Genomic DNA, 57,671 nt, shown 5'->3' with positions numbered 1-57,671 from the left:
CTGTCGCGGTTCCGCCACGTCACCTGGCCGATGTTGGCCCCGGCACTGACCATCAACACCGTCATGCTGCTGATCACCGGCTTCAAGACCTACGACCAGATCCAGGTGATCACCAACGGGGGTCCGGGCAGCGGCACCACCTCCACCGTCGCGTTCGAGGTCGTGCAGACCACGTTCACCGGCAACCACATCGGCTACGGCTCGGCGATGGCGACTCTGATGCTCATGATCATCGCGGTGATCTCGGTCGTCGCGCTCCGCTTCCTGCAACGACGGGAGGTCACCCAGTGAACGCCATCCGCACGTCCCCCCGCTCGTCCTCCTGGTTCAGACCCGTTGCGGCGACCTTTGTGACCGGGGTCTTCTTCCTCCCCCTGTACGTGGTTCTGGTCAACGTGTTCAAACCGGGCTCGGAGATCACCCCACATCCGGTCAGTGTCCCGATCCCGCCGTCGTTCACCTCGCTCCACGAGGTCCTGACCCGCTCCGACCACCTGTTCTGGTACGGCCTGATCAACAGCGTGGAGGTCACCGCGATCTCCATCACGGTCCTGACCGCGGTCTCGGCGATGCTCGGCCACTACCTGGCGCGCTCGACCAGCCGCTGGGCCAAGGCGGCACTCGCGGTTCTGCTGTGCGGGCTGATGATCCCTTCGACCGTGATCCTGCAACCGGTCACCGAGGTGCTGCGCTCGCTCGGCCTGATGACCACGATCCCCGGCCTGGTCCTGGCCAACGTCGGCTACTACGTGCCGTTCGGCGTGTTCGTCTTCATGGGTTTCGTGAAGACCATCCCGCTCGAGTTGGAGGAAGCCGCGGCCCTGGACGGCGCGAGCCGCTTCCGAATCTTCTGGAGCGTGGTCTTCCCGCTCCTGCGGCCGGCCTCGGCCAGCGTGCTGGTGTTCCTCGGGGTGTGGATCTGGAACGACTTCCTCAACCCGCTGATCATCCTGGGCCCGGCCAACGGCACCACCGTCAACGTCGGCATCTACCGCGCGATCGGTGAGCACCAGAGCGACTTCGGCACCGTCTTCGCGCTGATGTTCCTGGCCACCCTGCCCGTTCTCGTCTTCTACCTCGCCTTCCAGAAGCACTTCGTCAAGGGCCTGACCGGCGGGGCCACCAAGGGATGACCACCCCACAGCGGAAACCGCACCGTACCCCCCGGTCTCGTCCCGCAGCACCCCGACACACGTCCTGGAGCACCCCGTGAACGCCCCGACCGGCACCACCCTCGACACCTTCATCAGCGGCGACCTTGGCACCCCGATGGATCGTCCACTGACGATCGTGATCGTCGGCGCCGGAAGCCGCGGTTACGCCTACGCCGACCTCGCCGCCAAGCGGCCGGACACCGCGCGCGTGGTCGCGGTCGCCGAGCCGCGCGAGCAGATCCGCGAGGCCCTGGCCACCAAGCACCGCATCACCCCGGAACACCGGTTCGCCCACTGGCGCGACCTGCTGGAGCGGCCGCGCCTGGCCGACGTGGCGGTGATCGCCCTCCTGGACGCCGACCACCTCGCCGCGGCCACCGGCCTCGCCGACCTCGGCTATCAACTCCTGCTGGAGAAGCCGATGGCGACCACCGAGGCCGACTGCGACGCGATCGCCGAGGCCGCCCGGCGCAACGGCACCGCCCTGGCCGTCACGCACGTCATGCGCTACACCCCCTACACCCTCAAGCTGAAGCAATTGCTGGCCGCGGGCGCGATCGGCGACATCGTTTCGCTCCAACACCTGGAGCCGATCGGCTACTACCACTTCGCGCACTCCTTCGTCCGCGGGAACTGGCGCCGCGAGGACGAGTCCTCGGCACTGCTGCTGGCCAAGTCGTGCCACGACATCGACTGGATCGCCGATGTCGTCGGCCGGCGGGTGGCCCGGGTCAGTTCCTTCGGCTCGCTGACCCACTTCCGGCCCGAGGCCGCCCCGAAGGGCGCGACCGACCGGTGCGTGACCTGCCCGTTGCGGAACTCGTGCGCCTACTCGGCCACGACGTTGTACCGCGAGGGTCTGCGCAACGGCGGCACCAAGCAGTACTTCACCCGGATCATCAGCGCCGACGAGCTCACCGAGGAAGCGGTGACCGCCGCGCTGACGCACGGGCCGTACGGTCGGTGCGTCTACCACAGCGACAACGACGTGGTCGACCACCAGGTCGTGAACCTGGAGTTCGACGGCGGGGCGACCGCCTCGTTCACACTGACCGCCTTCACCCCGCTGGAGAACCGCCACTCCAAGGTCTTCGGTACCACGGGTCAACTCACCGGGGACGGCCGATACATCGACGTCTACGACTTCCGCACCGAGACCCGCACCATCCACGACACCTCGCTCGACGGTTCGTCGGCCGCGGAGGGGCACGCCGGCGGCGACGAGGCGCTGTTCAACGCCTTCGTCGACGCTCTGCACGGCGGTCGCCCCGAGTTGATCGTCTCCGGCATCGACGCCAGCCTGGCCGGCCACCGCGTCGTCTTCGCCGCCGAGCGAGCCCGTCGCGCCGGAACGGTCGTCGAGCTCTGATCCCCGACCTCCGCCGCCGAGCCCGGGGCAGCGGAGGAGCCGGCCGTACGACCAGCCCGACGCTGCCCCGGGCGCGACCTCCGGCAGTACGACACACCCACGATGAAAAAAGTCGCCACGGGAGGAGCGAAAAGTCCGCCGAGACTTCCGCGTCCAACGTCCTCGGCCGACGAATGTCCCCGACAGGCACAGGCACAGGCACAGGCACAGGCGAACGGCGAATCAGGAGCAGATCATGAGACACGCACGCACATGGAGCACGGCAGTCGGTGTCGGAGCTTTGGCGCTGAGCCTCGGCATGACGACGACCGCCCCGGCGAACGCCGCGGATGATGCCGGAACGACGTCCCAGGGAACGACGGCCCAGACCAAGGCCGCAATACGGCTCTCGGCCGGGTACCTCGACATCGGGCTGGACTCCAGCGGCACCGTGACCGGCCTCAAGGACTCCCGGACCGGAACCGACCACCTGGCACCGGGGAAATCCGCCTCGCTGGTCAGTCTTGTCGTCGACGGCCGGCAGGTACGCCCGACCAAGGTGACCCGCTCCGGCAACCGCCTGACCTTCACCAACAAGAAGGCCGGTATCCGGATCGTCGTGAAAGCCGAGAACCGGGCCGGCTACGGCACACTCGAGGCGGTGGAGGTCGAGGGCCCCGCCGGGGCGGATGTGCAGACGCTGTTGTGGGGCCCGCTGCCCACATCCGTCGACCAGACCATCGGCCAAACGGTCGGCGTGGTCCGCGACAAGCAGTTCGCCATCGGGCTGAGGCCGCTGACCGACCGGACCGAAGGCGCCTGGCCGCAGGAGTACCAGGACTTCGGGTGGGAGAACGAGGTCGCGGACAACCCCGACGATCTGCAGGTGGCCCTACCCCACGCGCTCGAGGAGTGGAGCGCCGCGGGCAGGACGCCGTGGGGTTCGGTGCTGCGGGCCTTCACCTTCGACTACACGAAGGAACGCGCGCGGCAGGGCATCGACGGTTACCGGATCCCGGTCGGCCCGCTGCCCGGCGGCAACGGACGGATCGCCGGATCCAAGATCGCGCTGTTCGGTGCCTCACCCGAGATGGCACCGACCGTGCTGTCGAACATCGCGTCCGGAGAGCACCTGCCGTACCCGACCCAGGACGGGCAATGGCAGAAGACGGCCCAGGCAAGCTCGCAGTCCTTCCTCGTCCTCGGAGACCTCAAGACCGACAACACCGCGGCGGCGGCCGACTTCGCGAAAGCGGCCGGGATGGACTACATCTACTCGCTGCCCAACGCGGTCGGGCCGTGGCAATCGACGGGGCACTACCAGTTCAACTCCAGCCTGGGCGGCAGCGACGCCGGTGCCGCGGCGGCAGTGGACATCGCCAAGGCCAAGGGCGTGCGGCTCGGCGTGCACACCATCTCGAACTTCGTCAGCCTGAACGACCCCTACGTCAAGCCGAATTGGAGCCCGGACCTCACGCTCGGCCAGAGGGCGACGTTGACCCGGCCGATGGCCGCGGGTGACACCACCCTTCATCTGTCCGGTTGCGCACCGCTCGCCTCGGGGCTGCAGGGCAGATCCCTGCTGATCGGCAGCGAGATCGTGATCTACGCGAATTCGAGCCAGGTCGGGAACGAATGCCAGGTCACCGGCCTGGACCGAGGCGGCTGGGGAACCGTCGCGGCAGCCCACGACAGCGGCGGCACCGTCGCCCGCGTGCCGCAGAACCAATACGGTGGCGCGCTCGGCGGACTCGGCATCCTGGGCGACCTCTCCGACCGCTTCTCCACCATCTGGAACACCACGGGGATCATGTCCAACTCCTACGACGGACTGGAGGGCGCTTCGTATTCCGGCTGGGGCTCGTACGGTGTGGCCAAGTTGGTGAACGGCACCTACGAGAAGACCGAGGCGAAGGACGGCTTCGTCACCGAAACCAGCCGGATGACCTCCAACACCTGGGACGCGCTCACCCGGGCGAGCTGGGGCGAAGTGGGCTCGACCAGCATGAACCAGGTGTTCACCAACAACGCCTTCTACCAGGCCAACTTCCTCCCGGGCATGCTGGGTTGGATCAGCCTGGACGGCGCGGAAACCCCGCTGAGCCTGGAATCCAAGCTGGCACGGGGTGCGGGCCTGAACGCCGGCGTCGGTTTCCAGACATCGGTGGCAAGTCTCACCAAGGGTGGCGACCACGCCACCATGCTGCTCGACACCATCAAGCAGTGGGAGACGGCGCGCAACCTCGGAGCCTTCACCGAGGCACAGAAGGCCCGTTTCCGTGACCAGTCGACCAACTGGCACCTGACCGTCGTCAAGCCGGGCCAGGAGTGGTCCCTGCAGGAACTCGACGCCGGCGGGAACCCGATCGGCGAGCCCGCGAAGGTCGTGACACCGACGCCTCGACTCGGCACCGACACGCTGCCGTCGGCGGCGACCGCACACCACCTCTACGAAGGAAAGGTGACCACCAACACCCCGGCCACCACCCGGTACGAGGTGACCGCCGGAGCCCTGCCCAAGGGCCTCCGGCTGAACCCGGACACCGGGGGCATCGTCGGGACACCGGAACGCGCCACGACGGGCACCTTCACCATCACGGCCTACAGCACGGACGGTCTGCCCGCCGCCACGCAGCAGTACCGGATCGCCGTACGTCGCTGACACCGCCCGTCGCCCGCGGACGGCATCGCGAGAGTGTCCGACTCCGGTCTTGACGACCGGGGTTGGACACCTCGGCTCCGTCGTTCTCGCCGAAGTTCGGGGTCGACGGGGCAGGGCGGCCGCGCTCGGCGGCCGCGCTCGGGGGCTCGTGCGGTGATGGTCCGTCAGGCGGTGGCCGGATCGACGGGATCGACCACGACGAGTTCCTCGATGTGTTCGTTCAGTTGCTCGCGTGCTTCCTGGGGCAGGCCCGTGTCCATGATCAGCGTGTCCGCGTCGCCGAGTTGCGCGATTGTGCTGATCCCGATCAGGCCCCACTTGGTGTGGTCGGCGACCACGACCAGGCGGCGGGCGGCCCGCACGAGGGCGTGATTGGTCTCCGCCTCCAGCAGGTTGGGCGTGGTGAATCCGACGCGCGGGCTGATGCCGTGGACGCCCAGCATGAGCATGTCGACGTTGAGGCTGCGCAACGCCGCGACCGCGACGGGACCCACCAGCGCGTCCGACGGCGTGCGCACGCCGCCCACGATCACCACGGTCTGGTCGGACCGGCCGGATTGGTGGAACACGTCCGCGACCGGAATCGAGTTGGTGACCACCGTGAGCCCGGGGACGTCGACGAGTTGCCGCGCCAGTGTCCACGTCGTCGTCCCCGCCGACAACGCGATGGCGCTGTTCGGCGCGACCATTGCCGCCGCGCGCCGGGCGATCGCCTCCTTCTCCGCGGCCTGCAGCCCGGACTTCGTCACGAAGCCCGGTTCCTCGGTCGAACTGCCGTCCCTCGACGTGGCGCCGCCGTGCACCTTGACGATCAGACCCTGCGCGGCCAGTACTTCGAGGTCGCGTCGAATGGTCATGTCCGAGACCCCGAATTTCCGCACCAGCGTCGCGACGCGGACGGAACCCTGATCGGCGACCATTTCCAAGATCGTGTTTTGTCGCTGACGTGCCAGCATTTCCGACCCTCCCGCCCGTAGGTAACCAACATATTCAAACATAGCAGTGTTCGTTTCCCGCGCCGCGCACTGCTCACCGGAAAGATCCTTTGTGCGCAGCCTTTCCTACCGGATGGAGGCCGCGGCAAGAGTATTTACCAAATCTAGGCTTGTTGGTTAATGTTGAAACTGCTAGATATGTGAGTTGCATTACGAGCGAATACTGCGCCTCCATGTTCGATTACAAGATCGACTTTTCCCGAGCGCAAGGAGATGCCGCTTCGAAAACCTCACGTTTCGGCAGGTCGGAGCGCTTCCGTCGAGGGGAGCGGAGCATGACGGCCGGGCATGTGGACGCATCGACCATCGAACATGCGCGGTTCTCCCGGACCGCCGACATTCACAGGGGCTGACCATGACGCACCGCAGACGCACCCGGCGGAGGGCCGCGATGGTGGCGGCGTTCGTATTCGCCGTGGCGCTCACGGCCTGTTCGTCCGGCAAGGACGAGAACAAGTCCGGATCGCCCTCGGGCCCACCGGCTTCCTTATCCGGCACCATCAAGATCGCCTATTTGCAGAAGCAGGGCGACCAGCAGTACTTCGTGGACGAGGCGGAGGGCGCCCGCGCGAAGGCCAAGGACCTCGGGGTCGATCTCAAGGTCGTCAACCTCGGAAACGACACCAACAAGGCCGTCAGCGAGGTTCAGGCGGCGATGGCGCAGAAGTACAACGGTGTCGTGATCGTCGTGCCCGACCCCGCCGTGGGACCGCAGGTCGTCGACATCGCCACGCGGGGCGGCGCACCGCTGCTCGCGTCCGACGACCAGATCTGCGTCGGCGGGGCCGATCCGACCAAATGCGCCAAGGACAAGCTGGTTCCGCGCGTGGGCTTCAGCGGGCCCCAGATGGGCACGCAGGTGGGCCAACGCGCGGCCGAGGAATTCAAGAAGGCGGGCTGGACGCCGGCCGACACCGCGATCATCGCCGCCTGGAAGCAGGACGTGACGGTCTGCACCGACCGGGTCGAGGCGGCCCACGAGGCGTTCAAACAAGCGGCCGGCGCGGACGTCAAGGTGCTCAAGGTCGGCACCGACAACACGCCGCCCGACGCGCAGAACAAGACGGCGGCCACGATGAGCGGCAACCGATCGGTGAAGCACTGGATCGTGTGGGGCTGCAACGACGAGAACGTCAGTGGCGCGGTCACCGCGCTGCAGAACGGCGGCCATGGATCCGACGACGTGATCGGCGTCGGACTGGGCGCCTATCTGGCGTGCAAGGACTGGGGTTCCGGCAAACCGAGCGGGATGAAGGCCGCGTTGTTCATCAACGGCCACGAGGTCGGCGGCCTCGCCGTGCAGACCATGGTCGATCGGCTCAGGAACGGCAAGCCCTTCCCCGCCGAGGCGTTCGCGACCACCAAGATGGTCGACCCGTCGAACTGGCAACAATCCGGCCTCAAGTGCACGTGACCCGGCCCGGCTCGCGGCCGCGTCGACCAGCCCGCCGCCACCGCTGACGGCACCGCCCGGCACGAGTCGCGGCGACCCGGGCACCCGCACGGGTCGCCGCGACCTCCCGAAACGCCCTCGAGGTCCAGTCATGACGAAAAGCCCACCCCTCGACCTCCCGGGCCCCGCGCTCGCCGTCGAGAACATCCACAAGGACTTCGCCGGAGTCCACGCACTGCGCGGCATCACGCTGGACTTCCCCCGCGGCACCGTCACCGCGCTCATGGGGGAGAACGGCGCCGGCAAGTCCACCCTCATCCGGATCATCAACGGCGACCATCGACCCGGCGACGGCCGTGTCCTCGTCGCCGGCACACCACGCGAACTCCACAGCCCCGCCGACGCCCGCAGGCACGGGATCCGGGTGATCGCGCAGGAGCCCGAGATCGTCCCGCACGTCAGTGTGGCCGAGAACGTCTACATCGGCGCGCTGCCGCGCAAGACGGGCCGCATGCTCGACCGAGGCACGCTGTACCGGCGCATGCGCGCCGACCTCGAACGCCTGGGATTCGCACACGCCATCGCCCCCGAGGCGCTCGGTTCCCAACTCTCGCCCGCGCAGCGCCAACTCGTGGAGATCCTGCGCGCCCTGACCACCGAGGCCACCGTCCTGGCCTTCGACGAGCCGACCTCGTCGCTGTCCGAACACGAGGTGGAAGCGCTCTTCGACCTCATCCGGCGACTCCGCGACCAGGGTCTCGCCATCATCTACGTCTCGCACCGCATGCAGGAGATCTTCCGCCTCGCGGACCGCATCGCCGTCCTGCGCGACGGCGAACTCGCCGGCCTACGCGACGCCTCGCGGGCCGACGAGGGCGAGGTCGTACGCCTCATGGTCGGCCGCGACCTGTCGGCCCTGTTCGCCCGCAGACGCAGCGCGCGCGACCGCGTCGTCCTGGACGTCCGCGACCTCACCACCGAGCACGTGTCGAACGTGAACCTGGAGGTACACGAGGGCGAGGTCGTCGCCCTGGCCGGACTGGTCGGCGCCGGGCGGTCCGAACTGGCCGGTGCCCTCGTGGGAGACCTGCCGATCCGTTCCGGCGAGGTACGCGTCGAGGGCCGGCCGCTCCGGCTGCGCATTCCCCGGGACGCCGTTCGGGCGGGCATCGGGTACGCCCCCGAGGAACGCAAGGCCCAGGCGTTGTTCATGACCGGCTCGGTCCGGCACAACATCAGCGTCGCCGTCCTCGACCGCCTGCGTCGCTTTCGATTCGTCAGCTCGCGTCGCGAACGAAGCCTCGCGCAGGAGTTCGTCGACCGCCTCGAAGTGCGCACCCCCTCCATCGACCACGAGGTGCGCAAGCTGTCCGGCGGCAACCAGCAAAAGGTCGTCCTGGCCCGCTGGCTCGCTCGTCGTCCCAAGATCCTGATCCTGGACGAACCCACCCGCGGCATCGACATCGGCGCCAAGGCGGAAATCTACCGTCTCATCGACGAGTTGGCCGGGGCCGGTGTCGCCATCCTGGTCATCTCCTCCGAACTGCCCGAGGTGCTCGGTCTCGCGGATCGCATCGTCGTGATGCAAAACGGCGGGATCACCGGCGAACTCGACCGCGCGGACGCCGACGAGGAGAGCATCCTCGCCCTCGCCATGGCCTACGACCTCGCCGAACCGACCCAGGGGAACCCGTCATGACCACCACGACCAACGCGCCGCCGCCGCTGCCCGCCACCACCACCGGCGGCCACGCCCGGACGTTGCCCCGCCGCGTCGCCACGGCCGTCGGCGCGCAGAACACCAGCCTCATCGGTGCGCTCATCGTCGTCGTCGGCACGTTCGCCTGGCTCGACGACGGCTACCTCACCACCGCCAACATGACCGTGATCGGCGACACGGTCGCGGTGACCGGCTTGCTCGCGGTCGTACAGACCGTCGTCATCATCTGCGGAGCCCTCGACATCTCGGTCGGTTCGCAGGCCGGGATAGCCTCCGTGGTCAGCGCGATGGCGTTCACCTCGACCGACGGCAACGCGGCCCTGGGCGTTCTCGCCGCGATCGGCGTCGGCATCGCGGCGGGCGTGGTCAACGGCATCGTCATCGTGTACGGGCGGGTCAACCCCGTCATCGCCACGTTGGCCACCCTCGCCGCGTACAAGGGTGTCGCCCAACTGCTGGCGGGCGGCCGCGCACAGGGCTACGTGCTCGGCGACGACTTCTTCATCTTCGTCGCCCGCGGCAAGATCCTCGGGCTGTCCGTCCAGATCTGGACGTTGTTCGTGGTCGCCGCGGCCGTGCACGTCCTGCTCAAGTACACCGACATCGGCCGCAACATCTACGCCATCGGCGGCAACGACACCGCGGCCCGCCTCGCCGGCATCAACATCAACAAGTACCTCGTAGCCGTGTACGCCCTCGCCGGCGTCGTCGCGGCGATCGCCGGAGTCATCCTGACCGCGCGCACCGGTTCCGGCCAGCCGACCTCCGGCAGCGAAGGACTGGAACTCAAGGCCATCACCGCGGCCGCACTCGGCGGCTGCGCCCTCAAGGGCGGCAAGGGCGGCGTCGGCGGCACACTCCTCGCCGTCTTCCTCCTCGGCGCCCTCGAGAACGGCCTCAACGTCGTCGGAGTCAACTCCTTCTGGCAAAACGTCGCCCAAGGGGCGCTCCTCGTCGTCGCCGTCGTCATCCAACAACGCCGCAACGGGGAACGCGCCGTCGGATTGCCCACATAGGCACCGGCGTTCCCGATCGAGCAGGCCGGCGGGCAGTGGGTGCGGACCGGGCGTGGTCCGCGTGCGACCCGCGAACGCGCGGACGCGGGTTCCGGTGCGGGCGGGATCGTCCCGCCGACACCGCAATGCCGGACGAGCGAGTCGCGACCATACCGGGAACCGCGTCCCCGGATCGGGCGCGATCGTGCCGGTCGGTGAATGCGTTGCAAACCATGCCGAACGGGTACAGGGTCCTCCGGCTCACGGGTGGACATCCGGTGGTCCAGTGCTTCTTTTCCCGTCGATGGCACGGGACTCGGCACGCGTGTGCCGTACACACGCCTTGGGTGGGGTCGCGCTCGACGCATGCCGCCTCGAAGATTCACCCACACGCCGGCGGAACGGATCGTCGGTTACCCACTGTTCTCATTGCGTTCAGCGTGAGGTGGGAGATCGGCCCGGTTCGAGCCTGTTGACTGAGGCCGGTGTGCTCGGACGGGGACGCAGGCAGGCCGGGTGGCCTCGGGGGAGAAGGGACCGTGGTGGGTAGGTCTGGGCGGAGCGCGATGCGGCGACACATCATCGATCGGGCGGTCGAACGGGAGTTCCACAGCGCGTGGATGCTCGCGGATCTGGTCGAACACGACTTCGAGGTCACCTTCGCCACGGTGAATCCGCTGTTGCGCCGGATGGAGACGGACGGCGTGCTGATTGCCGAGCGTCGCGAGATCGCGGGACGCGCTCGGCGGATGTACCGCGCATCCGAGGCGACGCGGACGGAGTTGGCCGAGGAGCGGCGGGCGCTCGCCGAGGCGATTCGCGAGGTGTTGCCCACCGGCCGGTCCCAGGTGCCGGCCGAGTAGTCGGTGCCGGTCGCGGAGCGGTTGGTCGGCGATGCGACGCACCGGGTTCGGGTGACTCGCACCGGGACGCGCCGGCTCACCCTGACTTTGGCCATGGCTCGGTCGCCGGCCGGTGGTGGCAAGCGGGAACGGGCCGGGGGAGAGGGACGGATGATCCCACGCCGTATTCCACTGGTGACCCACGGTAGCGGCGAACGCAGGGCAGCCACCGAGTTGGGACGCGGCCCGTGATCTATCGTGGGTGGGGAGCGTCCGTGCGCCGTTCCGCGCCGGGGGCGGAGGCAGAGCACCGCGTCGGGTGCTTCGGGAGACGAATACGGAGCCGGTGCCGTCACGGCGATGAGTCTGCCGACTCCCACAGGTCTACCTCCCCACCGAGACAACCGACTCATCGGGAGCAGGACATGGGACTCATCCACATCGAGATGTTCGCGACCCTCGACCTCGTCGGGCAGGCGCCCGGCGGCCCCGACGAGGATCCGGTGGGGTTCCCGTTCGGCGGTTGGCAGGCGCCCCTGCTGGACGACGTCGCCGGGGCGCAGATCGGTGCCGCGTACGAGGGCACGGACGCCCTGCTGCTCGGCCGGCGGACGTATGACATCTTCGCCGCCTACTGGCCGCACCAGGAGGGCGGCGAGGACAACGAGATCGCCACGCTCTTCAACAGCGTCCCGAAGTACGTGGCCTCCCGCGGCCGGCCCGACCTGTCGTGGGCCGGGTCGACGCAACTAGGTCCGGATCTCGCCGACGCGGTACGCGCGATCCGTGACCGGCACGAGCACGTGAAGGTCGTCGGGAGCCTGAACCTGGTGCAGAGCCTCCTGCGCGAGAAGCTCTTCGACCGTCTCGACCTCTGGGTGCATCCGATCGTGCTGGGCGTCGGGAAGAAGGTGTTCGACGCCGGCGCGGTGCCCACGAACCTCACCCTCCTCGAACCGCCGGCAGCCGGTCCGCGGGGCACCGTGTACCTGCGGTACGGGCTCGCCGACGGCACGCCCGGGACGGGGGACATGAGCGCACCCGATCGCGGTGTCGGGCGCGAGGACTGAAGCCGCCCCGCGCCACGTGACTTGGTGGCCGTCGCGAACACGGCTGTCCTGTTGGCGTTGACGCCGACGTCAAGGCGTAGCGTCCTCGAGCGATTGCCATCGCCAACGAGGAGAACGGAAAACACGTCGATGACCACCACGGCGAACCCGGCCGACCGCGCCGCGCTGATCGAGTGCGATCAGGACTTCTTCCGGGCGCTGGTCGCCGCGGACGGTGCGCGCCTGGACGAACTACTGACCGACGATTTCATCCTCGTCGGCGTCGGCGACGGTGCTTCGGTCACCAAGGCCATGCTGCTCGCGGCCGTCGTTTCCGGCGCCGTGCGATTCCCGGCCGTGCGGTCCTTTCCGGACGAGGCCGTCGTTCGGCGCATCGGCGATGTGGGTGTCATCGTCGGCCGGACGAGCATGGACTTCACTCGGACCGACGGCTCGTTCTTCACTGCCGCAAGCCGCTACACCCACGTTTTCTCGGTTCGTCACACCGGCGGATGGCGCCTGCTTTCCGCACAGGGCACGGAGATCAAACCCGGTCCGTGAACGCGCCGGCCGGAACTCCCGTCGGTGGTACGGGCCGCGGTTTCCCGTCGGGTTCGTTCGTTCCGACGAAACGCGAAAGGCAAGGAGATCGCTCTCCTTGCCTCTCCCAATTTATAGCGCACCGGGGGACTTGCGGCAAGGCCCCGGTGCTGCCGCAGAATCGTCGACCGAGGCCACCATCTGCGGAAATGGGCACGACATACGTGTGTTGCCGTCGCCCTCCGGGGACGCGGTGACGTCCGTGCAACGGTGGACCTCGCCATGTGATCGCGGGCGGGACTCGTCGGAGAGAAGGCGACCACCGATGAGGACGTGCCCGACAAGCGGCTCGACAGAGCCGGACGCGCCGGTGATCCGACCGGCCGATGCGGGGCAATGGGGCACGGCGGCTGCCTCGGAGGGATGGCAATGATCGAGCAGTACGTGTTGGACCTGCGGGAGATCGACGAGACGCAGGTCGCGGTCGTCGGCGGCAAGGGCGCACACCTGGGCGGACTGTCGCGGATCGAGGGCATCCGCGTGCCGACCGGCTTCTGCGTGACGACGGACGCTTTCCGGCGGATCATGGCGCAGGCGCCGTCGATCGAGGATCGGCTCGATCTGTTGTCGCGCGTGGACCCGGACGACCGGGAGGCGATCCGGACACTGAGCGCGGAGATCCGGCGGACCATCGAAGGGATCACCGTCCCGAGCGATCTCGCGGCGGCGATCGCCGGCGCGCTCGCCCGATTCGGCGAACAGGCCGCCTACGCCGTGCGATCGAGCGCGACGGCGGAGGACTTGCCGACGGCCTCCTTCGCCGGCCAGCAGGACACGTACCTCAACGTCGTGGGTCCGACGGCGATCCTCCGGCACGTCAGCCGGTGCTGGGCCTCGCTGTTCACCGAGCGGGCCGTGACCTACCGCCGGCGCAACGGTATCGACCACCGCACGGTCCGGATGGCCGTGGTCGTACAGCGGATGGTCTTTCCGCCCGCGTCGGGCATCCTGTTCACGGCCGACCCCGTCACGGGCAACCGGAAGGTCGCCACCGTGGACGCCGGTTTCGGCCTCGGCGAGGCATTGGTTTCCGGCCTGGTGAACCCGGACGTGTTCAAGGTGCGCGACGGCGAAGTCGTCGCCAAGGCGATCGCCGCCAAACAGCGTGCCGTGCACGCCCTGTCGGCCGGCGGTACGCAGGAGGTGACGGTCGACCTGCGCCGGCAGGAGGAGCCGGCGCTGACGGACGCGCAGGTCGTGCGGCTGGTACGACTCGGGCGGCGGATCGAGACGCACTTCGGCCGCCCGCAGGACATCGAATGGTGCCTGGACGACGACGACTTCCGGATCGTCCAGAGCCGGCCGATCACGACGCTGTTCCCCATCCCCGAGATGGGCGACCAGGACAATCGCGTCTACGTCTCGGTCGGTCATCAGCAGATGATGACCGACCCCATGAAGCCCCTGGGGCTCTCGATGTGGCGGCTGATGGCCATGGCGCCGATGCACGAGGCCGGCGGGAGGTTGTTCGTCGACGTCACCCGGGCCGTGGCCTCGCCCGAGGGCCGCGCCGGCCTCCTGGACTTGGTGGGTAGGGGCGATCCGCTGACCGGGGACGCGTTGGCCACCGTCCTGGACCGCGACGATTTCGTCCCGTTGCTCCCGGACGCGGGCCCCGGCGGGCCGCCGGCCGGCGACGCGCCCACCCCGATCGAGACCGATCCGGCCATCGTCACCGAGTTGATCGAGCGCAGCCGGGCGTCCATCGCCACCCTGAGGCGCGAGATCCGGACGAAGACCGGACCGGCGCTGTTCGACTACCTGTCGGAGGCATTCCAGGAGCACAAGCGAGTCCTCGGTGATCCGCTGAGCATGCAGGTGATCATGGCGGGGATGGAAGCCACCTGGTGGCTCAACGACAAACTGCGGGAGTGGCTGGGGGAGAAGAACGCGGCCGACACGCTGACGCTGTCCGCTCCCGACAACGTCACGTCGGAGATGGGACTGGCGCTGCTCGACGTCGCGGACGTGATCCGCCCGCATCCGGAGGTGGTGGCGTTCCTGCGGGGCGTCGAGGACGAGGGCTTCCCGGACGAACTGACGAAGCTCGCGGGCGGGACGGAGGCGCGCGACGCCATCGAGGCCTACCTCGACCGGTACGGGATGCGCTGCGTCGGCGAGATCGACATCACCAGGCCGCGTTGGCGCGAACGCCCCACCACGCTCGTGCCCGTGATCCTCGACAACGTCCGGAACTTCGAGCCGGGCGCCGCCGAACGGCGCTTCGAGCAGGGGCTGCGGAAGGCGCGGGAGAAGGAGCGGGATGTGCTGTCCCGCTTGCGGGACCTGCCGGACGGGGAGCGGAAAGCCGCCGAGGCCAAGCGGATGATCGACCGGGTCCGCACCTTCATCGGGTACCGCGAGTACCCGAAGTACAACATCATTTGCCGCTTCTTCGTCTACAAGCAAGCCCTGCTGGCGGAGGCCGAGCGCCTGGTGCGGGCCGGTGTGCTCCCCGAGCGGGAGGAGGTCTTCCACCTCACGTTCGGGGAGTTCCACGACGTCGTGCGCTCGAACCGGCTGGATGACCGGCTCGCCCGGCTCATCCGCGAACGCAAGGACGCGTTCCGGTCGTACCACGCGCTCACACCGCCCCGGGTGCTCACCTCGGAGGGCGAGGCCGTCACCGGGGCGTACCGGCGTGAGGACGTGCCCGCGGGGGCCCTGGTCGGTCTGCCGGTGTCCGCCGGGACGATCGAGGGGAGGGCCCGCGTCATCCATGACATGTCGGAGGCCGATCTCGAAGCGGGCGACATCCTGGTCACGACCTTCACGGACCCCAGTTGGTCTCCCCTGTTCGTCGGAATCGCCGCCCTGGTGACGGAGGTCGGCGGCCTGATGACCCACGGCGCGGTGATCGCCCGGGAGTACGGCCTGCCCGCCGTCGTGGGCGTGGAGCAGGCCACCCGCCTGATCCGCGACGGACAACGGATCCGGGTACACGGAACCGACGGCTACGTCGAGATCCTGCCTTGATCGACTGTCGGCGAATCACCACCGAAAGACGACCCGCCCCCTCGTCGCAACGCCCAAGGAGTGGTGCCGCACCTGCAAGCATCAGCGCTCCGAGCACGAGGGCGGCGCCGGTGCCTTGCTCAGCGAAGCTCTCCGGTGATGATCCACAGGTGGCCGAACGGGTCACGGACGCGGCCCGAGCGCTTCCCGTACGGCCGGTTCTCGATGGTCACGACCACCTCGGCGCCGTGGGCCGTCATACGTTCCCCGACCTCGTCCGGGTTGTCGACCTCGATCTCCAGCAGGACCGCGGAGCCGCCCAGATCACGTGGGGAGACCCATCCCCATGCCGGGACGGCGGGTGAGACCCGGAAGGACGATCCACCGAGGCGATGCTCCACGACGGTGGGCCGGCCATCGTCGTCCAGCGCACGGAACACTTCCTCGGTACCGAGGACATCCTGGTAGAACGCCGACGCGCGGTCGGGGTCGGACACGATCAGGCGGGGAAGAATGCGAAGCTGCGTCATGCATCGATCATGAAGCCGGGTGGCGGTCGAGTCTTGAACGTTTGGGAACGGTCCCGGCCGGATCGCACGTCAACCGGACGCGCCCTCTTCGCCGGATGGCCGGTCGGGGGCCGATGGGCCTTCGGCGCGCAGCCACTCGGTGGGCGTGCACCCGGCCATGGCCCGCCACTCTCGGGAGAGATGCGCCTGATCGGCGAATCCCGACGCGGCGGCCAGGTCCGCCAGACCGGCCGCGGCGGTGTCGACGGCCGCGAGCCGACGCCGGGTGGTTTCGAAGCGGACCAGACGTTGGTACTCCTTCGGTGTCACCCCGCACTCCGTACGCATCCTGCTGCTCAGGTGCCGTCTCGAACATCCGATCCGCCGGGCGGCCTCATCCACCCTGGTGGTGCGCGACAGGGCCGCGAGCATGGCTCGCAGTTCGGAGACGTTCTCGCCTTCGCCGTGCCGCGCGAGGCCGCCGAGCAGGAAGCGTTCGACCAGCGCGCGACGTTGCGGCCAGGTCCGACAGGCTGCCAACTGCTCCGGAAGGTCCGCCAGCGCGGGGACGACGTCGGCGAGATCGACGACGTGATGGGCCAGAGCAGACGCCGGCAGCCCCAGCAACGCGCCGGCGCCCAGCGGGCTGAGCGTCACATACACGCCGCGGGTGCTTCCCCCTTGTCGCAGCTCGGCCGCGTCCATGTGCAGGCCGGCCACGACGGCGCGGTGCCGAGCGCGCGAGGCGGAACGCGCGACCCAACCGATCTCGAGAGAGTCGTCCTCGGGGATCGTGATCGACAGAGTGGAGGAGGGAAGCCCGCGATGGACACCGACCGGGCCCGGCCCGAGATCGTACGCGGCCAGCGTCGCCACGAACGGTCGCAGAGGGGAGTCTCGCCTGATCATCGAGCCAGCCTCTCACCTTGCGACGGACGTCGGTCGATCGGATCGTTCATTCCCGGGAAGCGGGAGGCAGTTGTTCCGTCCACAGGGTCTTGCTGCCGGAGCTGGTGTACCGGGTTCCCCAACGGTGGGTCATGGCGGCCACCAGTTGCAGGCCGCGGCCGTTCTCGTCCATGAGCGCGGCGTGCCGAGTGCGTGGACTGGATTGACTACCGTCCCGGATTTCGCAGGTCAGCGTAGTGCCGCGGATCAGGCGCAGGGCGATCGGTCCCGCGGCGTGCCGGATCGTGTTGCCGATCAGCTCGCTCACCACCAACTCGGTGGTCGGAATCAGGTCCTCCCAGCCCCACCGGGGGAGTTGCTCACGCACGAGTTCGCGGGCCAGGCCCGCGGAGGAGGGTTCGAACGGGAGATCCGTCGAGACCACGTGTTCCGGGGGAAGCCGGTGGGCGCGCACGGCCATGATCGCGGCGTCGTCCGTCGAATGCCCGGAGCCGGGGAGCAGTGCTCCGATGACGGCGTCGCACAACCGGCCCAGTTCGGTGGCCTCGTCGTCGGACGCGCCCTCCCGCCGCTGTTCGCCGGTCGCCTCGGTCAGTGCCTTGTGCAGTCGGCTCATCCCGGCGTCGGGATCCGAGTCTGCGACGCCGATCAGACCGTCCGTGTAGAGCACCAGCAGACTTCCCTCGGGCAGCACGAAATCGAGGGTCTGGTAGGGGAGTTGAGCCGTCCCCAAGGGTGGGCCGATGGGGGGTTCGAGGAAACGCGTCGTGCCGTCCGGGTCGATCACGGCCGGCGGCGGCTGGCCGGCGGAGGCGAGCGTACAGACCCCGGTCGTGGAGTCGTACACGGCGTAGAGGCAGGTCACGTACAGGTCGCCGTCGAGGCCGGCGACGACGTCGTTCAGGTGGGCGAGCATCTCTTCCGGGGGATGATCCAGGATCGCCAGGGTCGAGACCGCGGTGCGCAGTCGACTCATGGTGATCGCCTCGGACAGCCCGTGTCCCATCACGTCGCCGATGACCAGGGCGACGCGCTCGGCCGACAGCGGAATGGCGTCGTACCAGTCGCCGCCCACGTCGACGCCTTTGCCCGCGGGACGATATCGGGCGGTGGAGGTCAGGGCCGCTGTTTCGGGGAGCCGCCAGGGCAGCAGTTGCTCCTGCAACCGGCGAGCGCGTTCGTGCTCACGGTCGTAGAGGCGGGCCCGCTCCATGGCCTGGGCGATCAAACCGCTCAGGGCGATGAGTACTCCGCGTTCGGCGCCGGCGAACGAACGCGGGTGCAGGAAGCCGATCACGCAACTGCCGACCGGATGTCCGCCGGCCGTGAGCGGCAGCAGCGCCCAGGCTCGGCGTTCGCCCGATCGGGCCAGGTCGGCGAGCTCGGGGTAGCGCTCGACGAACGCCTCCAGCGAGGGGATGAACTGCGGAACGTCGGTGTACAGGGGACGCGGCTCGTCCAAGTCCCTCAGTCGGGCGACGAGCGCCGGGTCGTAGCCGACCGTGCCCACCAGGCGCAGACTCGTGTCCTCCCGGGCGTACATCAGCACGCTGTCGGCGCCGAACGCCGGGAGGATTTCGGCCGCCACGGCGTCGACCACGTCCCGGGTGGTCAGGCTATGGGCGAGGGCTTCCGCCAATGCCCCGATCCGGCGTCCGCGTTCGACGCCGGCTCGTTCGGCCTCCAGCCTCGCGGTCACATCCGCCATGAAGACCACGAGGTAGGGGTCCGCCACCACCAGGCGCAGTCGCTGCCAGGTCTCGCCCAGCCGTAGGTCGACCGTCACCGGCAGGTCGCTGTCCAAGGCCTTCGCGAACTGCTCCGGGAGTCCCCGGTCCGCGAGTTCGGGGATCACCTCCCAGGGCGTGCGTCCGGTCAGGGAGGTGTGGGCCGTCGCGAGAAGGCTCGCCCGGTCGTTGGCGTACAGTACGCGCCAGTCGGCGGGGTCCACGATCAGGAACGCGTCGGGGAGATGGCGCAGGACGCGAGTGACGGCCTGCTCCGTCATCCGCTCGGCGGTGGTGATCCAACCGGTGCCGGTCATCCGCAACGGGGTCTCGTCGTCGGCGTAGGTGGTGTGGCCTCGTAGTTCGACCCAGTTGACCCGTCCGTTCGCCGAACGCACCCGATACTCGACCGAGTACACCTCGTGTCTGGCGATGGCCTGTTCCATCGCCGCGAGCACTCCCTCCAGGTCGTCGGGGTGCACCCGTTGCATCCAGGTCTCGACGCGGTTGTCCCACTCGTCACGGCGCAATCCGGCGCTGGTCAGAATCACGTCGAAGCCCACCTCGTCGATGAGCAGTTCCCCGGTTCGTATGTCCCATTCCCACGTGGCGACCCGTACGCCCGCCATGGCCTCGCGCAGACGCGATCCGGATCCCGACCACCAGGGCAGCATCACTCGTTCCGAGGTGGAGGCCCGCGCCGGTCGGGTGCCTACCGTGTCCACCAGACGGGCGAGGAACGCGCGTCGTTCCTCGGGGACGGGCGTCGTGGTGATCAGGGTAAGGGTTCCGACGCCCTGCCGGCCGTCGGGAATGGGCAGGACCAGCATCGCCGCGGCACCGTACCCGAGCGGCCGACCGTCGGCCTCGTCGATGCCGTCCCCACCGATGCCGTCCCCACCGGTGCCGTCCCCACCGGTGCCGTCCCCACCGGTGCCGTCCCCACCGGTGCCGTCCCCACCGGTGCCGTCGCCACCGGTGTCGACGCCTCGGTCGGCGTCGGAGAGGGTCAGCGCGATGGGTTTGCCCTCGCGCATCGCCCGTGCCGGTCCGTTGGAGCCTTCGGCGGGGAGGTCCTCCCACCGAACCGCGTGGCTCGCCCGGAGTCCGCTGATCGCGGCCAATCTCAGCACGTTTCGGCCCTGCGCCCGCAGGTGCACGAATCCGGCCAGGGCCCCCGTCGCAGTCACCGCGTGATGCAACGCCAGTCGCGCCAACTCGAGCTCGTCGACATCGGCGTCCGCGCAGGCGGTTCGCAGCGTCCCGAGTCTCGCGTCGTCGACGGATCCGGGATCCGGTTTCCCGAGCCCATCCATGCGTGGCCCCTCTCCCGGGACAGAAACCCACATAGTACCCAAAACGTATTCGACGGAGGGGTCCGCGCGAGATCCGACCTGCGGTCCGGCCGGGACGCGGTATGAGGATCGTTCCGCGCGCCCGCCCTGCCCGCCGACCCCGGACGGGTCCGCGGAGGTCGCCCGAACTGTTCGCCGAACTCCGCGCCTTCGAGACGGCCGCGACGTCCATCCGCGCGCCGTGGCAGGCACCCCGAGCGGGTTTGCCGCCACCTGGGTAGGGAGCCTGACATGTCCTTGAACCGACGCCTCATCTCGCCCCGCCGCTGGACTCCGCCCCCCGCCCCGGCCGACGAGGGGCGCACACCCGTCACCGGCCGTTTCGTCGTCGGCCGCCGTATTGCCACCGGCGGTCACGGCCCCGAGGACGTGATCTTCGACCGGCAGGGCGGCCTGCTCACCGGTCTCGTCGACGGCGGCATCGTGCGCATCGACCCCGCCGCCGGAACCCGCACGATGGTGGGCAACACCGGTGGCCGTCCGTTGGGCTTGGAACCGACCGCCGACGGCGGCATCCTGATCTGCGACCACAATCGGGGTCTGCTGCGCATGTCCGCCGACGGATCGGTCGAGGTGCTCGTCGACACCCTCGCCGGCCGGCCGCTGACCTTCGCCAGTAACGTCGTCGCAGGCCCGAACGAAACCATCTGGTTCACCGTGTCCACTCGCCGCTGGGACCTGGAGCACTACGTCGGCGACATCGTCGAGCACTCCTGCACCGGCCTGCTCTGCCGCCGAGACCCCGACGGCACCGTCACCGTGCTGCGCGACGGCCTCAAGTTCGCCAACGGACTCGTGCTCGCCCCGGACGCCTCCCACCTGCTCGTGGCCGAGACCGCCGGGTACCGGATCAGCCGTCACTGGCTCACCGGCCCGAAGGCCGGAACCGACGAGCCGTTCGTGGAGAACCTCGCCGGCCTGCCCGACAACATGAGCCTCGGAAGCGACGGGCTGCTCTGGGTGTCGATCGCCGCGCCCCGCAACGCGCTGCTGGACAGGCTGCTGCCCCTGCCGGGGCTCCCGCGTGTCCTGCTGTGGAACCTGCCCGAGGCCCTACGGCCCAAGGCCGCACCCGTCGCCTGGGTGATGGCCTTCGACCTCGACTCGCGCATCGTCCACGATCTGCGCGCCGACAACGTCTCGTACGGCTTCGTCACCGGCATCGCGGAGTACGAGGGCACGGTGGTCGCCGGCAGCCTGCACGAGGACGACATCATCGTGCTCGCGTCCCCTTCGGCCCGGTAGGCGGCGCAAACGGTCGGCGGCCCGTCGGTCTCGACCCGGACAAGGCGGATGACTCCGCCGCTCTCGCAAGGTCCCAGTCCGTTCGAAGACGGCGATCGACCGGCCCCGGAGGCGTCGCCGGGGTCACCGGTCCTCGCCCCGGGGACGGTCGGAGCCGAACGTCACTTGCCGGCGAGACGCCACAGCGAAGTGACTTCCGCGGCTCGGGCGGCGTGGAGGGGATCGGCGGTGTCCCTCGCGCGTGGATGCCGCGGCCGGGTGTCGATCCTGTCCAGCACGTGCAGGCCCGCTGCCTCGATGTCGGCCAGAAGTTCGCCGCGCGTCCTGAGTCCGAGGTGCTCGGCCAGGTCCGACAGGACGAGCCATCCCTCACCTCCCGGTTCGAGATGCGCGGTGAGTCCGTCCAGGAAGCCGCGGAGCATGCTGCCGGCCGGGTCGTAGACACCCTGCTCCACGGCGGAGGTGGGCCGGGCCGGAATCCAGGGCGGGTTGCAGACCACGAGGTCCGCGCTCCCGTCCGGGAAGAGGCCGGGACCCACGACGTCGATGCGCCCGGCGAAGTGCAGTCGGCGGACGTTCTCGCGTGCGCAGGCCAGGGCACGCGGGCTGATGTCGGTGGCCACGACGTGGTCGATCCCCCGGCGGACCAGGACGGCGGCGAGCACTCCCGTCCCCGTGCCGAGGTCGAACGCGGTACGGCGACCCGCGCGATGGTCCGCCGGCGCGGGGAGTGGTGCGTGTGCGACGAGGTCCACGTATTCGCCCCTGCCCGGGGAGAACACTCCGTAGTGCGGGTGGATGCGAGTGTCGAGGGCCGGTACCTCCACTCCCTTCGTGCGCCACTGATGCGCTCCGATCACGCCCAGCAGTTCCGTGAGCGAGACGGCCATCGGTTCGGACGGCGGACCGTACGCCTCGATGCACGCCCGGCGCACATCGGGGGCTCTGCGCAGGTTCAGGCGGTGGCCGTCCTCCAGCAGCACGAGGAGTTTGCCCAGCACCCGGGCACGGTGGCCGCGGGCCCTGCGATGCAGGTGGAAGGACTCCGCGGGGCCGGCGCCCTGCCGGGAAGGTTTCCGGTCGACGCGGCGGCCCATCGCCTGCAGCAGTCGACGTGCATCGTGGAAGTCGCCCCGCCACAGCAGGGCGGTGCCTTCGCAGGCGAGTCGGTAGGCGGCGTCGGCCGTCATCCGGTCGTCCGCGCCGACGACCCGACCGGGAGGCGATGCCGCGCTCTCGGAATGCCAGTGGGCGGAACGGAGGGTGTTCGTCTCGGTCCATCGGATGGTGGACACCGGGTACTCCTTGTGATCGTGTTCGAACGTGCGGGGGCACGAAGAGCACTTCGACGAGGAGCAGGGCGAACGGCCCGTGCTGCGGCACGGGCGCGTAGGTCGGGGCAGGTCGGGCTACCGCTCCCGCGTCGAAGCGCGAGAGGAGGAGTCGCCGAGAACCATGCCGAGCGTCATGACCAGCCCTTTCCGAGATGACGCAAGAGGCTCCCACAGTCCTCTCGCCGCGGGCAACCGGCCTGGGCGCGTCCGTGGCCGGGGGGTGCTGTGGTGTCCACCGAATGAAATTCTTCATTCATGATCTTGAAGTCTGTTCATCTCCATGCCAGATTCGGCGGGACACAGACACAGTTCGGCGTGATCGCCGCTACGCCTTGGGAGCCACGCATGCCGATCGAGCAGACCTCCGAGGGGGGCCTCGCGCTGGAACGCCGCACCATCGAGGTGATCCCCGACGCCGAGCGGCACGGCACGCCACTCAGCCAGTTCACCCTGTGGTTCGGCGCCAACATGCAGATCACCGCGATCGTCGACGGCGCCTTGGCGGTGGTCTTCGGCGCCGACGCGCTGTGGGCGATCTTCGCCCTGCTCATCGGCAACGTGCTGGGCGGGGCCGTGATGGCGTTGCACTCGGCGCAGGGACCGAAGCTCGGGGTTCCGCAGATGATCTCCAGTCGGGCGCAGTTCGGCGTCTACGGTGCGGTCCTGCCGTTGCTGCTGGTGATCCTGATGTACCTCGGTTTCGCCGCGACCGGCACCGTCCTGGCCGGTCAGGCGGTGTGCGAGATGCTGCACATCGACAACGCCAAGGTCGGCATCCTGATCTTCGGTGCGCTCACCGCGGTGGTGGCGGTCACCGGATACCGGCTGATCCACGTCGCGGGCCGCATCGCGACCGTCATCGGCGTGCTCGGCCTCGGCTACCTGATGATCCGCCTCTTCACCCAGTACGACGTCGGCGCGCACGTGGGCGTCACGGGCTTCGACATCGCGACGTTCCTGCTCGCCATCGGCCTCGGCGCCGGGTGGCAGCTCACCTTCGGCCCGTACGTCGCCGACTACTCGCGCTACCTGCCACGCGACACCAGCCACCGCGCGACGTTCTGGTCGACGTTCGCGGGCTCCGTCGTCGGTTCCCAGATCGCCATGACGCTGGGGGCGCTCACCGCGGCCGTCGCGGGCAAGGCGTTCCTGCCGGACCAGGTCGGCTTCCTGGGCGATCTGGCGGGCCCCGCGTTCGTGGCGTTCCTCATCTACCTTGTGATCGTGGTCGGCAAGCTGACCGTCAACTGCCTGAACGCATACGGCGGCTTCATGTCGATCCTGACGATCGTGACGGCGTTCGACGGGCGTTCACGGATCTCGCAGGCCGCCCGCGCGGCGTACATCATCGGGTTCACGGCGGTCACGATGGTCATCGCGATGGCGGCCAGCGCGGACTTCCTGACCAACTTCAAGAACTTCGTCCTGCTGCTCCTGATGGTCTTCACGCCGTGGAGCGCGATCAACCTCGTCGACTACTACCTCGTCTCGCGCGAGCGCGTCGACATCCCCGCGCTCTACGACCCGAACGGCCGTTACGGCCGTTGGAACGTCACCGCGCTGACCTGCTACGTCGTGGGCGTGGTGGTGCAGATCCCGTTCCTGGCCACCAAGTTGTACACCGGCGCGCTCACCAAGAAGCTGGACGGCGCGGACATCTCCTGGATCGTCGGCCTCGCGGTCACGTCGGTGCTCTACTACCTGTGGGCGCGCCGTACCGCGAACCCGCCCGCCGAAACCATCCGCCCCACCGAGCCGCAGGCAGGCGACACCCGCGCCGAGGCGCCGGTCGGCTGACGGCCGCGCACCCCGCGCGGACGGTGGATCTCCGGCCACCGCACACGAACCCGCCGCCTCCGTACGGTCCCTCCCGCCGGGATCCGCGCGGAGGCGGTACGTGTGTGTGCCAGACGAGGACCTCGCGGACCGGTTGCGGGGACGGTGGAGCAGGGATGGTGGAGCGGGGACGGTGGCGGGGCGTCAGCTCGCGAGCGTCCCCGCCTGCCCTGATGGTTCGGTCGACTCGTGGCCGGGTGTGCGGGCGGCCCGGTGTGGGCCCTGCTCGGCGAGGGCCTCCAGTTCGGCGACCGCCCGGTCGGTGGCGGTCTCGGCGGCGATCGCTCGCGCCATCCGCTCCGCGGCGGAGCGGTACGACGGGTCGTTCAGCACCCGCTCGACGGCGCGCGCGATCGTACGTGCCGAGGAGCCCTTGCCCACGGAGACGCCGGCGCCCGCCAGTCGGACGTGCCGCGCCACCTCGATCTGGTCGCGGCCGAGCGGCACACAGACCATGGGGACCCCGGCGCCCAGCGACTTGACGGTGGTCCCGTGGCCGGCGTGCGTGACGGTCACGGCGGTGTGCCGCAGCGCGAGGCTGTGCGGCGCGGAGGCGGTGACCAGGACGTTGGCGGGTGCGCGTACCGTCGCCGGGTCCACGGCGGGGCCGGTGGTCAGCAGCCCGCGGACCGGCAGGGTGCCGAGGGCTTCGGCGATGCGCTCCAGCAGGTCGTGCTGCTTCATGAACGACGAGCTCAGGCCGACCAGTACCAGTGGTGCGTCGCCGTCCGGCAGGGTCAGGTCCCCGGCCCAGGCGGGGTCTTCCAGGCGCGGGCCGACGTGGCGTATGTGGTCGGGGAACTGCCGCCCCGCGTGGTCGAAGGCCCGCGGCGAAAGCACGAGTATTCGGTCGACGCGCTCGAAGGCCTCGACGACCGAGTCGAGCGGTTCCAGGCCGTTCGCGACGCGTGCGGTGTTCAGGGCCGGCAGCCCCTTGGCCCACGGTTTGCCGGACAACCGCGTCACGATGCGGTCGCGCAGCCGGCCCGGCGCGCCCTTCGCCGGGGCGAAGCCGGGACCGGGCGGTGGTGCCCCCGGGGTGGGGAACGGATAGATCGTCGTCGCCAGCGAGGCCGTCGGGACGCCGGCCGCCTCACCGGCGGTGGCCACGCCCAGCAGCATGTGCTCGGACACCAGTACGTCCGTCGGCCGGGCGCGCAACTCGGCGAGTGTGTCCCGGGCGTAGTCGGGCGCCGGCCCACAGACGATGCGGTCGCGCAGCCGGGCGGCCGCGCCGAGCGGCGTGCGGGCCTCGAAGTCGCGGATGACGTCCTTGCTCGGGTCGCTGGGGTCGCCTTGCGGGGCGGTGGTCCAGGCGACCGCCTCCAGGCCCGCGCCCACGATCTCGTCGCGCAGCGACTCGTCGGCCAGCACCCGCACGCCGTGGCCGCGTTCGCCGAGCGCGCGGGCGACCGACAGTACGGGGGGCACGGCTCCGCCGCCGGCCCACGTGGCGAAGAGGAAGTTCCTAGGCATGGTGTTCCTTCCGAGGGTCGATCGCGGTCAACATGTCGCGCATGGCTCGCTCGGCTTCCTCGCGGGACAGGCCGAGGTCACGGCGCCACAGCTTCCACAGGTAGATGTCCGTGGCGGCGTAGTGCAGGTTCAGCGCGTGATCGCGGGCCGGGCCGGCGGCGGGGAGCCGGTCGGCGAAGACCCGTTCCAGCCAGGCCCGGTGGAGACCGCGGGCGTGTGCGGCGGCCCGGGCGGCAGCGGGGATCCGGTCCATCTGCGCGATCCAGAGCACGTTGGCGTCGCCTTGTTGTTCGTAGTCGGCGAAGAGAACGGCGACGATGGCCGCCACGTCGCCGGTCGGCGCCTGGCGCGCGAGCTCGGTCTGTGCCGCCACCGCGTCGGCGACGGCGTCGGCGAGGCCGTCCTTGCCGCCGAAGTGGTTGACGATCGTCTGCACCGACACACCGGCCGCGTCGGCGATGTGCTGCAACGTCACCTCGTCGTGCCAACGCTGCGACCACAGTTCGGCCGCCGAGCCGATGACGCGCGCCCGGGTGGCCTCCAGTGCCGCGGCCCGGGCGCCCATGCGGTACGAGCGTCTGCCCTCACTTTCCATGGAGTGGATTCCATATTGAATTGAGCGAGGAGTCAAGTGAAATTGCCTTCGACGCCGCCGCCTCGCCCGGTTCGGGTACGCGGGCCGAACCCTGGGGATGCCGACGCCGCCGACACCGCCGCCGACATCGGTGCGGAAGCGCCCCTTGTCCCGCGACGATCACTTGCTTGCCGTACGGCAAGAAGCGGGAGCCCGCCCGGCGACCGACGGCAGAGACCCCTCTCCCCGTTTCGCGGTGGAGTTGTCGCGGGAACTCCTGGTGCACGCCGCGATGGCGCGCTGCCGCAATGAACGTATGGAGCGTCCGGCTCCGGGGCGGCTCGGGCGGTTGCTCGGCAAGGCGGTGAACGGCGCCGGGCACGGCCCGCACGGCGGTGCGCGTGCGTTCTCTCGGGCCGGGCTTTTTACGTCTCTGCGAGGATGGGTCGTATGAATGTGCGAAGCAGGAACCGGGTGCGGGTGTCCGGCCGGGCGGGCGCACCGGTGGTGATGCTGGCGCACGGGTTCGGCTGCGACCAGAACATGTGGCGCCTGGTGGTGCCCGCGCTGGAGCGCGATTTCACGGTGGTGCTCTTCGACCACGTGGGCGCCGGACGCTCGGACCTGTCGGCGTGGAACAAGGAGCGCTACTCCGACCTGGACGGCTACACGGACGACGTGCTGGAGATCTGCCGCGACCTGGATCTGGGGCCGGTGACGTTCGTCGGGCACTCGGTGAGCGCGATGATGGGTGTGCTGGCCGCGGCCCGGCACCCCGAATATTTCGCGGGCCTGGTGCTGCTCGCTCCCTCGCCCTGCTTCATCGACGACCCCGCGGCCGGCTACCGGGGCGGCTTCAGCACCGAGGACATCGAGGAACTCCTCCAGTCCCTGGACGCGAACTACCTCGGCTGGTCGGGTGCCATGGCTCCGATCATCATGGGCAACCCGGAGCGCCCCGAACTGGGCGAGGAACTGACCCGCAGCTTCTGCGCCACCGACCCGGACATCCAGCGGGTCTTCGCCCGCGTGACGTTCCTGTCCGACAACCGCGCGGACCTGGCCGAGGTGACGGTGCCCACCCTGGTCGCCCAGTGCTCCAGCGACGCCATCGCCCCGCCCGAGGTCGGCGCCTTCGTCCAGGCCCAGATCAAGGACAGCCGGCTCGTCACCCTGAGCGCCACCGGGCATTGCCCCCAACTCAGCGCCCCCGAAGAGACCACCGAGGCGATCGCCGCGTTCGCCGGAACGCTGCGGTGATGTCCCGGGCCGGCGGAGAACGGGACGGGCACACGGACCACGACCGCACGTTCTCCGCACTGCTGGAGGACAGCGCCGAGGATCTCTACGAGCACGCCCCGTGCGGATACCTGTCCACGCTGCTGGACGGGCAGATCGCGAAGGTCAACACCACCCTCCTGGACTGGCTCGGCTACGAGCGCGGCGACCTGGTGGGTCGCAGAAGGTTTTCCGACCTCCTCACCGTCGGCGGACGCCTCTACCACGAGACACACTTCGCGCCCCTGCTGCGCATGCAGGGCCAGATCAACGGCATCGCGCTGGAGCTGAAGGCGGCCGACGGCAGCCGACTTCCGGTCCTGGTGACCTCCACGGTCAAGACCGGCGACGACGGGCAGCCGCTGCTGATCCGCACCACCGTCTTCGACGCCCGCGAACGCCGCGCCTACGAGGAAGAGCTGTTGCGTGCCCGCCGGGAGTCCGAGCACGAACGCGAACGCCTGCGGCGCCTCACCACCACCCTCCAGCAGACCCTGCTGCCGCCGGTGTTGGCGAACGTGCCGGGCCTGGACGTCGCCGCGCACTACCACATCGCCTCGGTCGACGAGGTCGGCGGCGACTTCTACGACCTGTTCCCACTCGCGCACGGCACCTGGGGAGTCTTCCTGGGCGACGTGTGCGGCAAGGGCGCCGCCGCGGCCGCCGTCACCTCCCTGGCCCGCTACACGCTGCGCGCCGCCGCGGTCTACGACCCGGATCCGGCCGCCGTCCTGAGCAACCTCAACACCGTTCTCAACCACGAGTACAACGGCATCGACCCCCGGTTCTGCACGGTCCTCTTCGGCGTGCTCACGCCCGAGGGGGACCACGGCGGCTTCCACATCTCCCTGGCCGGCGGCGGCCACCCGCCGGCTGTGCTGATGCGCGCGGACGGCACCGCCGACTACCTGCCCACCCCTGGCGGTCAGCTCATCGGCGCACTGCCCGACGCCCGCATCACCACCATCACCTTCCGCCTCGAAGCGGGGGACACCCTGCTCCTGCACACCGACGGCCTCACCGAGGCCCACACCGGAGGCCGCGGGGATCGCTACGGCGACGATGCCCTCCTCGACTTCGCCCGTACGCTGGCCCCCACCACCGCCCGGCACACCATCGACGCCATCCGCGACCTGCTCGACACCCTCGGTGCCGGAGTGGACGACGACACGGCGGTCCTGGCCGTCAGCGTGCCCCACTCCGACCGTGCCGAGCAGCGATGACCCGGCTGAGAATCCGTACGCGGAACACCCCGTCCGGTCCCGTCATCGAATTGGCCGGCGCACTCGACCACGACAGTGCTCCCGAGATCCGCGACCTCCTCCCCGGGTTGGCCATCGAGCAGGGCCGACAACTCGTCGCCGACCTCGGCGGCCTCACCTCCTGCGACTCCAGTGGCATCACCGTCCTGATCGCCGCTCGGAACGTCGCCCTCGCCGCCCGTTCGACCGTCGCCCTGGCCGCCGTCCCCGACATGGTCGGCAGGGTTTTCGACATCGTCGGTCTGGACCGGGTCTTCCCCATCCACCCCACCGCCCAGGCAGCCGAAGCCGCCTGGAGACCCCCGACCGGCTGACACCGCCCGGACTTCTCGTGGCACTCCCTCGCGCAGCGCTATCGTGACCTGTTCGCCGAGGCCCGTTCCGAGGGCGGTGGAAGCCGCACGACGTCGACGGTTGCGGCCCGGTTCGGCGGACGGTCCTGCCGTCGCGCGTCGAGGAGTACATCGGTGAACAGCATTCGCAAGGCGGTCATCGCGGCGGCAGGGTTGGGAACGCGCATGTTCCCGATTACCAAGGTGATCGAAAAGGCGATGCTGCCCATCGGTCGCCGGCCGACGATCGACTACATCGTCCGTGAGTGCGCTGCCGCCGGCGTGCAGGAAATCGCGATCGTGGTACGCCGGGGAAGTACGCAGATCCAGCGGTATTACGGGGACGACACCGAACTGCGTGCCCTGCTCAGCCGACGAGGCTGGGGTGAAAAGGCGCGCGCGCTCGACGAAATCGCCTCGGTTCCGTCGATCACCTTCATCGAGCAAGACTTGGAGGACCGGTACGGTACCGCCGTCCCGGTGATGCTGGCACGGGACTTCATCGCCGACGACGCCTTCTTCTTCGTCTCCAGTGACGACCTGCTCGTCGAGCGGCATGGACAATCGACACTTGCGGAACTGGGACGTGATGCAGGCGGCGGTGGGGGATATGCCCTCGTGGGACAACCGTCGCCGGCGAGTGCCCTCGACCGCTACGGCCGCCTCGAAACGGTCGAAAGCGATGGGCGACTGCACCTGACGGAGCTCGTCGAGAAGGACGCCGGTGGAATCCGACCCGACGGCGGGAAGGTCCTGATCAATATCAGCAGGTACGCGTTCCCCGCGGAATTTCTTCCCGTCCTCGCCGCGGTGGGCGAACACGAGGAGTCCGGAGAGTACCGCCTCACCGACGGACTGTCGGAAGTCGTCCGCTCCACTCCGATCGCGGTAACCGTCAGTCGCGGCAATTACTTCGATCTCGGCAGCGAGCAGGGGTTGGCAGAGGCATCCCGACACGTCGTCGTCGACAAGGGGTAGATCCGCGACATCGGTTCGCGGCGTGCTCAGCGGCCCGATCCGCGGCACGCGTATCGCGTTCGGCATCGGCCGGCCGAGCCACCGCTCGGTGCGGGATTCCCGGGCCGGCGTGGCCCTCGGCCGTGCCGCGGGCTGAGGTGAGGGAGCGCGGGATCGGTGTGAAACTGGGCACGGAAGGGGTGATCCTCGTGTCGGACACACCGCACGCTTTCCCCGGTCCCGACACCGCCATCGACGAGGATCGGCTGGAAGAGCTGATCGTCGAGGCGCAGACGGCCCTGCCGGTCGAACTGCCCGCCTTGGCGATCCGATGCGCCCTGGCCCTCGGCCTGGACAGCGCGTTGATCTACCTCGTCGACCTGCAGCAGCAGCTGCTCATCCCACTCGACGAGGCCCTGGAGCCCCTGCCGGTGGACCTCTCGGCGGCCGGTTGGGCGTACCGCACGGTCTCTCCACGGGTGGCCGAGGACGACGACGGCTCGATCCTGTGGGTGCCTCTGGTCGACGGTGCGGAGCGGCTGGGCGTGCTGGCGGTGCGGGCTGCCGCGCTCGACGAGACACGGATGCGCCGCAGTCGCGTGCTGGCCCATCTGTTCGCCATGCTGATCACGTCCAAGCGCGCCTACAGCGACTGGCTCGCCGCCCGCACCCGCACCGCGACCATGCGGTTGCCCGCCGAGATGCTGCGGGCCTTTCTGCCACCCCGCACCATCGGCAGCAGCAGGTGCGTATCGACCGCGGTCCTGGAACCGGCGTACGACGTCGCGGGCGACGCCTTCGACCACTCGGTGGTCAAGAACATCCTGCACACCATGATCCTCGACGCCATGGGCCACGATCTGACCGCCGGCCTGACCACGTCGGTCGCCATGGCGGCGGCGCGCAACGCCCGCCGGGGCGGCGCCGACCTGGCCGACGTGGTCGGCTCCGTCGACCGGGCGCTCGCCCAGTGGCTGCCCGACCACTTCTGCACCGGCGTGTTGTGCCGGCTCGACGCCGAGACCGGGGTACTGCGCTGGGTCAACTGTGGTCACCCCCCACCGCTGCTGATCCGTGCCGAGCGGGTGCTCGCCGGGGCGCTGGACAGCCCCCCACAGCCTCCGATCGGCCTCGCCGGTTCACTCGCCCCGGCGGCCCGGCAGGTCCACGAGGCGACCTTGGAACCGGGCGATTGTGTCCTGCTCTACACCGACGGTGTCGTGGAGGCGCGCGACGCGGACGGTGCGGAGTTCGGCCTCGACCGGTTCACCGACTTCATCATCCGCTTCTCCTCCGCCGGACAGCGCCCGGCCGAGGTGCTGCGGCTGCTCATTCACGCCATCCTCGACTACCAGCGCAACCAACTGCGGGACGACGTGACCATCCTGCTCTTCGAATGGAGTCCGCAGCGTCGGTGACGCGGCACCGCGCCGATCCTCGCGCTGCTCGCGGTCCGCCTCCGGCCGGGGTCGGCACACGGCAGCCACCGGGGTCCGACGGGCCCCGGATCGGGGTCCCGACCTCCGGGCGCGGATGGGGGTATGGGAGCGCGGCGGTCGGGTCCGATCGCGCGAGTTCCGTTCGCGATGGGAGCCGGCGAGGACCGGTTTTCCTAGCCTGAGTTCGCCCCACCGGATCGAACACAGGAGCCACTCGTGAACCCCGTGAACTCGACGCCCATCGTCACCGATTCCCCGGCCGTCCCCGCCGCGTTCGACCGCACCGGCGAATCCCCGCTGGCCATGGCGCTGCGTCGGGTCGCCGCCGAGTCCGAGGCCGGCGGTCCGCGCATCGGCTACAACAGCTTCGTCGGCGGCGAGTAGCAGTCACCCTCGATCGACCGGCACGTGACGCCGGGCGGTCGCCGCAACGGCCGATGCCCCGGCGGACCTCGGATACCCCCGAGGTCCGCCGGACCCGGCCGGGAACACCCTCACCCGCACGGATCGCGCCGGTGCAATCCTCGGAACCACCCGGAGCAGACACTGTGGTCAACCTCGAAGCTCCCGTACGCAGACCGGCGGAATGGCCGGCCGACCTGCTCGACCCCGACAGCCTGGGCACGACGTGGCAGCCGGTGCCCTTCACCCACTTCGTGGTGAAAATGCACAGCCGCTGCAACCTCGCGTGCGACTACTGCTACCTGTACGAGATGGGCGACGAATCCTGGCGATCGAGCGCCAAGACGATGTCGACGGCGGTCGTGGACCGTACCGCCGCCCGTATCGGCGAACACGTGCGCGCCCACGGGCAGGAGCGCGTGCAGTTGATCGTGCACGGCGGCGAGCCGCTGCTCGCGGGACCGGCCCTGATCACGCGGATGGCCGAGGCCGTACGCCGCGAGGTGCCGGCGAGTACACACGTCTCCTTCGGCGTGCAGACCAACGGTCTGCTCCTGAACGACCGCATGCTCGACGCCCTGCACGCACTGGACTTCCGGGTCGGCGTGAGTGTCGACGGTGGCGAACTCGCCAACGACCGCCATCGGCGCTTCGCCGACGGGCGCGGGAGCCACGCGGCGGTGACCGAGGCGGTCGCCAGGCTGCGGGATCCGTCGCGGCCGGGATTGTTCGGCGGGCTGCTGTGCGTCATCGACGTGGCGAACGATCCGGTCGAGGTGTACGAGTCGCTGCTGACGCACGAGCCGCCGATGCTCGACTTCGTGCTGCCGCACGGGAATTGGACGTCTCCGCCGCCCCTGCGCGAGGAGGGGTCGAGTCGCACACCCTACGGCGACTGGATCGTACGGGCCTTCGATCGCTGGTACGACGCACCGCGTCAGGAGACCCGGGTCAAGCTGTTCGAGGATCTGTTGAGTCTGGTCCTCGGCGGCCACACCCGGTCCGAACAGGTGGGGATCGGGCCCGCGACCACCGTGACGATCGACACCGACGGTGGGATCGAGCAGGTGGACACCATCAAGTCGGCGTTCGACGGCGCGGCGGCCACGGGTTTGTCGGTGCTCACCGACCCGCTGGACGCGGCGCTGCGGCACCCGGCGGTGGTGGCTCGCCAGATCGGGATCGAGGGCCTGTCGCCGACGTGTCGCTCATGTTCGATCCGCGATGTCTGCGGTGGTGGATTCTTCATCCACCGCTATCGCGCGGGCAGCGGGTTCCTCAATCCCACGGTGTACTGCCCGGACATGATGCGGGTCATCGCGCATGTGCGGACCAGGATCGCGAAGGATCTGGCGAGCGCGCCGGCGGGTGGGTGAGGACCCGCCGTGACTCATCGGGCCGGCGCGGGGCGGTGCGGATCCGTCGCGCGCCCGCCGATGGTCTGTGAGGGAGACCGGTGATAGGCGGCCCGGTAGTGGGCGGCGAAGTGTCGGCGCTCCGGGAAGCCCCACGCGGCGGCGACCCCGGTGACGGTACCGCTCGCCCGGCCCTGCGCCACGGCCACGAGGTCGGCGTGCGCGCCGGCCAGGCGGATCCGGCGCAGATGACCCATCGGGGTGGTGTCCAGGTGGACGCGGAACTGTTCCTGGAGGGTGCGCACGCTCACCCGGGCGGCCGCGGCGATGTCCGCGACCGAGATCGGCGTTCCGGCGTGTGCCTCGCAGTACGCGAGGGCACGTTGCAGCGGGCCGGTGCCCCGGATCGGCGCGGAGCGCCGGATCGGTTCGGAGAGGCGATGCGGTTGGGCGGCCAACAGGCCGTGCACGAGTGCCAGTTCGAAGTGTGCGACGGCCAAGGGGGATTGGGCGAACAGCCCGCTGTCGGCCTCTTCGGTGAACCGTCGGGCGACCCGCAGCCAGGTGCGTGCCTCGGGGATGCGCGGGTCGAACGCGGTTTGGAAGGCGAGCGGTTCCTCGGGTGCCTCGCCGATCTGGTCGCGCACCGCCCGGGTCACCAACTGCCGGGGGATGCACAGCATTCGGGTGGCGGTGTCGGCGTCCCAGCGGGCGACCACGACCTGTCCGGGGTTGACCACGCTCGGGGAGAACGGCTGCGTGCGGCCCTCGACGTTGAGCGAGGCTCGCCCGCGGTGTTCGAGGCGAACGATGTAGACGGCGGGTGGCTCGGCGGGACTGATCACCACGTCGGTGCCGTAGCCGAGGTCGTACGCCTTCACCGCTCCCTGGTGCAGGACCCGAAAGCGGGCGTCCAGGGGTCTGCGGCCCACCACCTCCATCGCGTGTCGGGTGAAGTGCGCGTCGAGCAGCGGGTGCAGCAGCGATTGGTCACCGCCCCGGTAGAGTTCGTGTCCCCTCGCGGGCACGGGTACCACCGCCTGGGCTCCCGCATCGAGGTACGCGGCATCGGGATGGGCCACCTTGCTCTCCTCCGCCGGCTCGCGTGCACACGTCACACGGGATCGGGGACCCCGCGCGACACTCGGTCCGATTGTCAGGCGCGACACGTGCCGGAAGCGAGGCCGAGGACCGCGCCTGATCAGCCAATTCACGCGATCCGGCGGAGCCGGACCGGCCCACGGCACGCACGACTCACCACGCCGGACCAACTCCCGGGAGGGGCGGCAGTGTTCGCGACATCGACCCCCGACGCGTCCTGGTACACCGACTCCGCTCAGCACCGCGCCGAGTCGGCCAGGGTCGTCGAACTCGCCCGAGACCTCACCGAGTTGGGCCTGAGACCCGGCGACACGGTGATGGTGCACAGCTCGCTGCGCGCCGTGCGCGGCCGAGGCCGGTCCGGGGCCGAGTCGCGGGATCTTCGGTCGGCGTTCCGGGCCGTGCTCGGCGGCGACGGAACCCTGGTGGTGCCCGCGTACACGCCGGAGAACTCGATCACCTCCCAGGCGTTCGCCGACGCGACCGCCGGCCGGACGGTCGAGGAGTTGGCCGGCTACCTGCACCGGCCGTTGGACCCGCACGCGTCGGTGTCGGCAGCGGTGGGCGCGTTCGCCGAGTCGATTCGTGCCGACGACGGGGCGCTGCGCAGCGACCATCCACTGGCCTCGGTCGTGGCCCTGGGCGGCCGGGCCGAAGAGGTCACCCGAGGCCACGGGAGGACGCATTTCGGCCCGGATTCACCGATGGGCCGGTTGTACGACGCGCGGGCCGGAGTGCTCGCGATCGGCGTCGGGTGGGGCGTCGTATCCGTGGCCCACCTGGCGGAATATCGACACCCTCATCGGTCGCAGCGCCGCTACACCTGCAAGATCGCCGCCTCGGGCGGGAGTTCGTGGTGCTCCTTCTCCGACGTGGCACTGAGCGACCACGACTTTCCGGCGCTGGGGCGGGACTTCGAGGAGCGGCGTCCCGAGGCGATCACTCGCGGTCGGGTGGGCGCGGCGCGCGCCTTCCTGGTACCGGTCCGACCGTACGTGGATTTCGCGACCGCCTGGATGGGCGTGCATCGGGCACCGACGGCGGGCGCGGGCGGGTAGCGGACCGGTGTTCGCGTCGCGGCGCCGTCACGGGCCGTGTTGGGCGATCGAGGCTCGGATCGCGTCGGCGTGCGGACCCTCCCACCACGGTACCGAGCGCACGAGCAGCGGTTTGCCGCCGCTGATCTGCACCAGCAGGCGATCGCGCGGCAGCGCGGCCAGGTCTGCCACGTCGAGCACGACTTCGGGCCGGGTGGCCCTGGTCACCGTCGAGCCCCACCAGGCCGAGGAGGCGTGCGTGACGGCGGTGGTACCCGCCTCGAATCGGCCGGAGAACACCGATTGCGCCCGGAGCATCGCGCTTTCCGAGCCGCCGGCCCCGTAGACCCGCACCGAGCAGGAGTTCCAGATCTTCGCCATGCCGGCCTCGCCCCACACGTGCACGCCCTGTGCCCAGGACTGGAGCATCATCATCACCACCACGCCCCGGGACCCGTAGTGGGAGAGCCGATCGGGCAGGATCGGCAGCGGCGCGGTGTTGGCGGCCTCGTCCATCACCACCAGGAAGGGGACGGGCAGTCGGCCGCCCGAGCACGCCGCCGCACGATATTCGGCGGCGACCAGCATGGCCCCGGTGAGCAGCGTGGCGGCGGGATTCGAACGCGCGTCGTCCACGTTGGAAAGGATGTAGAGCGTGTCGGTGCCGACGGCGAACTCCACGAAATCGAACTCCTCGCGCCCCTCGCCCGGAGTGATCCACGGCAGCACCTCGGGAGCCGCCAGCCAGGACACGAGTTGCACGGCCGCTCCGTAGACACCCGCCCGCTGGTCCGCGGGGAGACCGCGGCTCGCCGCACACGCCTCGGCGGCCAGAAGGTTCCCCGCGCCGCGCAGGACGGTCTCCGGCTCGTCGTCGTCGGGGCGCAGCAACCAACGTCGCACCGCGGTGATCGGTTGCTTGTCCAGGCTGGCGGCGAGCAGGAACATCGCCAGCAGGTTTTGCGCCGCCGGCTGGAAGTACCCGTCCGAGCGCATCCGGGTGTCGCGCTGGGTGAACGCGATCAGACCCGCGACGCCGACCGCGTCCTTCAGGTTGCCGGCCACCATGCCCAGTGGATCCCAGAACCAGGTGGGAGGCTCGTGTGCGACGTCGTGTGGATCGAAGACCCACACCCGACCGTTTCGTCGACGCACCTCGCGGGTGGCGTCGACCACGTCCCGCTTGCACGAGGTGACCACCAGCGCGCCCGGGGCGGAGACGATGTTGGGGATGACCCGGCAGGTGGTCTTGCCGGTGCGCGGGCCGCAGATGTCGACTTGGACCTCCTCCCACGAGCCCCACACGTCGCGCCCGTCGCGCACGCTGCGGCCGACGTACACCCCGGGCGTGGACACGGGGTACGCGATCCGCGCCGCCGAGGCGCGCACGCTTTCGGTGCCGACCCGCCGGACGTCGGCACGACGTGTCGACAGCCGAGCGGTGGAGTCCACGTGCCGGCGCCGATCGCGGTCGCGGAGGTATGCGAGCAAGGGCAGGTCGATCGCGGCGAGCAGCAGCAGGAGGCCGACCGAGAGCGCGATCACGTCCGGCGGTGGAAGGCGGGAGGCATCCGGGTCGCCGTAGGCGCGGAGCAGTTCGGCTCCGGTCGGTTGTCGGCCGGAGAGGGCGGCCAGGAGTTCGGCGGCCAGGGGCGGGAGCAGGAGCACCGTGACCAGGTTGCCGATGAGGAGGAGCGCGGCCAACCACGTGCCGGTGATGTCGGGGCCGCGGCGTCGGATGGTGCCGGTCATCTGTCTTCCTTGTCCGGACGGTGGCGAAGCCGGGTCCAGGGGATCCGGCCGGGGCGGGCCGGAGCGATCTCGACGACGAGCCCGCGCCCCGTCGCGAACCGCTTCGCGTTGCGAGCCGCCGAACCCGGTGCGAGGGGGTGCGTGGACGCACAGCGCAGCACGACGATCCCGCGACAGGTCGTGCCGACGCGGTGTTTCGCGCGAACCGGTACTTCACCGCGCTGTCGTATCCCCTTGGCCGCGCGAGGCGCACCGGCCGCCGCCGGGGGATGCCGGGCGCCGATGGGCACCGCGCACGGCGCTGTTCGGCCTCGGCAGCCCTGATCGCGGTCGTCGACGAGCGGCTGTGACCGGTGCTTTCGATCCACACCGCTCCTGTCGGTTGTGGCAGGCGGCAGCATGATCGGCGGTCCCTGGTACGGCACGCGCCCCCGGGCATCCGGCGTGGATCGTCGCTACGTGTGGCTTTCGGGCGTCCTCGCCGCGACCGTGGCTCCACTTGCGCCGGCGAGCACAGCCCTGCAACTCGGCGTACTGCTGTCGTTCGTGTGTGAAAAGGGAGGCTCCTGTGACGTGGGGAATGTCCTGAACTCTTCTGGTGACAGTGATTCGGCTCCGTCTACGGTGCAGGAGGGCCGTCAACCGACCGGTGGGAGGGAGCCCCATGAGCCCGGCGTCCGCCGGGGGAAGGGACGCGGCATGGCCGAGCATCGCCCGCGCCGGATGGCGAACGACTCGGTCACCGCGTACCGAAAGAACTCGACCGACTGGTCGGTGGACGCGCGTGCGCGTCGTGCCGGCCCCGGCGAGGATGCCGAGTCGGCGTGATCGAGCCGACCCGGCCCCGCTCCCGCCGACGCGACAGCGCACCCGAGGTGACGGCCTGCACCGAATGACCGATCCACCACTCAAGAGGCGGAAATGAGCAAAGCCAGCAAGTTCGTTACCACGGCGGCGGTTTGCGCGACGTCCCTGGCAGTCATGGTGCTTTCCGGCGCCCCGGCATCCGCAGGCGAGTCGAACCGGGTCGGCGGGAGCACCTCGCTCGCCGGCACCGGCCCGATCGTGCACTGGGTCAGCGGCAAGTGCATGGACGTCGCCGGAAACGGCGACGCCACCGGCACCGCCGTACAAATCCAGGACTGCGACCCCAACTCCACCGCACAACTGTGGACCCTCGCCGAGGGGACCATCGGGGCCAAGGGCAAATGCCTCGACGGCGGTGATCTGCGCCCCGGCACCGAACTCCGGATCCGGGACTGCAACGGCGGCGCCAACCAGCGATGGCAGCGCGCCAACTTCGACCGCCTGTACAACCCCACCTCCAACCTCTGCATCAACCTTCCCGGCGGCAACGCGGCCAACGGCACCCGACTCGACATCGAACCCTGCGCTCGTACGGGCAACATGGTCTGGGTCGTACCGGCCGGGACGGTCTGAGCCGAGGGACTGTGGAACGTTCGGCTCTGTTTCACATCCTGTGACAACGGAGCGTGATGTCAATCAGGCGGATTCCGATATCGGAGGCGCCTGAAGCCGGCCCCGCCGCACATCCGCCGCATGAAGAGTTCGACGCGTGAGTCGACGCCTTCGACGCGGCGGTGGCGACGGGGCCGGCGCCCATCGAGTCGGCCCCGGCCAAGGAACGCCGCGTTGGCGATCCGGGCCGGGGAACGTGGAACTGCCCCAGTGCCGTGGTGCAGTCCGTCGGCGACCGGACTCCTTGGCCCGGGAGGTCGGTGTAGGGGAGAGCGGCGAGGGGAGTCCGTCCCGATTGCCCACCTCTGGCCCGAACGCCGGGCCACCGGTGACGACTTCGTGTCGTCCACCGGCCGCGGGCGGGAGGCGTCCACGGCGGTGTGACCGTGGCCGGGGCGGGACAGGGCGACCGCCCATCTGCCAGACTGGCCGGGCAAGAGTGATACTCACCCAAGTTCGTCAGCGCCTGGTCGGTCGGTGGAGCGCGCTGCCGTGCTCGCCCGGTTGCGAGCGCGGCCGGCCCTGCCCCGGTGGCGCCGTGCCGTGCCTCGGAACCGAGCCCGTCTCGGAAGGACCGTCATGGCCACCGACCACCACGACATCGAGATCGACGAGGGCGGCTACGTCCCCGATCCCGATCGCGACACCGCGGTTCTCCTCGACGCGTTCCACGACCACATCGCCCGAACCGTTCGCGAGCGGTCGCTGCCGGACGAACTGCTCGGCGCGATCCGTGTGTTGCACGACGACCTCGAGGCCGCCAACGCGCACCTGATCGACGACGAGCCGTCCCGGCACAACCTGCGTCTGACCCTGGTGCTGGTCGCCGCGTACCGCACGCTGCTGCCGCGTCTGGGCCGCGACGACGCCCTCGCCGCTGTTCGCGCCGCGTTCGTCGAGCCGTTCCACGAGACGTTCCGGGCGGGAACGCTCGCGATGCTCGACGCCGCACCCGACCCGTTCACGGCCATGGTCGCGCTGTCGAAGACCCGCGAGGAGCAATCCTTCGGCGCCACGTTCACCTTCGACCGCCCTGTGGACGACGGCCGGAGCTACCACCTCGACGTACACCGCTGCTTCTACCACGACGTACTGGTCGCCAACTCCGCCCCGGAACTGACGCCTGCCATGTGCGCGTTCGACAGGTCCTGGATCGAGGCGATCGATCCGGACCGCCACGGCTTCCGCTTCGAACGCGTCACCACGATCGGCCTGGGCGGAACGCACTGCCCGTTCCACTTCCACCGCGACACCATCGTCGGGGAGAAGGAAGCCGACCTCGACTGAACCATCCTGTGGTGGGGACGCCCGAGACCGGGCGTCCCCACCACAGGGGACAGGCGCACGATCCCACCCGTCCGTCCCCTGTGGCGCACGAGCCCGCGCGCCCCGGCCGTCTCCGGACGCACACCACGCGCAAGGACGGCCGGCGAAGACTCCGCCGGAGATCGGTGCCACCGCGGGCGCAACCGTCCGGATCACGCGTACCGAATCCATGACGCATGTCCACCCGCAACATTTGTCATCAGTCAATAATTCGATACGCTTCGCGTCGGGACGCCGGGGGGCAGGGCACAGCCGTCGACGTCAGGGAATGACATTGATGTCGTCGCCCGAGCCGTTTGCTTGCGGCCGGGCGTCATCGCTCGCTCGTCCGACGAAGGGGGTCGCCATGGGAGATCGGCATCGGCCGGCATCCGGTCGGGACGCGTGCGCCCGGCGTGCTCGGCACTCCCCGCACGCGGTGCGGCGGGCGCGCCGCGCAAGCCGCGCGGGGTGGCCGGTCGCCTCAGGCGGTTCGTGCTCGCTGGGCGAGCGATGGGTTGTCCGCGGCCTCGTCCATGACCGGAACGGCGGCGTTGCGCAGGGATTCGAGCCCCTTCAGCAACATCGCCCGCGACTCGCCCGACATGCGTGCTGTGACGACCGCCAGTTCCCGCTCACGGCGGGCCCGCAGATCCGCCAGGAAGGCACAGCCCCGCCCGCTCAGCCGCAACTGCAGTTCACGACGGCTGTTGGCGCTGGGCAGGCGCTCGACGAAGCCCACCGCCTGCAGGCGGTCGCACAGGCGACTCGTCGAGGAGGGCGTCGACCGCAAGCCGTCGGCCAACGTGCGCAGGTTGATGCCCTCGTGCTGCTCGAGCAGGAACAGCGCGCGCAGCTGTGACGGAGAAACGGGGGCCGTGGACGCACGCCCCAGCAGCATCTCGAGCAACTCGGCCGCCGCGGTCGCCACGCGCGCCGTCTCGTCCGAATGGTCGTGTCGAGAGGAGGTAACCCCGCTCACCGCCTTACTCTGACGCCCGAAACGGCCGTCGGTCCGACGGCCGTGCCGTCACCACAATAGACGCTATAAAAGCGGTTGATCCGACAGGCGGTCCGGGCCGTTCCGCAGACACGCCACAAGGGTGCTCCTTGCCGCACCCGCAGAGAACGGCTGAAGACATACTGTGAATGCATACGAGGAAGCCGAGCGCGGGTTGCGCGCCGCGCCCCCGCATGGACTGCTGGACGCCATCCGCGGCGTGCTGACGCGGCACTACCGGGCAGGGTCCGTCGAGCTGCTGATGGCCGACTACAGCCTGACCGTCCTGCTTCCGGTCTCCGCGCTCCCGCCCGCCACCGAACGCCTCGCCGAACCTCTCGCCGAACCCCTCTCCATCGACAACAGCCCTCAGGGTCGAGTATTCGGCGCGCAGGAGCCCGCACGCGAGGAACACGGGGAAGCCACGGTCGTCCACCTCCCGGTGACCGTACGCGGCGACCGCCTCGGTGTCCTCACCGTCACCCTTCCGACCGACGCCTGCTCGCCGGCGATCCCCGCCGAACTCGCCGACATCGCCGAGATGCTCGCTCACGCGGTGACCGTCGCCGAACGCGACACCGACCTCTACCGTCGGGCCCGGCGCAAGGACCGCCTGACCCTGGCGGCCGAGATGCAGTGGGAACTCCTGCCCGGGCGAGCCTGCAGCCGCGACGAATACGCCATCGGCGCCCAGCTCGAGCCCGCCTACGCCGTCCACGGCGACAACTTCGACTGGTCCGGCGGTGCCGACCACCTCGTCCTGACGGTGACCAACGGCATGGGCGAGGGCATCGACGCCGCCCTGCTCAGCAACCTGACGATCAACGCCCTGCGCAACGCCCGACGCGCCGGCATCCCCCTCGCCGACCAGGCGGCCCTCGCGGACCAGGCGGTCTACGCCCAGCACCGCGGCGACGCGTACCTGTCCGTCCTGTTGCTGGACTTCGAACTGGCCACCGGACGAGTCCAGGTGGTCGACGCCGGCTCCCCGCGCCTGCTGCTCCTGCGCGAGGGAACGGTGACGCCGATCGACTTCGACGCGCAACTGCCCCTGGGCATGTTCGAGGAGACCGACTACACGGCGCAGGAATTCCACGTCCGGCCCGGGGACCGTCTCGTGTTCGTCAGCGACGGCGTCCACGCGGTCGCCTCGCCGGCCGGCGAGGCGTACGGCGAACGTGCGCTGGCCCGGTCGATCAGCGCCACCCGGCTGCTGCCGCCCGCCGAGATGCCTCGCGCGGTCCTGCGCGAACTCACCGGCCACCGCGGACGCCCCGTCCCCGACGACGACGCCCTGGTCGTCTGCCTGGACTGGTATGGCAGACCCATCGCCCCCGACCGCCTGCCGTCCGGCGACCCCGAACGGCACCACACTCACTCCGCCGCCTTCCCCGCCCCACCACACGCTCCGCGGTGACGACGCGGTGCGACGCTCGGGCGGGACTGCCGGGCGTGACGGCGCCGCGGGCCGGGACCAAGGGGACCGCCGAAACCGCGGCGAAAGGGCTTCGGGCAAGCGGTGGGAATGGCGGAAACGGCGCCGAATCCTGTCCCGGAAACACCCCGGTAAACCGTCCTCTTTTCAGGCATGCGCCCGAATGGGTGGGGCACAAGCGGGTCGGAGGTAAAACAATGATTCCCCTGCTGGTAGTCGTGCTTCTCGCCCTGATCCTTTTCGGTGCCGGTTTCGCTTTGAAGGCCCTGTGGTGGATCGCCGTGATCGTCCTGATCGTGTGGGCGCTCGGGTTCGTTTTCCGCTCGGCCGGCAGCGGCGGCGGCCGTGGCCGCTGGTACCGCTGGTAGCAGCGCCGCCCACCCGGGCGACACGATGAAACGGGCTGTGGTCCGACTCGGAGTACACGAGTCGGACCACAGCCCGTTTCGGCATCCTCTACCGATTTCCGAAACGGCGCCCGGGTAGCGAGGCCGTGATCCCGAGATGAATTTCGATTTCGGGGGCAGGGGCCATGCCACGGCCGGGGCCGCTGTGACCCGCAGGGAATCCACACTCCCACACGGTGACCTCGGTCTCCGCCGTTTCCGCCGACACACCGCGCCGCCGCCCGCGAGGGGCATCGGGCAACGCAAATGCCGGCACTCCGGCGGTGGCGGCCGGATCGGTGACAAGACCCACTACTGCAAACGGGTGTACCCGACGCGGTGCCGGGCAGGTAGCACCCGCGTCCATCCGACCAACGAAGGGGATGCCCAGATGAGCCCGAGTACCGTGAGCACGACCGAGACGACCGCCACCGAACGGCACATGCCCTCCGTCGGCCTCCCGACGACGGAGGACCTGGCGAGCATGACGGCGACGGACGCCCGGGCGATGTCCAAGGTGCTCTTCGATCGGCTGAAGGTGCTGGAGGAGGGCACGCACGAGTACCAGTACGTGCGCAACACCCTCATCGAGGTCAACATCCCGCTCGTGCGCTACGTCGCCGGGCGATTCCGGGCGCGCAGCGAGACCACGGAGGAGATGGTCCAGGTCGGCACGATAGGCCTGATCAAGGCCATCGACCGGTTCGATCCCGCGTTCGGGTACGAGTTCCCCACCTTCGCCATCCCCACCATCTCCGGCGAGATCAAGCGCTTCTTCCGGGACACCTCCTGGGCGGTGCACGTCCCGCGCCGCCTGCAGGAACTGCGCCTGGAGCTGGCCAGGGCCCGCGACGCGTTCACCATCGAACACGATCGCGAACCCACCACGGCCGAACTCGCCACCCTCACCGGGACGAGCGTCGAAGAGGTCGCCGAGGGGCTGACCGCATCGGCCGGCTACACCGCCGCGTCCCTGGACGCCCCCGCCGGCGACGACGACGGACCGGCCCGCTCGTACAGCGCGCAGGCGTCGTTCGTGGACCCGGGCTTCGACATGGTCGAGAACCTGCACGTCCTCAAACCCGCCATCGCCGCCCTCCCCGAACGCGAACGCGACATCGTGTCCATGCGCTTCGGCCAGGAGATGACCCAGGCCGAGATCGGCGAACGCCTGGGCCTGTCCCAGATGCACATCTCCCGGCTGATCTCCCGCATCCTCGACAAACTCCGCGCCGAACTGATCACCGCCTGAGCCCGGGGTTGTCCGGTCCTTCGAAAGTCCGGACCGGCCTCGATCAGGCATTCCCGCACCGTGTCGAACGCCATGGCCGGACCGGCTCGAAAAGCGTGTATGGCGATGGCCTCCGCCATCGGCGCGTGCGTGGTGTCCGGCACCATGACCACCGTGCCGGAGTCCTCGGGCATCGCGAGCATGCGCAGGGCGTAGCGTCGAAAGGCATCGGACAGCGGCAGCGGAACGACCAGGAGGTCACCCGGTCCGGTGAGCCGGATCTTGCGGGACGTCTGCTCCGACCAGCGCCGCGGGATCGACGTCTCGCGGAGGTCGACGGCCGGGGGCGACACGAAGTCGGCCAGGATCAGGAGCCCGCCCGGGTCTCGATGTTCGGCGATCACCGTGTGCCCGCCCCGGGCGGGGGAGTGGCTCCCGATGCGAAGGCGTCGGCCTCTCGGGAACGCAGGGAGCTTCGGCCCTCGTTCCACGCGGCGAGCAGGTGTGCGGCGAGACGGTCTTCCACGAGAGCGGTCGCCCGGATTCCGAACACGAGGTCGCTTTCGAGGTCGGGTTCGTGTTCCAGCAGTCCCGCCACGACCTCGCGTCGCATGAGCTGTTCGTGGACGGCGTCCGCCTCCACATGTTCGGTGTAGAAGAAGGCGCAGGCAGGGTCCGCGACGTCCAGCCGCCGCAGCGCCTCGGCCAGGCGGGCCGCGCCGGGTGGCGAGCCGATCTCGATGGCGGCGAACTGGCCGACCGCCATCGCCCGGCGCCCCCGGTGCAGCCCGAACAGTGACATGAGGTTGACCACCGCGAGCATGGGCGCGGGCACCCGGTCGAGATAGAAGCCGTACGTGGCGTCCAGCCCCAGCCCGCGCATGAGGTCGGCGAACAACCGCGCGTGCATGCGCTCGGCGCGGCCACCGCCGTATTCGTCGAACTCGACCGTGAGCACGCCCGCCTTGGCCCGCCCGGTCAGGCGCGGGATGAGCCACGCCTGGGGGTCGGCCTCTTTGAGGTGGTAGAGCGAGCGGTGGACGACGTACTCGCGGAACTGTTCCACGTTGCCGCGGTCGAGCAGATGGTGGCTGACGCCGCCGCGGTCCAACGGCTCGATCAGCAAGGGCGCGAGCGCGTCGTCCACACCGGCGTCGGCGGCATCGACGTTCGCGCGCAGGGCGCGCAGGAACGCCCCTTCGAGGCGGCCCCGCAGGCGCAGCAGGTCGGGATCCCACTCCCACCCGGCGTCCACCCCCGCGAACGAGCGGTAGTGCAGCTCGTAGCACGCGTACAACGCGAGTTGGAGGTCCTCGCCGAAGGGATCCGCATCGACCTCGGCCTCGGGGGTTTGCATACCGGGTTCGGGCGGTTTGCGCAACGCGGCGACGATGGCGCGGGACAGGGGGCCGCGGGGGGTGGGCAGTTCCGGTTCGGTCATGGCTGCTCCCGGACCGTGCAAGCCGCGGCCGGTGGCTCGTTGGGGAGCCGGTGGGGTCGGTGGCTGGTGTCGCACCACGGCGGTCGACGGGTGCGGCGGCACGTGCACAGCGCCACGATCCGCCGATCGGAGGATGCCGTGCTTCCGTCGGCCAGGAGCACTTCCACCGGCCCCTCGATCAGCATCGGACCGCCGTCGACCACCTCGACGCGGCGTGTCTCACGACTGGGAATCGCCACGGATGACCACCAATTCCTCTTCTCGGCAGCCGGGCTTCACCAGACCGCGTTCCTCCAGGAAGGCCGCGCGGGCGGACAGGACGGGGCCGAACGGTTCGAGGCTGCGCGCGACCACGCGGGCACGCAGGCCGACCGACTCGAGCAGACCCAACGTCGTGCCCACCCCGCACAGCGCCGAATGCACCACCAGCAGCGTCCCACCGGGGTTGAGGTAGTGCGGAACCTGGGCGCAGAGGCGATCCAGGACCAGCCGTCCGTCCGTGCCGGCCTCCCACGCGCGGGAGCGGCCACGGACGGGGGCGTCCTCTTCGGCGGAGGGCACGTACGGCGGGTTCGCGAGGATGACGTCGAATGTTTGGCCCGCCACGGGTTCCAGGAGGTCTCCGCGCAGTACGTTGACCCGGCGCCGACGCCAGGCGCTGTTCAGGCGGGCCGTCCAGACGGCTTGGCGAGAGACGTCGATCGCGGTGACCCGACACCTTCCGGACGGCGCGGACGCGGCCGCGAGCGCCACGGCGCCGGTGCCGGTGCCGACGTCCAGAACACGATCGGACCGGTGCAGATCCTGCTCGATGAACGCCGACGCCAACAGCTTGGTGTCCGCCTGGGGACGGTAGGTCCCCGGCAAGCGCAGCATTCTCATTACCTCCGGCTGCCCGGCCCGCCCTGGGCGAAACTCCATGATCGCCGCGCTGCCGGGAGCGATGCGGAGTCGACGTCGAAGGCACAGGGTGATCGATCGGTCACGGTGGGATCGCGACGATCCGTGGCACCGTGCGAATACGCCCCCGTCGTAGGCCGCCTCGACCACGACGGGGTACGTTCCACCCGCACACCGGCCGCCCCCGCCGGCGCCCTGGACAGCGTGGGCGGGGGCTGCCGGGAATCCGTACGCACGCACACAGGGAGTCGACGTGACGCCGACCGAAGCGGATCTCAGCGAAGCCGTGTACCAAGCCGCCCGCGCCGCCATCTCGGACCTGTTTCGGGAATATCCGGACCACGACTTCTACTACTGCGCGCTGGTCACGCCGGGTGAGGCCTTCGGCCCGTCGTTGTCGGCCTGGTCGACCCAGGCCCTGGCCGCTGCGGCGGGCGGCTCGGCGGCGAATGCCGAGGAACTGCGGTGGTCGTACGCGGATTCGCCGTTCTGCACCTACGGGGAACGGCATCTCGCCCCGATCCGAAGCCTCTTCGACGCCCGACCGCAGGTCTTCGAACTCTCCGACGACGAGGGGGAGGACGAGTACGAACTGCGGTTGCGCGCGATGGTCACGGCGATGGCCCGGCTCGACGCGGAAGGGCTGTTCGGCGACGGCGAGCGGCGTTTGTCCATCGTTGCCGTCGTCGAGGTTCCCGGGGACGAGGCCGACAACGTCGCCCGCGCGTGCGCCCTGAACCCCCCGGCGGCCGTCGCGGCCTACAAGGACGCGTTCGGTCCGCTGGACGAGTGATTCCGGGCGTTGGCGGTCAGGCGGTGGTTGGCGGTCGGCGACCGGGGAGGCGGCGTCGGTTTGCCAGGCGGTCCGATGCCGCGTCGACGGCGCCCGCGGTGCGCTGATGGCGCCTTTGCGAAGTCGTACAGGGTTTTGCGCGGGTGGGAACTCGCATCGGCCTTCCTGCCCGGTCCGACAAACCACCGCCGAGGAGCCATACGCGTCACGCCGGTCGTGGTGGCGCCCAAAACCGTCCCGCTGCTTCAGGCTTATCGGCCGGTCCATCGAACGACGAACAAGTCGCGAGGGCGCGGCCGGAATGGCGCCGGGGTGGCCGGCGCGTCAGCGGATTCCTGCCCGGGATGACCGCGACCGAGGCCACGACTTTCCCTGACCGGCGACTGAGACGACGTGAAGTCGGACCTGATTCTCCGTTACGATTTCCTTCTTCCCAGGAAGGGGATTCTCCGAAAATGGCTCAGCGCGTAGTCACGTTGTTCATCGATGACATCACCGGCGACGAAGGTGAAGACATCGCGACGCACACCTTCAGCCTGGATGGCGTCAGCTACGAAATCGACCTCGGCCAAGACACCTACCAGCAACTGCTGGACTCTCTGGGCCCGTACTTCAGGGCCGGCCGCAAGGTCGGCACGTCGCGCCGCACCAAGGCCGTACGTTTGGCAGCGGGCGAGGGGCCGGACCCGGTGAAGGTGCGGGAGTGGGCCAGGTCGCAGGGCCTTGACGTCAACGCCCGCGGTCGGGTTCCCGCCGAACTGGTCGAGAAGTACCGGGCCGCGCACTGACCGACCGAGCCGGAGCCGCTCGGGATCTACCGTCGCGACGGGTGCCGACCGATCGCCCCCGCCAACGGTCCTGCGAGGCAACGGCCCGCACATACCCTGACGGTCTGCCGGGATCCGACGGGTGTCATGACGATGCGGGCAAAACCGATAAGGGTGGGCGGGCGCCCCTCACGGCGCCCACACGATCGCTTCGTGGCGGGCCGGCTCCCCGCGATGGAGACAGGAGACGGTTTCGACCGCGCGTCGGTACCGTCTCCTGTACGTCGGATGGGTACGCGGTGATGGGCGACCGGACGACCCTTATCGGCGAATCATCCGACTTGCCGCGCCTGGTTCCGGTTCAAAGGCGGATGGCGAAGATGCGGCCGAAGGCACGGATCACGGCTTCGGACAGGTTGATTTCGAAAGACGCGGCCGTGTGGGATCCGAATTCGTCGAGACTCGATTCGGGGAATGACTCCCTCGTGCGCATCGCGAGGTCGATGTGGTCGGACCAGGCCAGATCCAACTCCGTTCGAAACACCTCGGCGCATGCAACCCGCCACGGTGCCTGCTCGTCCGCGTACCGCTCCGCGTAGCGGCGGGCGAGCGAGTCCACGGTGGCCGAGTGCCTCAGGACGCGATGCGCGCGCTCGAGACCGCGCATTGTCGTCTCGAGCAATCCGACGATGTCGGAGGGTGACCCGCCGTCGGGCGAAACCGTCGCCCGCGCAGTCCGGTAGCGCTCCTCCAACTCGGCCAAGACGTCCCATCGGTGCAGCTGTGTCGTGCTGTGGACCGCAACCCGATCCATGACGTCGACGTACTGTGTGTCGACACCCCGGAATTCCGGCGCGCGCAGGTCCACGACCTCCAGCCCGAAGACCGCCTCGAGAACGGCGCCGTAGGACACCGTCGACCGGCAACCCCCGCGAACGGTCGCATACTTGCGGAAATGCGCGCGGACGTTGGCCGCCTCGAGAATTCTCTGCCGCTCCTCGACAACCAGACCCTCGCGGGCGGCCAGCGCCTGATGCAGCCCGGCCTCGTAGGCGGAACCCGTCGGAAGCGCGCCTTCGGCAATCGGAACGATGTGCCCTTCCACGACGTGGTAGTCGATGCCGACCTCGAAGCACTCGTGCGCGCGGACCGACAGTTCGGCGTCGACGGCCAGGTCCATGCGATCCACCGGCGAACTCCGCTCGGTGATTCCGAAGTAGTCCCACAACGCATCCAGCGCCCTCGGCGTCAGCCGAGCCCTGACAAGCTCCTCGTCGATCGTGTAATCGGCGTCCTCGTCCAGCGTTCGCACCCACCGAGCCAGCGCCGCGTATCGGTCCGGATTCGACGTCGCAGGTCCGGTGATCCGAATATCCGAGTCACCGCCTTTGATCAAGACGGTGTCGATCTCTTCCACGAACGCGACGCATCGATCGTCGACGAAGTGGCCGTCGGTGACCGGTGCCATCCTCGGCGAGTCCATGACCAAGGTGTCGTACGACCCGTAGACCACGTCCGCCGCGTACCGACGCCGTCGCTCTTCCGACACCGGTTCCATGAGGTCGACCCGGTGCCATGGTTCGACGTACGCGGACCGGATTCCCGCGAGATCGAAGTACTCCCGCGCGATCTCGTGGCAGTGCGCGGCCCGTTCGGCATCGCGGGCGAAGACATGCACGCGGCGCCCCGCAGCGACGTGGACGTGGATCGGCACGATGCACGCGACATCGAATTCCAGGCCCGGATGCGCTGCCGTGCGATCCAGCACCGGTCCGTCGATCATGGCCAGCACGCCCGTTACGAAGTCCGTGTCGAAGTCCCTGCCCGTGCTGCGGGACAGGGTCTCGATCGCCACCGCAACAAAATCCACCACCTCGTCGTGGTGACTCCCGGCGCCCACCGTCCGCGCGTTCGCCGCCAAACGCTTGTGCAATTCGGCATCGGTAACGCCAGGAAGTGCCGATCCGGCCCGCGCGATGTCAGAGGCGTCCGTGTCTCTCGGGAGAATGCGATCGACTGCCATGTGTTCCGCCTCGAAGCCGCGAAATGTCGTCCGGAATCCCGGATTCTGCGTCCCGGCAAGGTAGCAGCCGACTCGAGTCCGCGTTCGAGTCGGCTCGGCGTCGAATGGTTCGGCGCGCCGATGGTCGCCGGGCGGCCCCGCGCGCACGGCGTGCGGGGCCGCCTCCTCAAAGGACGTTCTTGCGACGGGCGGCGGTGATCCAGGTCGGGAACTCGGAGAGCAGCCGGTCGTAAAGCTCTTGATCGGGAACGTCGCTGATGTCGTCCACGGCGAAGAAGCCGACGTTGTCGACGCGGCGGCCGCGCATGGTGTCGAGGCGCCGCAGTACGCCGTAGTCCGCGTTGCCCAGGCCCACGAACTGCCAGAACATCGGTTCCGTGGACGCGTCCTTGAGTTCACGCTTGATCTCGTTGTTGCGATAGACGCCGCCGTCCGAGAAGAACAGCACCAGGGTGGGAGCGGCGGACGGATGCTCCCGGACGTACGAGCGAACCTCGGCGATCACCTTGTGCTCTTCGTTGCCGTAACCGACCGCCGCCATGTCGACCTGACCCGCTTGCAGTTCCTGCTCGGACTCGTCCCCTCCCGGACGGACGTGGAGCCGGAGCCATTCGGGGAGTTCACCCACACGCAGGTCCGGAAGGCGCGCCGGGTCCGAGGCGAACGTCCAGGCCTGCATCACACCGTCGTCCTCCAACTGCGCGGCCACGGCCGTCATGCGCTCCACCACGTCGGCGACGACACCGCGGGAGTAGAGCCAGTCCATGGAGCCGGACGCGTCCATGACCAGGATCACTCGGGCGGCGATCCCCGCCGCCGCCCCGTGCTTTCGGAGACTCACCGCCACCTGCTCCTTGCGAAGCGAAAGGCGATTGCGCATGTCCACGGGCAACGCCTCCGCGCCGTGCCCGACCGGCTCGGCGACGGGCACCGTCGCCGACACGGACGGGGGCTGGGGAGCGACCGGTTGACCGGGAGCCGGCGGGGACGCGGCAGGGTCGGTCGTCGGCTCGTCGTGCACCGCGATGCCGTAGTCCGCGGCCAGCCCGGCGAGCCCGGAGGCGTACCCCTGCCCGACCGCGCGGAACTTCCACTGCCCGTGGTGCCGGTACAACTCACCGCTGACGAAGGCGGTCTCGATCCCGCCCTCCATGTCGAAGCGCGCGATCTCGGCCGACGTCCGCGTATCCAGCAACCTGAGACTCAGGTCCGGCACATGACCGAAGGTGCCACCCTCGGACGACGCGCACAGCAGGACCCGTTGTATCGCGTCTTCCACGACGGCCAGATGGATCGCGAGCGTGTCCGTCACGCCGTCGGCGGTCTTCTCCTTCCCCAGATGCGTCACCGCCTCGGACGGGTGGCGCGGCTGGTTGTAGAAGACGAAGTCACCGTCCCCACGCACGCGTCCGGCGTCCGTGAGGAGCAGCGCGGACGCGTCGATGTCGGGTACCCCGGGGCCTTGGGACCACGAAAGCTCGGCACGGATTTCCGAGGAATCGACGGGCAAGTTGGCGCCTTGGCTCAATGTTGGAAGTTTCATGGCGCAAGTTTGCCGAGTGCCCGACGCCCCGCTGCGATCCGGGTCGACCCGTCGTGCTGCGGGTCTCGGTCGCGGGGTCCCCCGATGCGACGCAGCGCCCCGTTGGAGGACTACAAGTACCGCATGGCCATGACGTCCGCACCGGTCCGGCGAGCTACCGGACGGGACGGGCGGTCGTCCGTCGTCCGCCGTCGGCCGGGGCCGGCGGCGTGGCGTCGGGGGACCGTGGGGCCGTTGTCGAAGGAAGCGCAGGGATGGGGCCGACGCGCCGAGCACGACGAGTCCGCGCTCGCCGTTCGGCACCCGGGTCGGGCCGGACCCGAGGTGTACGAGTTCGGGTACGCCTTGGACGGCATGGTGGGGCGTAAGCCCCCGCAGCGGGAGTTCGGCCCGCAGCGGGGGTTCCGGCGGCCGGGCCTTGGCTAATCTGCACGGGTGACCACCGACTTGACGCTGTTGCCGCGTGTCGCCTATCGCGGACGGGAGGTCACGGCGCCGCGGCTCCGTGCTCTCCTCGCGCTGCTCGCGGGTGATCTGCGTACGGGTTGCAGTACCGAGCGTCTGGTGGAGGGGCTGTGGCCGGACGAGTTGCCGGAGCGGCCGGCGAAGGCGGTGCAGGTTCTGGTGTCCAGGGCGCGGGCGCAGTTGGGTGCCGGCGTCCTGGCGAGCACGCCGACCGGATATCGGCTCGCCCTCGCCGAGGATCGGGTCGACAGCTCGGCCCTGCTGCTGCACGCCGCCGCGAGCGCGGACCGGGCCAGGGCCGGGGACCACGCGGGGGCGCTGGCGGCGGCCGAGGCCGGGCTCGCGTTGTGGGAGGGCACCCCGGGCGGGGCCGGCGCCACCGACGACCCCGTGGCCGCGCTGCGCGCCGAGCGCGCCCCCGTTCGCGGCTCGCTCGTACGTGCGCGGGCGCTCGCGCTCGCCCGGCTGGGGCGCTACGCGGAGGCGGTGGGGCCGCTGGCCGCGGCCGCCGCGGAGCATCCACGCGACGAGGAGGTGCTCGCCGAGCTGCTGCGCGGCGAGGCGGCGACGGCGGGCCCCTCCGCCGCGCTGACGCGGTATGAGGCGTACCGCCGCGAGCTGCGCGAGGAACTCGGCTCGGATCCCGGCGGCGGGCTCCAGGCCGTACAGCGGGAGCTGCTGCGCACCGAGGCGCCTGCGGTCAGGCGCGGCGTGCCGCACGAGCCGAACCGGCTGCTGGGGCGGGACGAGGACATCGCGGCGGTGGATCGGCTGCTGCGCGCATCTCGCGCCGTCACCGTCGTGGGACCCGGTGGCCTCGGCAAGACCCGGCTCGTGCACGCCGTCAGCCGCCGGGCCGGGCAACGCGCGGTGTACTTCGTGCCGCTCGCCGGCGTCACCGCGGACGAGGACGTGGCCGCGGAGGTGGTCTCCGCGCTCGGCGCGGGCGAGGGACGGCCCGGCGCGCTGAGCGGCCACGCCCCGGCCGACCCGGTCTCCGCCATCCTCGGTGTGCTCGGCTCCGGGCCCGCCCTGCTGGTTCTGGACAACTGCGAGCAGGTCATCCGGGGCGCCGCCGACCTCGTACAGCACCTGGTCGCGTGCACGAAGGACCTGCGGGTGCTCTCCACCAGCCGATCCCCGCTGGACCTCACCTCGGAGGCGGTGTACGCGCTGCCGGAGCTCGGTCTCGACACCTCCATCGAATTGTTCACGCAGCGGGCCCGTGCCGCCCGGCCCGGCGTGGAGCTGCCGTCGGACACGGTGGCCGGGCTGTGCCGCCACCTCGACGGACTGCCGCTCGCGGTGGAGTTGGCCGCGGCGCGGGTGCGAGTGCTGTCGGTCGCGGAGATCGCCCGCCGCCTCGGCGACCGATTCGCACTCCTTCGCGGCGGGGCGCGGGACGCGCCGGAGCGCCACCGCACCCTGCACGCGGTCGTGGAGTGGAGCTGGAACCTGCTCGCCCGGGACGCCAGGGCGGCGCTGCGCGCGCTGTCGATCTTCCCGGGCGGCTTCCTGGGCGAAGCGGCGGAGCATCTCCTCGGCCGGAACGCGCTGTTCCTCCTGGAGCAGGCGACCGATCAGTCGCTGCTGACCGTCACTGACACCCCGGCCGGCGTGCGGTTCCGGATGCTGGAGACGGTAAGGGAGTTCAGCGCGGCCCGGCGCGCGGAGGCGGGCGAGGACGACGAGGTCATCGGCCGATTCCTGGCCTGGGCGCGGGACTTCGGGGTCGCCCACCACGACTGGGTATTCGGCTCGGAACCGCGGACCGCCTGGGAGCGGATCAGGGCCGAGCAGGACAACCTCGTGTCGGCGCTGCGGCACGCCCTGGCTCGTACGGACGGCCCCACCACCGCCGCCCTCACCGCCGTCCTCGCCGCCCTGTGGTCCACCGACTCCAACCACCCCCGCCTCACCGCCCTGGCCGCGGACACCGGTCCGCTGCTGTCGCGCTATCGCCCAGAGCCCCAATACGTCGAAGTCGCCCGCGCGGCGGCGGTGTTGAGCATGGCGAGCCTGTTCATGGACTACGGTCCGCACGCCGACGTCACCCGTCGGCTCGTCACCCTGCGGCGACTGCCGCCGGCCCCGCCGGACACGCTGCTGCGCGCCACCGCGGCGGTGCTGAGCGCGATCCCCGAGATGCTGCCTCCCGACTACGGCGTACTGCACAGGCTCTGCGACCACGAGCAGCCGCTGGTCGCCGGCATCGCCGAGTGTGTCGCCACCTATGTCTGGGAGCACGAGCACGACATCGACCGCGCACTCGCCTCCGCCCGCCGGATGACCGCCGCACTGGCTTCGGCCGACAACCCGTTCCTGCGGCTCATGGGTCATTCCCGGCTGAGCGAGCTGTGCTTGAGGACCGGGCAGGGCGAAGCCGCGTACAGACACCTCGAGGCGGCGCTCGAGCAGCTGCCGCGGCTCGGCGACGCGCACGACTACATCGGCATCCGCTCGGCCCTCGCCCTCGCCTGCCTGCAGCGCGGCCACTACGACGAAGCCGAGTACTGGCTGGGGCAGGCCCAGGGCGACAACACCCCACGGCACGATGCCTTCTACAGCCCCGACCTCGGCGCGCGCGCCGAGATCGCGCTCGCTCGCGGACTGACCGAGGCGGGGCTCGGCCTGTGGCGCAGCGCCGTGGAGCGGATGTCCGAGGCCGACACGATGCATGGCGGCGACCCCTGGCTCGACCCGTGGGCGCTGCAGATCCAGGCGGCGGCGGTGACGGCGCACGCGCACGCCGGCCGTCTCGAGCCCGTCGCGGAGCTGGTCGTTGGGTTGCGGCAGCGGCTGTGGACGCTGCTTGCCGGCCCGTCCCGCACGCCGGTGGAACTCCCTGTGTTCGGGACGGTGCTGCACGCGCTCGGCGTGTCGGGGCTCGCGGCCGGCGACGCCCGCGCCGTGCGGATGATCGCCCTGGCCGAACGACTGCGGGTGCTGCGCGAGTTCGCGCCGACGATGTCGGGGGACCGCGCCCGGCGGGTGGCCGAGGACGCCGACCGGGTGGCGTACGCCGAAGCGGTGTCGGAGTACGCCGCCCTGGGGCGGGACGAGCTGCGGGAGGCAGCCCGCACGCTCATTTCGGGTCGCGGCGGAACAGCGCATTCGACCAGTGGCACCCGAGGGCGGTCAGGCCCAGGCACCAGATGAGCGTGATCCACGCGTTGTCGCCGATCTCGGTGCCGAGCAGCAGGCCGCGCAGGGTTTCGATGGCGGGGGTGAACGGCTGGTATTCGGCGATCGGCTGGAACCAGCCCGGCATCGCGTCGATGGGCACGAAGGCGCTGGAGATGAGCGGGAGGATGATCAGCGGCAGCGCGTTGTTACTGGCCGCCTCGGCGTTGGGGCCGGCCAGGCCGATCCCGACGGCGATCCAGGTGAACGCCACGGCGACCAGGGTGAGCAGGCCGAACGCCGCGAGCCATTCCAGGGCCGTGGCGTCGGTGGACCGGAAGCCGATGGCCACGGCGACGGCGCCCACGAGGACGACGCTGATGACCGCCTGTAGCACGCTTGCGACGACGTGCCCGATGAGCACCGCCCCTCGATGGATCGCCATCGTGCGGAAGCGGGCGATGATGCCCTCGGTCATGTCCATGGACACGGAGATCGCGGTCCCGGCCGGGGTGGCGCCGATGGTCATCATCAGGATGCCCGGGACGAGATAGGCGATGTAGCCGGCGCGATCGGCGCCGCCGCCGTCGATGCCCGCGCTCATCACGTCGCCGAAGACGTAGACGAAGAGCAGCAGCAGGACGATCGGCGTCAGCAGGATGTTGAGGGTGAGGGAGGGGTAGCGCCGGGCGTGCAGGAGGTTGCGGCGCAACATCGTGTTCGAGTCGCGTACGGCGAGGGTCAGGGAGCTCATCGGGCGACTGCCTCGGGTTGGTTGGGGACGTCGGTGCCGCCGGTGAGGGCGAAGAAGACGTCGTCGAGGTCGGGGGTGTGGACGGTGAGTTCGTCGGCTTCGATGTCGTCCGCGTCGAGGCGGTCGAGGACGGAGCGCAGTTCGCGTTGGCTGCCGTCGCTGGGGATCTGTAGGGACAATGTCTCGTCGTCGCAGGTGACGCCGTGCAGGGCGGCGGCGGCGCGTTCGTAGGCGCGTGGGTCGGTGAAGCGGAGTCGGACGTGTCCGCCGGAGACGAGGCGTTTCAGCTCGTCGGCGGTGCCCTCGGCGGCGATCCTTCCGTCGTGGAGCACGGCGATGCGGTCGGCGAGTTCGTCGGCCTCGTCGAGGTATTGGGTGGTGAGGAAGACGGTGACGCCGTCGGAGACGAGTTCGCGGATGATGCCCCACATGTTGTGGCGGCTGCGCGGGTCCAGGCCGGTGGTGGGCTCGTCGAGGAAGATGATCCGCGGGTCGCCGACCAGCGTCATGGCGAGATCGAGGCGGCGTTTCATGCCGCCGGAGTAGGTGGACGCGGGCTTCTTCGCGGCCTCGGTGAGGTCGAAGCGCGCCAGCAACTCGGCGGTGCCGCGGCGTCCCTCGCGCTTGGGGAGGTGGTGCAGGTCGGCCATCAGGAGCATGTTCTCCTCGCCGGTGATCAGGCCGTCGACGGCGGAGAACTGCCCGGTGACGCCGATCGCGGCGCGGACTCCGTCGGGTGAGGTGGCGACGTCGTGACCGGCGACCCGGGCCTGTCCGCCGTCGGCGCGGATGAGCGTGGAGAGGATCTTGACGGCGGTGGTCTTGCCGGCGCCGTTCGGGCCGAGCAGGGAGAAGACGGTGCCGGTCGGCACGGCCAGGTCGATGCCGTCGAGGACCGTCCTGCCCCCGTAGGCCTTGCGCAGGCCCTCGGCCGCGATGGCCGGCGAGTGTGATGTCGTTGTCGTCATGCCGCAGAGGTTGCGGCAGGACGCATTCAGCGTGGTTTCAAGACGGTTTCAGCGCCCTGAAATCGGGCGACGGGGGGCTGCTTCGACGCCCCGTTCCCGCACCGCGCCGGTCCGCCGCACCGACCCGCCCACGAATCCTCGTGGTTGACGACCATTCGGTGGGTGCGGTTGTCCTCCCGGTCGTTTCAGCCCTCGTCGTCGTTCGTTGCGGTCTGCTTCGCTCGCGGTGTACGGCAATCGTGGAACGAGGCGAACGGCGTTGCGGCACAAACCCGTTCCCGGAGCCCGTTGTTCCGGTCCCGCGTTCCGACCTCGGATAGGATGACGTATCCGAGGTCGGAGACGACCCCGAACGGCACCGGTCCGGGAAGGGAGTCCGCCATCACCACCCCCGATCCCTCGGTCCGCGACCTTGCCGGGGACCTGCGCGCCGCGCTCACCGCCGCCCGCCGTGCTCTCGACGCC

The 57,671-nt window shown here is 70.0% G+C and carries 49 protein-coding genes and 1 pseudogene (2 of these 50 cut by a window edge); 32 read left to right on the top strand and 18 right to left on the bottom strand.

What is annotated here, in order from left to right; all coding sequences use genetic code 11:
- The 4 genes from OG948_RS40050 to OG948_RS40035 all read left to right on the top strand — a co-directional run.
- Window positions 1-291 carry the 3' portion of a sugar ABC transporter permease gene (locus OG948_RS40050; protein WP_331769893.1) on the top strand. It extends 681 nt beyond the left edge of the window, so 291 of the gene's 972 nt are visible here — the last part of the coding sequence; its start codon lies off the left edge, out of view; its stop codon occupies window positions 289-291.
- Window positions 288-1,133, top strand: coding sequence for a carbohydrate ABC transporter permease (locus OG948_RS40045; protein WP_406300555.1), 846 nt, complete (start codon window positions 288-290; stop codon window positions 1,131-1,133). Before OG948_RS40050 ends, OG948_RS40045 begins: the two co-directional genes overlap by 4 nt.
- A 76-nt stretch (window positions 1,134-1,209) precedes the next feature.
- Entirely contained in the window at window positions 1,210-2,523 is a 1,314-nt protein-coding gene (locus tag OG948_RS40040) for a Gfo/Idh/MocA family oxidoreductase (protein ID WP_331769892.1), read from the top strand.
- Between the two features lie 235 nt (window positions 2,524-2,758).
- The gene (locus OG948_RS40035; protein WP_331769891.1) at window positions 2,759-5,164 is read left to right on the top strand and encodes an Ig domain-containing protein; all 2,406 of its coding nucleotides are present in this window, start codon (window positions 2,759-2,761) and stop codon (window positions 5,162-5,164) included.
- Between the two features lie 164 nt (window positions 5,165-5,328).
- Here OG948_RS40035 and OG948_RS40030 read toward each other — a convergent pair whose 3' ends face one another.
- On the bottom strand, window positions 5,329-6,120 hold the full coding sequence (locus OG948_RS40030; protein WP_331769890.1) for a DeoR/GlpR family DNA-binding transcription regulator: 792 nt from the start codon (window positions 6,118-6,120) through the stop codon (window positions 5,329-5,331).
- A 394-nt stretch (window positions 6,121-6,514) separates the two neighbouring features.
- Here OG948_RS40030 and OG948_RS40025 point away from each other — a divergent pair, with 394 nt between their 5' ends.
- From OG948_RS40025 to rph, 7 genes are all read left to right on the top strand, one after another.
- Entirely contained in the window at window positions 6,515-7,573 is a 1,059-nt protein-coding gene (locus OG948_RS40025; RefSeq protein ID WP_406300554.1) for a substrate-binding domain-containing protein, read from the top strand.
- Window positions 7,574-7,703: 130 nt separating this feature from the next.
- Window positions 7,704-9,251, top strand: a complete 1,548-nt coding sequence (locus tag OG948_RS40020) for a sugar ABC transporter ATP-binding protein (RefSeq protein ID WP_331769889.1) — start codon at window positions 7,704-7,706, stop codon at window positions 9,249-9,251.
- Window positions 9,248-10,288: an ABC transporter permease gene (locus OG948_RS40015; protein WP_331769888.1), complete on the top strand. Its 1,041-nt coding sequence runs from the start codon at window positions 9,248-9,250 to the stop codon at window positions 10,286-10,288. Before OG948_RS40020 ends, OG948_RS40015 begins: the two co-directional genes overlap by 4 nt.
- Before the next feature lie 545 nt (window positions 10,289-10,833).
- Entirely contained in the window at window positions 10,834-11,130 is a 297-nt protein-coding gene (locus OG948_RS40010; RefSeq protein ID WP_331769887.1) for a PadR family transcriptional regulator, read from the top strand.
- Window positions 11,131-11,534: 404 nt separating this feature from the next.
- A complete protein-coding gene (locus OG948_RS40005) occupies window positions 11,535-12,179 on the top strand; it encodes a dihydrofolate reductase family protein (protein ID WP_331769886.1) in 645 nt (214 codons plus the stop codon).
- 24 nt (window positions 12,180-12,203) lie between these two features.
- On the top strand, window positions 12,204-12,719 hold the full coding sequence (locus tag OG948_RS40000) for a nuclear transport factor 2 family protein (RefSeq protein ID WP_331773457.1): 516 nt from the start codon (window positions 12,204-12,206) through the stop codon (window positions 12,717-12,719).
- A gap of 408 nt (window positions 12,720-13,127) precedes the next feature.
- Window positions 13,128-15,734, top strand: coding sequence for a rifamycin-inactivating phosphotransferase (gene rph / locus OG948_RS39995; RefSeq protein WP_331769885.1), 2,607 nt, complete (start codon window positions 13,128-13,130; stop codon window positions 15,732-15,734).
- A gap of 119 nt (window positions 15,735-15,853) precedes the next feature.
- Here the strand turns inward: rph and OG948_RS39990 are convergent, their stop codons facing one another.
- From OG948_RS39990 to OG948_RS39980, 3 genes are all read right to left on the bottom strand, one after another.
- On the bottom strand, window positions 15,854-16,243 hold the full coding sequence (locus tag OG948_RS39990) for a VOC family protein (RefSeq protein ID WP_331769884.1): 390 nt from the start codon (window positions 16,241-16,243) through the stop codon (window positions 15,854-15,856).
- A 69-nt stretch (window positions 16,244-16,312) separates the two neighbouring features.
- Window positions 16,313-17,131, bottom strand: a complete 819-nt coding sequence (locus OG948_RS39985; RefSeq protein ID WP_331769883.1) for a helix-turn-helix domain-containing protein — start codon at window positions 17,129-17,131, stop codon at window positions 16,313-16,315.
- A 46-nt stretch (window positions 17,132-17,177) separates the two neighbouring features.
- Entirely contained in the window at window positions 17,178-20,174 is a 2,997-nt protein-coding gene (locus OG948_RS39980) for a SpoIIE family protein phosphatase (protein WP_331769882.1), read from the bottom strand.
- 270 nt (window positions 20,175-20,444) lie between these two features.
- On the opposite strand from OG948_RS39980, the gene OG948_RS39975 reads away from it, so the two are divergent.
- Entirely contained in the window at window positions 20,445-21,458 is a 1,014-nt protein-coding gene (locus OG948_RS39975) for an SMP-30/gluconolactonase/LRE family protein (RefSeq protein ID WP_331769881.1), read from the top strand.
- 161 nt (window positions 21,459-21,619) lie between these two features.
- Here OG948_RS39975 and OG948_RS39970 read toward each other — a convergent pair whose 3' ends face one another.
- Window positions 21,620-22,753, bottom strand: a complete 1,134-nt coding sequence (locus OG948_RS39970) for a class I SAM-dependent methyltransferase (protein WP_331769880.1) — start codon at window positions 22,751-22,753, stop codon at window positions 21,620-21,622.
- A gap of 384 nt (window positions 22,754-23,137) precedes the next feature.
- On the opposite strand from OG948_RS39970, the gene OG948_RS39965 reads away from it, so the two are divergent.
- Window positions 23,138-24,589 (top strand): cytosine permease, encoded by a 1,452-nt coding sequence (locus OG948_RS39965; RefSeq protein WP_331769879.1) that lies wholly within the window; start codon window positions 23,138-23,140, stop codon window positions 24,587-24,589.
- Between the two features lie 183 nt (window positions 24,590-24,772).
- Here the strand turns inward: OG948_RS39965 and OG948_RS39960 are convergent, their stop codons facing one another.
- Both OG948_RS39960 and OG948_RS39955 read right to left on the bottom strand, forming a co-directional pair.
- Window positions 24,773-26,104: a glycosyltransferase gene (locus OG948_RS39960; RefSeq protein WP_331769878.1), complete on the bottom strand. Its 1,332-nt coding sequence runs from the start codon at window positions 26,102-26,104 to the stop codon at window positions 24,773-24,775.
- Window positions 26,097-26,699, bottom strand: coding sequence for a helix-turn-helix domain-containing protein (locus tag OG948_RS39955; protein WP_331769877.1), 603 nt, complete (start codon window positions 26,697-26,699; stop codon window positions 26,097-26,099). The genes OG948_RS39960 and OG948_RS39955 overlap by 8 nt, the downstream gene beginning before the upstream one ends.
- Window positions 26,700-27,128: 429 nt before the next feature.
- On the opposite strand from OG948_RS39955, the gene OG948_RS39950 reads away from it, so the two are divergent.
- The 7 genes from OG948_RS39950 (at window position 27,129) to OG948_RS39920 (ending at window position 33,724) form a co-directional block, all read left to right on the top strand.
- Window positions 27,129-27,938 (top strand): alpha/beta hydrolase, encoded by an 810-nt coding sequence (locus OG948_RS39950; RefSeq protein ID WP_331769876.1) that lies wholly within the window; start codon window positions 27,129-27,131, stop codon window positions 27,936-27,938.
- On the top strand, window positions 27,938-29,179 hold the full coding sequence (locus OG948_RS39945) for a SpoIIE family protein phosphatase (protein WP_331769875.1): 1,242 nt from the start codon (window positions 27,938-27,940) through the stop codon (window positions 29,177-29,179). Before OG948_RS39950 ends, OG948_RS39945 begins: the two co-directional genes overlap by 1 nt.
- On the top strand, window positions 29,176-29,532 hold the full coding sequence (locus tag OG948_RS39940) for an STAS domain-containing protein (RefSeq protein WP_331769874.1): 357 nt from the start codon (window positions 29,176-29,178) through the stop codon (window positions 29,530-29,532). The genes OG948_RS39945 and OG948_RS39940 overlap by 4 nt, the downstream gene beginning before the upstream one ends.
- 153 nt (window positions 29,533-29,685) lie before the next feature.
- A complete protein-coding gene (locus OG948_RS39935; protein ID WP_331769873.1) occupies window positions 29,686-30,528 on the top strand; it encodes a sugar phosphate nucleotidyltransferase in 843 nt (280 codons plus the stop codon).
- Window positions 30,529-30,707: 179 nt separating this feature from the next.
- Window positions 30,708-31,925, top strand: coding sequence for a PP2C family protein-serine/threonine phosphatase (locus OG948_RS39930; RefSeq protein ID WP_406300887.1), 1,218 nt, complete (start codon window positions 30,708-30,710; stop codon window positions 31,923-31,925).
- A 237-nt stretch (window positions 31,926-32,162) separates the two neighbouring features.
- Window positions 32,163-32,330, top strand: a complete 168-nt coding sequence (locus OG948_RS39925; RefSeq protein WP_331769872.1) for a hypothetical protein — start codon at window positions 32,163-32,165, stop codon at window positions 32,328-32,330.
- A 164-nt stretch (window positions 32,331-32,494) separates the two neighbouring features.
- Window positions 32,495-33,724: an FxsB family cyclophane-forming radical SAM/SPASM peptide maturase gene (locus OG948_RS39920; protein WP_331769871.1), complete on the top strand. Its 1,230-nt coding sequence runs from the start codon at window positions 32,495-32,497 to the stop codon at window positions 33,722-33,724.
- Window positions 33,725-33,738: 14 nt separating this feature from the next.
- Here OG948_RS39920 and OG948_RS39915 read toward each other — a convergent pair whose 3' ends face one another.
- Entirely contained in the window at window positions 33,739-34,785 is a 1,047-nt protein-coding gene (locus OG948_RS39915) for an AraC family transcriptional regulator (protein WP_331769870.1), read from the bottom strand.
- 207 nt (window positions 34,786-34,992) lie between these two features.
- Between OG948_RS39915 and OG948_RS39910 the strand changes: the two genes are divergently transcribed.
- Entirely contained in the window at window positions 34,993-35,862 is an 870-nt protein-coding gene (locus tag OG948_RS39910) for an AAC(3) family N-acetyltransferase (protein WP_331769869.1), read from the top strand.
- Between the two features lie 27 nt (window positions 35,863-35,889).
- Here the strand turns inward: OG948_RS39910 and OG948_RS39905 are convergent, their stop codons facing one another.
- Complete coding sequence (locus tag OG948_RS39905; protein WP_331769868.1) at window positions 35,890-37,593, bottom strand: TraM recognition domain-containing protein; 1,704 nt, start codon at window positions 37,591-37,593, stop codon at window positions 35,890-35,892.
- Between the two features lie 699 nt (window positions 37,594-38,292).
- Here OG948_RS39905 and OG948_RS39900 point away from each other — a divergent pair.
- From OG948_RS39900 to OG948_RS39890, 3 genes are all read left to right on the top strand, one after another.
- Window positions 38,293-38,421 (top strand): hypothetical protein, encoded by a 129-nt coding sequence (locus OG948_RS39900; protein ID WP_331769867.1) that lies wholly within the window; start codon window positions 38,293-38,295, stop codon window positions 38,419-38,421.
- A gap of 93 nt (window positions 38,422-38,514) precedes the next feature.
- Entirely contained in the window at window positions 38,515-39,033 is a 519-nt protein-coding gene (locus OG948_RS39895; RefSeq protein WP_331769866.1) for an RICIN domain-containing protein, read from the top strand.
- Between the two features lie 618 nt (window positions 39,034-39,651).
- On the top strand, window positions 39,652-40,359 hold the full coding sequence (locus OG948_RS39890) for an L-2-amino-thiazoline-4-carboxylic acid hydrolase (RefSeq protein WP_331769865.1): 708 nt from the start codon (window positions 39,652-39,654) through the stop codon (window positions 40,357-40,359).
- A 502-nt stretch (window positions 40,360-40,861) separates the two neighbouring features.
- Here OG948_RS39890 and OG948_RS39885 read toward each other — a convergent pair.
- Window positions 40,862-41,308, bottom strand: a complete 447-nt coding sequence (locus OG948_RS39885; protein ID WP_406300886.1) for a MarR family transcriptional regulator — start codon at window positions 41,306-41,308, stop codon at window positions 40,862-40,864.
- A 214-nt stretch (window positions 41,309-41,522) separates the two neighbouring features.
- Here OG948_RS39885 and OG948_RS39880 point away from each other — a divergent pair, with 214 nt between their 5' ends.
- From OG948_RS39880 to OG948_RS39870, 3 genes are all read left to right on the top strand, one after another.
- Window positions 41,523-42,794, top strand: a complete 1,272-nt coding sequence (locus OG948_RS39880) for a PP2C family protein-serine/threonine phosphatase (RefSeq protein WP_331769864.1) — start codon at window positions 41,523-41,525, stop codon at window positions 42,792-42,794.
- 215 nt (window positions 42,795-43,009) lie between these two features.
- Entirely contained in the window at window positions 43,010-43,180 is a 171-nt protein-coding gene (locus tag OG948_RS39875) for a DUF5670 family protein (protein WP_331769863.1), read from the top strand.
- A gap of 409 nt (window positions 43,181-43,589) precedes the next feature.
- Complete coding sequence (locus tag OG948_RS39870) at window positions 43,590-44,450, top strand: SigB/SigF/SigG family RNA polymerase sigma factor (RefSeq protein ID WP_406300553.1); 861 nt, start codon at window positions 43,590-43,592, stop codon at window positions 44,448-44,450.
- Window positions 44,451-44,599: 149 nt separating this feature from the next.
- On the opposite strand, the pseudogene OG948_RS39865 reads toward OG948_RS39870, so the two are convergent.
- The 4 genes and pseudogenes from OG948_RS39865 to OG948_RS39850 form a co-directional block, all read right to left on the bottom strand.
- Window positions 44,600-44,782, bottom strand: a pseudogene (locus OG948_RS39865) (hypothetical protein); the annotation flags it as partial.
- A gap of 47 nt (window positions 44,783-44,829) precedes the next feature.
- Entirely contained in the window at window positions 44,830-45,870 is a 1,041-nt protein-coding gene (locus OG948_RS39860; protein WP_331769862.1) for an iron-containing redox enzyme family protein, read from the bottom strand.
- Window positions 45,867-46,055 (bottom strand): CDGSH iron-sulfur domain-containing protein, encoded by a 189-nt coding sequence (locus OG948_RS39855; RefSeq protein WP_331773453.1) that lies wholly within the window; start codon window positions 46,053-46,055, stop codon window positions 45,867-45,869. Before OG948_RS39855 ends, OG948_RS39860 begins: the two co-directional genes overlap by 4 nt.
- A gap of 34 nt (window positions 46,056-46,089) precedes the next feature.
- Entirely contained in the window at window positions 46,090-46,752 is a 663-nt protein-coding gene (locus tag OG948_RS39850; RefSeq protein ID WP_406300552.1) for a HemK2/MTQ2 family protein methyltransferase, read from the bottom strand.
- Between the two features lie 271 nt (window positions 46,753-47,023).
- Here OG948_RS39850 and OG948_RS39845 point away from each other — a divergent pair, with 271 nt between their 5' ends.
- Window positions 47,024-47,563 (top strand): DUF4303 domain-containing protein, encoded by a 540-nt coding sequence (locus tag OG948_RS39845; RefSeq protein ID WP_331769860.1) that lies wholly within the window; start codon window positions 47,024-47,026, stop codon window positions 47,561-47,563.
- A 455-nt stretch (window positions 47,564-48,018) separates the two neighbouring features.
- Window positions 48,019-48,351: an Lsr2 family protein gene (locus OG948_RS39840; protein ID WP_331769859.1), complete on the top strand. Its 333-nt coding sequence runs from the start codon at window positions 48,019-48,021 to the stop codon at window positions 48,349-48,351.
- A gap of 340 nt (window positions 48,352-48,691) precedes the next feature.
- Here the strand turns inward: OG948_RS39840 and OG948_RS39835 are convergent, their stop codons facing one another.
- Complete coding sequence (locus OG948_RS39835; protein WP_331769858.1) at window positions 48,692-50,353, bottom strand: hypothetical protein; 1,662 nt, start codon at window positions 50,351-50,353, stop codon at window positions 48,692-48,694.
- A 166-nt stretch (window positions 50,354-50,519) separates the two neighbouring features.
- Window positions 50,520-51,896 (bottom strand): VWA domain-containing protein, encoded by a 1,377-nt coding sequence (locus tag OG948_RS39830; protein WP_331769857.1) that lies wholly within the window; start codon window positions 51,894-51,896, stop codon window positions 50,520-50,522.
- 234 nt (window positions 51,897-52,130) lie between these two features.
- On the opposite strand from OG948_RS39830, the gene OG948_RS39825 reads away from it, so the two are divergent.
- Together OG948_RS39825 and OG948_RS39820 are read left to right on the top strand one after the other, a co-directional pair.
- Window positions 52,131-52,322 carry a hypothetical protein gene (locus OG948_RS39825; RefSeq protein ID WP_331769856.1) on the top strand — a complete coding sequence of 64 codons (192 nt, stop codon included), beginning with the start codon at window positions 52,131-52,133 and terminating at the stop codon, window positions 52,320-52,322.
- Between the two features lie 9 nt (window positions 52,323-52,331).
- On the top strand, window positions 52,332-55,520 hold the full coding sequence (locus OG948_RS39820) for a BTAD domain-containing putative transcriptional regulator (RefSeq protein WP_331769855.1): 3,189 nt from the start codon (window positions 52,332-52,334) through the stop codon (window positions 55,518-55,520).
- Here the strand turns inward: OG948_RS39820 and OG948_RS39815 are convergent.
- Together OG948_RS39815 and OG948_RS39810 are read right to left on the bottom strand one after the other, a co-directional pair.
- Window positions 55,447-56,238 carry an ABC transporter permease gene (locus OG948_RS39815; RefSeq protein ID WP_331769854.1) on the bottom strand — a complete coding sequence of 264 codons (792 nt, stop codon included), beginning with the start codon at window positions 56,236-56,238 and terminating at the stop codon, window positions 55,447-55,449. The two genes, OG948_RS39820 and OG948_RS39815, sit on opposite strands and share 74 nt — an antisense overlap.
- Window positions 56,235-57,206: an ATP-binding cassette domain-containing protein gene (locus OG948_RS39810; RefSeq protein WP_331769853.1), complete on the bottom strand. Its 972-nt coding sequence runs from the start codon at window positions 57,204-57,206 to the stop codon at window positions 56,235-56,237. Before OG948_RS39810 ends, OG948_RS39815 begins: the two co-directional genes overlap by 4 nt.
- 321 nt (window positions 57,207-57,527) lie before the next feature.
- On the opposite strand from OG948_RS39810, the gene OG948_RS39805 reads away from it, so the two are divergent.
- Window positions 57,528-57,671: the beginning of a hypothetical protein gene (locus tag OG948_RS39805; RefSeq protein WP_331769852.1), read on the top strand. 165 nt of this gene lie beyond the right edge of the window; the window shows 144 of its 309 coding nt (coding positions 1-144); its start codon is at window positions 57,528-57,530; the stop codon falls past the right edge of the window.

Origin of the sequence: Embleya sp. NBC_00888 (assembly GCF_045207655.1) — a bacterium.
Taxonomy (GTDB): domain Bacteria; phylum Actinomycetota; class Actinomycetes; order Streptomycetales; family Streptomycetaceae; genus Embleya.
The sequence above is the reverse complement of the archived record's forward strand: the minus strand, read 5'-3'. Positions and strand labels throughout refer to the sequence as shown.

What these genes read in the sequence shown, in the direction of transcription:
- OG948_RS40035 (WP_331769891.1), top strand. Translation starts at nt 2,759, where the DNA reads ATGAGACACGCACGCACATGGAGCACGGCAGTCGGTGTCGGAGCTTTG.
- OG948_RS40030 (WP_331769890.1), bottom strand. Translation starts at nt 6,120, where the DNA reads ATGCTGGCACGTCAGCGACAAAACACGATCTTGGAAATGGTCGCCGAT.
- OG948_RS40025 (WP_406300554.1), top strand. Translation starts at nt 6,515, where the DNA reads ATGACGCACCGCAGACGCACCCGGCGGAGGGCCGCGATGGTGGCGGCG.
- OG948_RS40020 (WP_331769889.1), top strand. Translation starts at nt 7,704, where the DNA reads ATGACGAAAAGCCCACCCCTCGACCTCCCGGGCCCCGCGCTCGCCGTC.
- OG948_RS40015 (WP_331769888.1), top strand. Translation starts at nt 9,248, where the DNA reads ATGACCACCACGACCAACGCGCCGCCGCCGCTGCCCGCCACCACCACC.
- OG948_RS40010 (WP_331769887.1), top strand. Translation starts at nt 10,834, where the DNA reads ATGCGGCGACACATCATCGATCGGGCGGTCGAACGGGAGTTCCACAGC.
- OG948_RS40005 (WP_331769886.1), top strand. Translation starts at nt 11,535, where the DNA reads ATGGGACTCATCCACATCGAGATGTTCGCGACCCTCGACCTCGTCGGG.
- rph (WP_331769885.1), top strand. Translation starts at nt 13,128, where the DNA reads ATGATCGAGCAGTACGTGTTGGACCTGCGGGAGATCGACGAGACGCAG.
- OG948_RS39990 (WP_331769884.1), bottom strand. Translation starts at nt 16,243, where the DNA reads ATGACGCAGCTTCGCATTCTTCCCCGCCTGATCGTGTCCGACCCCGAC.
- OG948_RS39985 (WP_331769883.1), bottom strand. Translation starts at nt 17,131, where the DNA reads ATGATCAGGCGAGACTCCCCTCTGCGACCGTTCGTGGCGACGCTGGCC.
- OG948_RS39980 (WP_331769882.1), bottom strand. Translation starts at nt 20,174, where the DNA reads ATGGATGGGCTCGGGAAACCGGATCCCGGATCCGTCGACGACGCGAGA.
- OG948_RS39975 (WP_331769881.1), top strand. Translation starts at nt 20,445, where the DNA reads ATGTCCTTGAACCGACGCCTCATCTCGCCCCGCCGCTGGACTCCGCCC.
- OG948_RS39965 (WP_331769879.1), top strand. Translation starts at nt 23,138, where the DNA reads ATGCCGATCGAGCAGACCTCCGAGGGGGGCCTCGCGCTGGAACGCCGC.
- OG948_RS39960 (WP_331769878.1), bottom strand. Translation starts at nt 26,104, where the DNA reads ATGCCTAGGAACTTCCTCTTCGCCACGTGGGCCGGCGGCGGAGCCGTG.
- OG948_RS39955 (WP_331769877.1), bottom strand. Translation starts at nt 26,699, where the DNA reads ATGGAAAGTGAGGGCAGACGCTCGTACCGCATGGGCGCCCGGGCCGCG.
- OG948_RS39950 (WP_331769876.1), top strand. Translation starts at nt 27,129, where the DNA reads ATGAATGTGCGAAGCAGGAACCGGGTGCGGGTGTCCGGCCGGGCGGGC.
- OG948_RS39945 (WP_331769875.1), top strand. Translation starts at nt 27,938, where the DNA reads ATGTCCCGGGCCGGCGGAGAACGGGACGGGCACACGGACCACGACCGC.
- OG948_RS39940 (WP_331769874.1), top strand. Translation starts at nt 29,176, where the DNA reads ATGACCCGGCTGAGAATCCGTACGCGGAACACCCCGTCCGGTCCCGTC.
- OG948_RS39905 (WP_331769868.1), bottom strand. Translation starts at nt 37,593, where the DNA reads ATGACCGGCACCATCCGACGCCGCGGCCCCGACATCACCGGCACGTGG.
- OG948_RS39900 (WP_331769867.1), top strand. Translation starts at nt 38,293, where the DNA reads ATGGCCGAGCATCGCCCGCGCCGGATGGCGAACGACTCGGTCACCGCG.
- OG948_RS39895 (WP_331769866.1), top strand. Translation starts at nt 38,515, where the DNA reads ATGAGCAAAGCCAGCAAGTTCGTTACCACGGCGGCGGTTTGCGCGACG.
- OG948_RS39890 (WP_331769865.1), top strand. Translation starts at nt 39,652, where the DNA reads ATGGCCACCGACCACCACGACATCGAGATCGACGAGGGCGGCTACGTC.
- OG948_RS39875 (WP_331769863.1), top strand. Translation starts at nt 43,010, where the DNA reads ATGATTCCCCTGCTGGTAGTCGTGCTTCTCGCCCTGATCCTTTTCGGT.
- OG948_RS39870 (WP_406300553.1), top strand. Translation starts at nt 43,590, where the DNA reads ATGAGCCCGAGTACCGTGAGCACGACCGAGACGACCGCCACCGAACGG.
- OG948_RS39860 (WP_331769862.1), bottom strand. Translation starts at nt 45,870, where the DNA reads ATGACCGAACCGGAACTGCCCACCCCCCGCGGCCCCCTGTCCCGCGCC.
- OG948_RS39855 (WP_331773453.1), bottom strand. Translation starts at nt 46,055, where the DNA reads ATGCTGATCGAGGGGCCGGTGGAAGTGCTCCTGGCCGACGGAAGCACG.
- OG948_RS39850 (WP_406300552.1), bottom strand. Translation starts at nt 46,752, where the DNA reads ATGAGAATGCTGCGCTTGCCGGGGACCTACCGTCCCCAGGCGGACACC.
- OG948_RS39840 (WP_331769859.1), top strand. Translation starts at nt 48,019, where the DNA reads ATGGCTCAGCGCGTAGTCACGTTGTTCATCGATGACATCACCGGCGAC.
- OG948_RS39835 (WP_331769858.1), bottom strand. Translation starts at nt 50,353, where the DNA reads ATGGCAGTCGATCGCATTCTCCCGAGAGACACGGACGCCTCTGACATC.
- OG948_RS39830 (WP_331769857.1), bottom strand. Translation starts at nt 51,896, where the DNA reads ATGAAACTTCCAACATTGAGCCAAGGCGCCAACTTGCCCGTCGATTCC.
- OG948_RS39815 (WP_331769854.1), bottom strand. Translation starts at nt 56,238, where the DNA reads ATGAGCTCCCTGACCCTCGCCGTACGCGACTCGAACACGATGTTGCGC.
- OG948_RS39810 (WP_331769853.1), bottom strand. Translation starts at nt 57,206, where the DNA reads ATGACGACAACGACATCACACTCGCCGGCCATCGCGGCCGAGGGCCTG.